We start from the raw sequence: 57,671 nt of genomic DNA on the forward strand, positions 1-57,671 counted from the left end.
GTTATATCAGAGCTGGTTTTTCTGAGGATGAATTAAATACCACAGATAAAACGATGATGAAAATGAGGAATTTATTATCCAGAATCAGCGGCCGAAAAGATACAGAAATACCTACAGAGGCAGGTACTTGCATTCCTGATGGTTTTATTACTGGCAGTCGTGATGAGAAAGAGAGGATGACTTTTGTCTATAAGCGAAATGAAAGTGATCATTTCACTTTCAGTGTTGAAATATTAAATTATATTCAAGAGAAAGACCATCTGTTAGAGCGTTTGATGGGAATGGAAGGTCTGTTTTTAGCTGTGCATGCTAAGATAATAAGGAAAAGGAAACGGGAAATTAATGGCACTTATACGGAGGAAGTTTTGACAACTGCGCCGACAGAAAAAATTCTGGAGCCAGAAACTAAAATTCCTGGATATGCATTTAGTTTAATTGCCAATGAAACAGCCGGGGATTATAAGAACCCTTTTGTTGCTATTGATCTAGGGAATGATCGGTTATCCGCAACGCCGTACAGTGAAAATGAACTGATAACATTTTGGGATGCGGTAACGAGTACTTTTCGTAAAAGGCCCAGTGCTTTTAAAGAGTAATAAAAGTATGTTTTAAATTGAACTTCTTATAGAGATATAAGGTCTAAGAACCAAGGTTAGCAAGTGATGGTGATAAACACAAAAATATATTGCGGGTTCAATTGTCAAGATAGTATAAGTGGTGAGAGTTAGGTGAAAGAGAAGATGATTGGTTTTATTCGCTATCGTAGCAATTTATGCCCTGTGGCAGTGATATTTCCCTGCTTTTTATTATCCCGTTTTAACCTGAAAAGGAAAATTAAATGAAAACTGAAATATTATCCAATATGCAGACTCGTTGTGTCGGGCATTATCTGATTGATATTCCCTTGTCATTTGAAAACATCATCAATAATGAGATATTTATTGGTGATGCGAAAATAGAAACCAAGCGTATGCATTTATCCACGTTTGAACAGCGGATAGAGATAAGAGAGCAAAAATTAAGGACGACCAAGCCTACCGATTTTAAAGATCTGCCCTTTTTAAAGAAGACCCATCATCTCCAGGGAAACTTATATGGCGTAATTTTTGATAGAAATAGTAGTGTCAGTGAACCCGGCTTTTCCCGTGTATTAGAAGCCCATTTATATGATAATGGGGTTGCTTTTATTATAGAGATGAAGTTTACAGAGATATCCGATGATAAATACAGTTATTCAAAAGACCGTTATATAAAATCTGGATTGAATGAAAGCCAATATAAAATGCTGTCTCAAACTATGGAAAAAATGCAAAGGTTAATTGTCAGAATTAGTGGCAGAAAGGATAGCGATATTCCGACAGAGGCAGGAATTTGTATCCCTGATGGTTTTATTGCCGGTCATGACGATGAGAAAGAGAATATGATGTTTGTCTATCAAGGAAATCAGGATGATAATTTTACATTCAGTGTTGCAATCATTAATGACTTTAAAGGGGAAGGTGTTTTACTTGAACGTATTAGTGAGATTGAAAGGGATTGGTTCATTAACTATGGCAAGGTAATCAGAAAGGGAGAAAGAGAGATAAATGGGATTCATGGTGATGAGTTGTTAGCAGTAGGTCTGCAATCTTTTGATAATAATCCGAGGTATCGATTTGATTTTATTGAAAGTAATATGGTATTGGATGATAAAGACGTCTGTGTTGGTGTTATATTAATGAATTACCAGTTACCTGCAACGCCATATACCGAAGATGAATTGATCATGTTTTGGGATGCAATAACGAAAACCTTTCGTAGAAGACCGGGGGCTTTCTAATAGTAATAAAGTGAGAGAGTGTGTGTTTTAAATAATTCACTAATGGGGGGCAATGTGTACTGGCTTTTATTGCTAATGGGGTTTTTTATTTATCTGTTGATTTTTGGTCCGGCAATATTGGTTGTTGATATATTTATCATTCGTCGGATAATTAAAAATGGAGGGTGGGGGAAATATAAAATTGTGTTCTTTTTGATTCCTGGTGTGTTATTGATGAGTATCTTGATAGCCGGTGTGGGCTTTTTCACTAACATGTCGCTTCTTTATTTATGTGACCATTCATATTACTATTTTAGTTGAGGTGATAACTTTAAAGTCAATGGCAAGGTATTTCGATATGAAATATTGCCTTTGAATATTAATTGCTTATTGCGTGATTGCTCTGGCAATAAAATAGAGAATGTTGTTATGTCTGGCATTATTTTTAGGTGATATCAGACTTCGGCTATTTTTCTCTATTATTTTATTTCCCTTCTTATTATTTATTCTGAACGGGAAACGGTATTTTTTAATAATTTTTTTGGAGGAGCATCCTATGGATGATTTAACCCTGCGCTATTATGAGGCAGAAATGCGCTATCTGCGTGAGGCGGGCAGAGAGTTTGCTAAGGCCCACCCTGACCGGGCGGCGGCGCTTAATCTGGATAAAATCGGTATGCGTGATCCTTTTGTGGAGCGTCTGTTTGAAGGCTTTGCTTTTATGATCGGGCGTCTGCGTGAGAAGCTGGATGATGACTTGCCAGAATTTACGGAAGGGCTGGTTAGCTTGTTGTGGCCGCATTACCTACGCACGATTCCGTCCCTTTCCATTGTTGAATTGGGGATGGATTGGGCACAGTTGAAAAATTCGGTACAGGTGAAAAAGGGTTTTGAGATCCTTTCGCAGCCGATCGGCCCAAGCAAGACCCGGTGTCGTTATACCACGACTCAGGCGGTTCAGTTGTTGCCTCTGGCATTGACCGATGCTTCCCTGCAAGAGGAACCGAATGGACGTTCCGTTATTCGATTGCGTTTTGGCTGTGGAACACTGGTGGACTGGCGCCAAATTGATTTGAGCCGTTTACCGCTGTATCTCAGTGCCGACAGCCCGCTGGCCTGTGCGTTACATCGAGCGTTTACGCTGCAAACACAACAGCTTTACCTGCGTTTACCCGGTCAGCCTGATCGTCAGCCATTTGACGGCGGATTCTCACCAATGGGGTTTGGCGAAGAGGAAAGGTTATGGCCGAAAGGGGAAAGTTCGTTTAGTGGTTATCAACTACTGCTGGAGTATTTCACTTTCCGTGAAAAGTTTATGTTTGTTGCGCTCTGTGGGCTGGAAAAGTTGACTCTCCCCGAGAGAACGCCGTGGTTTGAGCTGGATGTGGTTCTGCGTGAAAGTTGGCCCTTTGATTTGCCATTTTCTGCTGAGCATATCCGTTTGCACTGTACTCCGGTGATTAACCTGTTTCGGTTGGAATCCGATCCGCTTCAATTGTCACCATTGCAAACTGAGTATTTGCTGTATCCGGTCCGCTTTCAGGATGGACATACCGAGGTTTATTCCGTGGATGAGGTGTCCTCTTCGAAACGCGAGGGCCGTCGGTATGTGCCGTTCAGTAGTTTTCGTCATAAAGGCGGCATGCTGCGCCATGATGCACCGGAGTGCTACTACCATACCCGTGTGAAACGCGGACCGTCAGGTCTGTGTGACACCTGGATTATCCTGGGCGGAGCGGATTTTGATGATAATGAACTGTACGAAGAAGATATCCTGTCACTCACATTGACCGGCACTAATGGTCAACTGCCGCGCAGGGCGTTGCAGGATACGCTGTTGGATACCGCCGTTAATCCCCCGCTGGCGGAATTTACGGTACGTAACCTGTGTGAACCGACATTGCCCTGCTATCCACCCAATCGAGACCGTTTCCACTGGCGAGTGCTCAGCCATCTTGGTTCTAACTTTCTTAGCATGATGGATAACCCGGAAGTGCTACGCGGGACATTGGCCCTGTATGACTGGTCCGACAATGAGATGAATTATCGTCGGCTGGAGGCGATTGTCGCGGTGAAGCATTCGCTGATTGAACGATTTGAGCAAGGATGTTTGCGGCGGGGCGTGCACATTGAAGTGACACTGGATAGCAATGGATTTGCAGGCGCCGGTGATATCTGTTTGTTTGGCGAAATGCTCAGCCGCTTCTTTGCCTTGTACACCGATATTCATCTGTTTAACCGACTTACACTGACTTTACAACCTACGGGGGAACGACTGTTATGGGAAGAACAACACTGTCAGAACATTCCCGGCTGATGGCGATGCTGGAAGCTGACATTTCGGCACTCGATTTCTACCAATTCTGTCAGATCGTTGAGCGAGCAGTCCCTGATCGGCCGCCACTGGGTAGTACGGAAAATCCGGCTGATGATGCGATACGTTTGCGGCCTCATCCAGGTTTGGGATTTCCTGTCAGTGAACTGAAAGCGATAGAAACTGAACATCCAGAGCGTCCACCGACGGCCAGAACAACCTTTATGGGGTTGTATGGGGTGGATTCTTGGTTGCCGACCGCTTACCTGAACGATATCGCTCAGCAAAGGGAAGGGAATGAAACTATCGAAGCCTTTCTGGATATTTTTAACCACCGGATGTTCACTCAGTTTTATCGTATCTGGCGTAAATACTCCTATCCGGCGACTTTTGCTACCGGAGGAACTGATAGAACCTCCCAATGTCTGCTCGGGTTGATTGGCTTAGGGATACCGGGTAGTCAGCAACAGATTGCCACGCCGATGTCTCGTTTTCTGGCGCTGCTTAGCGTTATGCGCCTGCCGACTCGAACTGCGGAAGGCGTATCGGCGCTGGCGGCATTGTTGGCGCCGAAAACCCGGATCGTGGTGACGCCCTCCTGCCCGCGACAGATCCATCTGATGCAACCGGCGAGTTTTTCAGATACTCACCGAATTTCCCTATCGCAGCGTACCGTGCTAGGCAGAATGGGCATTGATATCAATAGCCAGTTATTGCTGGCACTGTATACCGATTGCCCGGATGAAGCGCGGGGCTGGTTGCCGGGTGGTCAGTTGCATACCGATTTTTTGGTGTTGCTGCGGGTTTATCTGGGCTGGCGATATCAAGCCGTATTGCGACTGACTCTACCGACCCGAATGTTACCGCCGCCGATACTGGGTGGTCAGCCTGTTCAGTTAGGGCTGACGGGGGTATTGGGTTTAAAAGTTGAAGATCAGGCGGCAGTGCCTGACAGCATTACGGTGAGTCTGGGGGAATATCACGGAATACCTCCAGACAGTAATCAAGACAAAGGAGGAAATTATGTTAACTATTCCTTTTTATAAAATTATGCCGACGATAGTGGCAATAACATTACTGCTGTCAGGCTGCGGTCTGACTCAGACGGTGACTGATGGCACGGTAGCGGCCACCCAATCCCTTTTTCATAAGCGGGTGAAAACATTGCATCTGGATTTTATTCCACGGGCAGCGGTTAATACCGACACTGGAGAAAGTGTTGCTCTATCTGTCCCGGCATTAGTACGGGTTTATCAGTTGCGGGATAACAACGCTATAAAAAAGGTGGATTATGCGGATTTGTTGGATAACGGTGATCGAATACTGAGCTCTGATTGTCTGGCGAGTGAGGAGGTGGTGGTGAAACCGGGTAGTCACGCATCGCTTGATATGCCGATGGCGGCACAGGCGAAATATATCGCGGTGGTAGGGTTGTTCAGAAACCCCGATTTAGCCAACGGGACTTGGCGTCGGATCATAAAACGCAATGAGTTGTTACCGGATGGGCCTCGTATTATTGAGCTTAATGCCCACGGCTTGGCCTTGTTGCCTGAAAAGGGGTGAGTAAATGAAAAAACCTTCTTTGTATGAAAGCCTTTTCGGCAATTTTAATTGCGGTCTGGAGTTGCATCAGGTGAGTGAAGAAGATCAGGTCATTTTGTCGGTATTAGACAATATGCAACGTATCCTCAATAGTCGCGCCGGTTCGCTTACCCATCTGCCTGATTATGGCCTGCCTGATCTCAACACCATTCTGAGAGGGTTGCCTGCGTCGTCGCAGCGCTTGATCTCGACGATTGAACATACCCTGTTGACCTATGAACCGCGTTTGAAGCGAGTTGATGTCACGTTATTGCCGGAACTTGCGCCGGGGCATTTGCGTTATGACATCAATGCTGAACTTAAAGGTGTGGGGTTGGTGCGTTTTAGTACCGAGTTTGTACCAGAAGGGAATGTGTTGGTCCGCCATTTACGCCAGCAAGGGTATATGGATTAGGTACTTGCGCCAGCATTTTTATCTGATGCACGGTAAAATTTCATTGTTTAATGGAAAATGCACAATGCCTGATGTTATTTTTAAAATATTGAAGTAAATAAAGTTTTAAACGAGAAAATAAAGGTAAGGGGGTTATTTCAATTCGTTTTACTATACCCGTCATCTTTCAAGTTGCCTCTTTGTTGGCTGCACTCACTCACCCCGGTCACATAGTTTTCTATGCTCCCGGGGATTCGCTTCCTTGCCGTCGCGATCCATCTTGAAATCCATAGGGTATATAATGAAGTTAATAATATTTTTTCAGCGGTAGCCTTATTAATAATCAAGGCTACCGTTATTTCTTCTGGTATGTCCAGATTGGGTTTTATTGTCAGCAGCAGAATGTTTTAATAATAAAACTGCTATGACAATAAGAATTTTTCTGGTACATAATGATGAAAATTATTCGCTAAACAGTATTCTTCCAGTTGTTGACTGGAATGAACACCTATTTTGCCATAGATCCGAGACATATAAGTTTCAACGGTATGGTAAGAAATATTTAATTTCTGTCCAATCTGTTTCCTGGTATATTTCTGTAAAAAGAAGAAAATAATATCCCATTCACGCGGCGTAAAAATATCGCTTGGTGGTTGGAGCATAATCGATGCTGGTAGTTCTTTATGATATTGATGCAAGCAGGATAATGAATAGTCTTGGGCTTCCCAACAGTGGTACATGACGCCGATACAATCTCCATTTTCATGATAAAAAGGCAATTTCTCACAGAAATAAGATGACAAAATTTGATTTTGTCCGAATATATGTGTCTCAATTGAACATATTCTTTGTTCTTTTTCCATAACTCTTTTATCTTGAATAATAAATTCCTTAGCAAATTCAGCGCCTTCCCAGGGGAGTTCATGATCATAAAGCCCCTCATAATCAAATGATGCTTTAAAATTATGAATATATTTCTTGGTTGCTGAGTTTCCATAAATGAAATTTGAAGAACTATCTTTTATTCCCCACGGCTCATGGCTGATTTCCATTGTGTTGATGATTTGAGGTGATATCGTACAGTTCTTCATAAAAATTCCTTAATAGTTTTCAGCTTAAATAAACATTCTACTTTTGGATTTCCTGGTGCTTTCTGGGGTATAGCAATAAAATTGACTTTTTTCATAAGAATTTTCTAGTTTTATATGTTATGACAGACTGAGTTATTGTTTATTATTTAAATTATTGTTTTAATTTACTGTTTATTATATTAAAACAACGAGTGATATAGTAATATCCATCAATCTGTTAGCTCAAAAGTACATTTGTTAATTCATTGATTATGTTACAAATTCAGAATAATTCTAAGGAGGTTTATGATTATACGGTGTTCTGCAATAAAATAATTTATCAATATTATGAGTAAATTCTTTTGTTGCTGAATTGCCGAGAGTAAAATATGAAGAACTATTTTTTATGCCCCACGGTGTATGACGTATTCCCATGATGTTAACAATTTGAGGTAATATTGCATAGTTCTTCTTCATAAAAACCCTGTTGTTATTTAGGGGTTAAGGAAATATTCTACTTTCTGGATGTACAAATCTTTCTGGTACGTAAAGATCATAATCATTTGTGCGGCAATAATCTTCCAATTGACGACTGGAATGAATACCAATTCTCTTATATATTCGGGAAAGATGGGTTTCAACAGTACGATAGGAAATATTTAACATCCTACCCATCTGCTTACTAGTATATTTTTGTAACAGAAGAAAAATAACATCCCATTCCCGTTGCGTAAATATATCGGTTGGGGGAGAGAACAGGATAGATGCTGGTAGTTTTCCATGAAATAGACGGGTAAATGAAAAATCCTGAGCTTTCCATGCGTGGAACATAATGCCGATACATTCGCCATCATCATTATAGAATGGATATTTTTCTTGGAAATAAGATGAAAGAAATTTATCTTTCCCAAACATATGTGTTTCAAGTGAACATACTCTTGCGTCTTTCTCCATTGTAGCTTTATCATGAATAACAAAGTCTGTTGCAAATTCAGCGCCATCCCAAGGAATTTCATTATCATACCGGCCTTCAAAATCAAATGAATCTGAAAGATTTTCGGCATGATTAAGTGCTAAATTACCATAAATAAAGCACGAATTTTTATCTTTGATCCCCCAAGGTTCATTACTCTGCTGCATAGTGTTAATGACTTGAGGTGAAAGATTTAATTTGTTGATTTGGTTCATAATGAAATCCTATAGTATAATTAATGTTAAGTAATTTAAGTTTATAACTCCCTGCTACCAATAGTGATAAAACGTTCTGGAATATAAAGATGATAGTTATTTTTCTTACAGAAATCGGCTAATTCTATATGGGGTGGTAAATTAAATTTATGGTAAATAGATTGAATGTGATTAACAACATCTTCTGTAGTTATCATTAATTCTTCGCTGATACTTTCTTCATCCAGAGAGCGTAAGATCAGAAAGAGAATTTCCCACTCAGTTTGAGTCAGGATATCGTTAGGGGGCATGAAGACTAACGTTGCCGGAGTGGTTTTGTCATAATAATAAGAAACGGAAAAATCTTGGGTTTTATACATATGAAAGAAGATCCCAATGCAATCATTATTCTCATCAAAAAGAGGAAATTTATCACAAATATAGGTCTGTTTGAGGTTATTTTCTCCAAACTGATGGGTTTCCAGTGAAGTGACGCGCTGCACAGTTTGAATGGTTTTTTGATCCTGACGGTGAAGTTCTTCTGCATATTCAGCAATAGCTGAGGGTAATTCACCTATAGAAAGCCCGATAATATCGAAATCTTCAGGAAGGTTGAGTAGTTGATAGAAAGCAGGGTTAGCATAAATAAATCTCGATTGGTGATCTCTGGCACCCCAAGGTTCATTGCTTTTATCCCACATCATGGTTAATTGTGGCGTAATAAGAGTGGATTTGTTTCTTATATTTGACATAGTAACTCCTAAATTCCGATTTAAATTGTTATCTGGATAGTTGCTTTTTCGATTATGTCTTAAGTGGACTGCTATATCATAGAATATAATGCTTTTCTCGTCAAAAAGCGTATGTTTATTAATTGAATTTTTACTATTTTATAATGAAACTTTAAACGACAAGAAATATAACTATATGTATTATTTTAGATGTAGATTATTGGGGTGATTTATTGGAAGAATGGTTGGAGGCTGTTGTTGTGCTTGCTGCTATGCCTGATATCAGCCACTTGTTAGCTGGAAAGCCTCCATCATTAACAGCCAATAGGTGCAGATTATACCCAGAATTATCAGTATCCTAGCTGTTGTCAATTGATAAATAATTATTTGTCCTAATGCTTAATGGTTGTTTTGTTAAACTATTTTATTTACTTTTCTCTGTAATAAAGAGTAAACCCGAACAGTAGCGTGAAAAAAAAGATAGTTTTTGAACACATTTTTGATGTGACCTAAAGATTGAACTAAATAAATTACGTCTGTTGTGTTAAGTATATGTTGTTAGTTTTTCTCATTGTTTGTGCTCACGGCCTTTTTAAAAGAGTCGCTGGCAATAGTTACTCTCATTGAGATTAAGTAGTAAATACTTAATGAACGATGCTAACATAAATTTGGTTTTTTATTGGAATTTAATTTTTTCTTGATGCTATTCGTGACTTCACATGTATAACTCGCAAGTCACTGGGAAATGAAAATATCATCCAAGATGATCTTGATATGATAAAAAACACGGAAGTACGCATCTTATGATGCCTTTTAGGACGTGGAGGATATCAACAGTGGATGGAACCGTGGAAACGTAACTGCTGTTGTTGAACTTAGGGTTCAATATCGCTACCATCGATCGAAGGCACATTTATACCCTAAAGATTTCAAGATGAATCACGACGGCAAGGGAGTGAATCCCCGGGAGCATAGATAACTATGTGACTGGGGTGAGCGAGTGCAGCCAACAAAGAGGCAACTTGAAAGATGACGGGTATATCAATTTGATAACTGTATCGTCCTTTTTAGATGATTAACGAGGAACAGGAGGAGGTTATATGCCAGCAAGATTGGTAAATCCTGAAAAGGTTAATGAGGTTTTCGCTCATCTGAATGAAAGCTCAGATAATCATACCCTCTATACTGCGTTGATGAATGGGGTTGATATTACTGATCAGATAAAGGGATTGTTGCTTTCGCCAGGTTATCGAATGGTTCGTGTTGATGGTCGATTTGGTAATCGTATCAGCCAATCCCACTTCGAATTGGCGTTGGTTAACGATGTATCTAAAGAGGTTGCCTATTATAATCGAGTGGTTATACAGCCAGATGTGGTATTAAATTGTCGCCCTGTAACACAAATTCTTGTTTGGCGTATTCTGAAACGTGAACATCGGACGGTTTTGCATGAACTGGCTGGTAAGGTGTTCTTTGATTACTTGCTTGAACATTACAACGTGATTGTGTCGGATATGAACCAGACTCATGACGGTATTTCTTTTTGGCAGGCCCGTATGTATGACGCACTGGCGTATAATATGCATGTTTATGCTTATGATATGATTACCTGTGAGTTGCGTAAGATTTTGACCCAGAATGATGTTAGTCGCCAAGAATCTTGGTTATGGGGAGATCCTGAACATCATCAGAATAGACTGGCAATTATTTCGAAAAGTGAATTACCCATCCAATAGACCCACTTTGCGCTGAGGGTCCCCACAAATCATCGCTAATAAACCAACACCATATTTCGGTAGGTTTTTGCGAGGTGCTTTAATACATTTTTAAGTGTTATCTCTATTAAAATGAACGGAGAGTGTTGTAAGACATTCTCTGCTAACGTTAAATATGAAATGACCCGCCTTGATTTAACGCTATTTGCCTGATATCTCAAGTGCATACCCTATGAATTTCAAGATGCATTGTTACGGTAAGGGAACGAATCCCCGGGAGAATAGGTAACTATGTGACCGGGGGGAGTGAGCGTAGCTAACAAAGAGACAACTTGAAAGATAACGGGTATAAGGAGGGAGGTAATTTCCCTCCTACTTTTAAAGAGAGGATTGTATGGTAAACAAAGAGAAAAAATTAATATTCCTTATTATTCTGATCGTATCTATACTGACTTCTTGTGTAGGTTTTGTGATTCATGTTATCAACTCCGAGTGGGTAGTTCCTTATATAAGGAGTGAAGTAAGCAATATAACTGTAGCCCCATCTTGGGATGTTAGATATCTTGCTGCATTAACAAGTTTAGAGACAGGACTGGGTATAACATTTTTATATATTCTCATAAAAAAGAGTCTTCCTACATATACCCCCATCACAAGAGGTATCCTTATGTGGTTAATTGAATTAGCAATCATGGGACGGCTTGTTAGGCAACCATTGATGGACTATGCTATAGGAAATCCATTTACAATATCTGTTTTACAGAATTCAGTATCATGGATTAACTGGTTTTTTATTTGTCTTATAACTACTTGTTTGTATGACTATTTAATTAAAATTTGGTGCCAAAATAATAACGAATGATAATATTTTTAGAGATTTAAATAAAGAGAACGATGAAAATAGGTGGGTTGCTAATACAATAATTAGAATTTACCTATCTTCTCTTTTTTTATATTCAATAGTGTTTTTTTTGATATTTTTTCTGATAAATACAGAACTAAAGGCTACATAATATTAATCTGGTGGCGATTTCGAACTGGTATAAGTTCAGTAATCATACTCCCTTAGGAGTTATATGAACAGATATAAGCTACCACCGGATTAATAACTAAGAGATGTAACGTTTGGTAAAGATATTTGGGTAATAAGTATAATGGGTAAAATGAAATTACAGCTATCAAGTGTTATAAGCGGGATTTTCTAATATGGGTAATATTTGAGCATTCATGCGGTTGCCTTGGTGAATTATCCATCCAATAGACCCACTTTGTGGTGTTTTTTTGTAAATTGCCAGAACAGTGTTTGAAGTTTAATCGCGCTATTAATTTAACTCATGATAGTTAGTAATATTGTATTTATTGGTCGTATTTATTTGGAACAGAGTAATGGGAGTGAACTGTTATTTTTTACTATAGATCTTTTATTACAAAGAAATAAGTTAAATTTTCCCACATTTCTGATGCAATAATGTTAATAATTTAACCTTGGTAATTTGATTTATGAAAATTTTTTAATAATTTCAATAAAAACAACAAGTTGATATGTGATTTAATCTTATTTTTACTATCTTATTTGTATTATTAACATCAGCGTGGGGATATAGGGCAATGTGTGGGGGGTAAACAGACTTTCTTACGTATTAATATTGATTTTGAGTTTTTGCTCTATATTATTTTATTCTGCTTATTCATTTAACACTATTTTTATATATAGGCTCATTATGTCTCTGAGCTTAGGATTTTTATTTTGCTATATATTTTGCAATCTTTGTGAATAAATTTCTTGTTGAGGCGGAAATATGTTTAAAAAATTCGAACAATTATCTTTGATATCAGTTATAACAAAGAGGTTTTTTCTCATTATTTGGTTGGTTGCAAAATAAACAATCAATGAAATAATAACTTAATGTAATTAGATTAATCTGCCTAATTAGGTCAAATTATACAAATAATACCTGATTAATGGCTGTCATTATGTTTTTACTGTGGGAAAAACGGTGAGTTTGCGATGTCCACGGAAAACTAGATTCTTAAAACCGTTGCTGTATCTGTCAGATGCAGTGGTTTTCTATTTAACCTCAGCTTAAATTAAGGGACTATTTATGGGAAAATCATCAAATCGTAGTACAGAATATTTCTTTACTGGGAAATACTACGATGATGATGATGGCAATAATATTGTTGCCATCGGCGTAGGAGGGGTTATTTATGCCAAAGGAGGAGATGATCGTATTACCCTCGGTTCGATTGGGGCGACGGTCTATGCCGATTCTGGTAATAAGGTCGTTAATGGCGGCGCCGGATATTTAAAAATAGTGGACAAGGAAGGTAATCTGTCAGTACATGGCGCTGCGGGTTATTCGGGGATTGATAAGAGCGGTAATGGTGATATTTTATTTGCTGGCGCGGCGGGAGGGGTTGCTATTGATCACCGGGGGAGCCACGGTAATCTCAATTTCTCTGGGGCGGCTGCTTATAATGGCCTGAGTCGTAAAGGGCAATCGGGTAAGGTGATTTTTGAAGGTGTCGGAGGTTATAACGAATTATGGCATGAAACGAATCAGGGCGATTTAAATTTTTTCGGCGCCGGGGCCGGTAATAAAATTGATCGTACTTGGCATGATCACTATGAGAAAAGTCACGGCGATGTGAAATTTGAAGGTGGGGGAGCAGCAAATAGTATTAGTTCGCAGGTTGAAAATGGCAATATTAATTTCACCGGTGCCGGGGCTGATAACCACATTATACGTAAAGGTAGAGAAGGCAATATTATTTTGCATGGCGCCGGGGCATCAAACCGTATTGAGCGTTTACGTCAAAGTCAAGATCAATATGGGCAGACCCACGGTAATATCGAATTTGAAGGGGCAGGAGGTTATAACCGAATCTATTCTGATGTCGCACATGGTGATATTACTTTCGATGGTGCCGGTGCTTACAATGAAATATCAAGAATCGGCGCAGATAGCGGTTTTCGTGATGACGCTCTGGAATATGCTAAAGCCGAAGAGATTGTGTTAACGACAGCGACAATGGGAGGAAGTTGGATTCAGCAATCCCAACAAGTAACAGGTATTAAATCAACTATCGAGCCTGACACTTATCTCTTTGCATTTGCCGATGACATGTACACTAAGGTTAGTAAAGTCCAACTCAGAAATGATCCTGAAACCGGTAAGCTCGGTTATTACGCCACTTCTTGGTACAAACCGGGAAATCACCTTAAGAATCTTGCTACGGAGAATATCTCTTCAAGCAATGGATTTACAGATATAGGCATCAATGGTAGCTACCGTCTCTCTAATTTAATCTTCGAACACCATCACCCCGTTATTATTCAACATACTGTTGAAGAAGATTTGCAGGAAAACCAGTGGGTGACTTATGCCGGTGGAACCAATGCCCGAGCAGGAGATGTTACGTTAATTGATGCCAAGATGCATGGGCATGCGATTCATTCTGGTGGTTTGATATTAGATGTTTCAGCGGTGAAATCGAACCGTCAACCGAACACTTATATTTATGCCAAGTATGTTGAGTCATATACCAAAGTAGTGATAGTTGAATTGGCGAATAATCCTGAAACCGGTGCGCTGCAATATTATGCCAGTGCGTGGTACAAAGCGGGTGATCATACCGGCAATCTGGCTGCTGAAGATTTTTCACACAAAAATGGTTATCGCTCAATGGAGGTGGGCGGATATTCCCTAACCAATCTGCAATACAAAGTGAATTCAGTATGCCGGGTTTCTGAGCACTTGGCACATACCAAAGAGTATAGTTATCAGGAGTTGGTGAAATCAGCCGCGGATATCGGTAACAGCTCCGGCGACATTAATTTCAAGGGCATGGGGGGCGGCAATGTCATTACTTCCAGTGTCACACGGGGCAATGTTAATTTTGAAGGCGCGGGTGCTGCCAATGTGATTGTGAGACGAGGGGAACAGGGCAATCTGACATTCCGTGGCACAGGTCTGGCAAATGTGCTGGTTCATCAAAGTCAAAGTGGAGAAATGGATGTTTACGCTGGCGGTGTGGCAAACGTATTAGTTCGAATCGGGGACGGGCGGTATCTGGCTCATCTTTTGGCAGCGGGTAATATCTCGGTACATCAAGGTAATGGCGATAGTCGAGTTATCATGTTTGGGGGGTACAACACGCATAGCCAAATAGGTAACGGTAATGCCAATTGGTTAGGCGCAGGCGGTTTTAACGTGATGACCCAAACCGGTAAGGGGAAACTCTCCTCAGTACAGGTGGGTGGCGCCAATGTGCTGACTAAGCTTGGCGCCGGTGATTTGGTTGCCGGTATGCTTGGTGGCGCGAACATTATCACGCATCTTAGCGGTGATGAAATATCAGGTACCACGGCGGTTGCATTAGGCGGAGCCAATGTTCTGACGAAAAAGGGCAGAGGGAGTGCTATTGCGCTGATGGGCGGTGGCGCCAACGTGTTTACGCACATTGGCAATGGAAGTACGGCGGGGATGATGTTAGGTGGCGCTAATATCTTGACCAAAGTCGGAAACGGTGACACCACGGGTATTATGCTCGGCATAGGTAATGTGCTGACTCATGTCGGTGGTGGTCAGACTCTGGGAGTCATGGGAGCCGCAGGCAATGTCTTTACCAAAGTGGGTAATGGAACGGCGATTGCAGCCATGATTGGCGCGGGCAATATCTTTACCCATGTTGGCGCCGGTGATGCATGGGGGTTGATGGGAGGCTTGGGAAATGTTTTTACCAAAGTGGGGGATGCTAAAGCGCTGGCATTGATGATCGCTGCCGGCAATGTGTTTACTCACATTGGCGATGAAATGAGTGTTGCCTTGATGTTGGCGAAAGGCAATATCGCCACCAAAGTGGGTAACGGCATGACGCTGGCAGCCATGATCGGTGAGGCCAATGTGATGACCCATATTGGTAATGGTTCAACCTTTGCCGCGATGATCGGGCAGGGCAATATCCTGACGAAAGCGGGCAATGATTTGGCGCTCGGTTTGATGGTTGGTGAGGCCAATATCTATTCGCATGTAGGTAATGGTACCAGTATTGGCTTGTTTGCCGGTGAGCTGAATGTCATGACCAGAGTAGGTGATGGCACAGCATTGGCGGCAATGTTTGGTCGAGCCAATATCATGACTCATTCAGGCAATGGCTTAACCGGTGTTTTAGCGTTAGGAGAGGCGAATATTGTCACCAAAGTGGGTGATGATTTTATGGGGGTGATTGCGGCGGCGGAGGCGAATGTCATCACTCATAAGGGATCATCAACGACTGCTGCCGTGCTATTCGGTAAGGGCAATATTCTAACGAAGATAGGGGATGGGACAACAGTCGGTTTACTCATTTCTGATGTGGGTAACATCATGACCCATGTTGGTCATGGCACGACGGTAGGTTTCGCCAAAGGTAAAGCGAATATCATTACCAAAGTGGGGAGCGGCACTGGCGTTAATGCTGTTTGGGGGGATGCTAATATCCTGACTCAGGTTGGTGATGGTGGCCGTTATAACTTCGCGAAAGGTAAAGCGAACATCATTACCAAAGTGGGTAATGAGCAGGAAATCACGGTTGTCCAAGGTGATGCCAATATCATCACCCATGTGGGGCAAGGTGATGATTATACCGGCGCTTGGGGCAAAGCTAATGTGATTACCAAAGTCGGTGATGGGCGTAATGTCGTACTTGCCAAAGCTGATGCCAACATTGTGACTCAGGTAGGTAATGGCGACAGCTTTAATGCCTTGTGGAGTAAAGGGAATATTGTCACCAAATTGGGTGATGGTGTGCAGGTTACTGCGGCAAAAGGCAAAGCGAATATTACGACTTCGGTAGGGAATGGTTTAAGTGTCACTGCGACGCATGGCGATTTTAATATCAACACTAAAGTGGGTGATGGTGTTTCCGTTAACGCAGCGTGGGGTGAATATAACGTTAATACTAAAGTCGGGCATGGCCTCAATGTGGCGATCATGAAAGGTAAAGGCAATGCCAATATTCATGTTGGTGATGGTCTGGGGATTAATGCCTCTTATGCCCGTAATAATGTAGCGATTAAGGTTGGTAACGGCGATTTCTACACTCTTTCTATTGCGGAAAGCAATACGCAAAGTAATAACCTTCCTTTTCTGTTTAAAAGCATTAAACAAACTGTGTTAAATGTGGAAGGTAGCCACGCGATTAGTTATTTGATTCACGGTAATGAGGCTAACACTTCTGGAACTAATAAAGGTCGAGGAGCGATTAATTTAACCGAAGTGTCTGCTATTGATGGTTTCCATATGAATACCATTGATGAAGTGGGTTCGAATCTGCGTGATAAATTAAGCGGTACGGTAACACAGGTGGAGACGCCTGATACTGAGGCTATCCAAAAAGCCTTGCATATTGGAGACAAGGTTGATTCGACTCAGAGTGAATCATCATCACAAGCTGACGCTGTTATTAAACATGCAAAACAGGACGGAGCTGCACAAAATGTGTTAAGTGATAAAGAGAAAGCAGAGGAAAATCGCCGTATTCTGGAACAAGAACGGGATGACCAACTTAAAATAATTTCAAAATCACAATTCCAATTGGAATCAACGGATCAAAATGCGCTGAATACCAATGGACAAGTACAACGTGATGCAATAAGTGCAGAGTCCAGAGAAATAACGGGAGAGTTACTCTATATGACTCAACGTCTGGATGCGCTTAATGGCTATGCCAATTACTCCGGTCAATCGGGTGATGAGTGGCGTAATCGGTTCTCTATGGGATATCTGAATCGTACGCAAGAGAAATTAGATGACGCCAAATTTATTTCACAGAAAAAATTAGTGGGTTTACAGCCGTGCCTTATTGATAGCCAACAACAAGTAAAAAAGGCAATTGGCAAATCGGAAACAGGTTTAGAGCAAAGTTATCAGAATATAAAGAACGCAGACGACAATATTGAGGATGCGCGTACAAAAGCGAAATCAAGACAGAAAGAAGCCGATTTACAACGTCTGCGGGCAGCAAAAGCAGAAAGCGATGCCTATGCCGTGTATGAAGAAGCGAAACAACGCGGTGAACATGATAGCTCGGTAGCGAAAAATAAAGCCGCTCAGGTACAGGTCGATGCGAAAGGGGCGAAACAGGCTGGTAATACAAAACCCGATCGTAGCGGGGCGACCGGCAGTGGTTTGTCTGGAAGAGCGTATACCCCCATCGACATAGCGAAACCGAAAAGTCATATCAATCCTGAATCCAAAACGAAAGATAATGGCTGGAACAGTGAAGATCTAACGTTAACAGCCACAGATTTGGCGGCATTGAATAGTGCGCGACAGGCGATTAATCGGCTACAGATCAACAGGAGTATTCGCGCAGAAAATGTCGGTGCTTCGGTCATTTCGCTGCTGACCGGAACGTCGTCCGATAGGGTTGTGGAACCTATCTCGAATCAACCTAGAAAGCTAACCAAAAAAGCACCTGTAATTTCTGGTATCAATTTGCAAGGATTAGGGCAAACGGCTGGTGGAGATAGCCTTAAATCCCATTCTTCCATCCTGAGAGAGTTTGAGCCTTTCTTGCTGAGTCAGCGTGATAAACGGTTTATTGATTCGACGAAAAGATATCTTGGTCAGATAAATACCGATCGGCCCAGTAAGGCGCTGGTGGTCGTACGCGAGGCTTTCAACAATACGGTCGAACAACCTGATGAGCAGCATGTGTTGCAGCTTGAGCAAGCACTTGCTCATTGGCAACAGCATGATCCCAATGAATTTGCCAAGCGTGGCCGATTAGTTAAAAGCCTGCGTTTTGAGATGGGGGAATTGGTTGCCTACCTTCAAGCAAAAAGAGCTGAATCAGCCGGGATTTTAGGGGTTAGCTTAGCGCCTGACCATATTGCACAGTTTGACCAACAAGTATCCTTTGATGGCTTCGGACGTGTGGTGGGCTTGAAAGGGGATATCGCGCAAAGCGAAATTAATCGTCTTACTGATTTACAAATCAAGCCATTGACTCAGATTAACTCTGCGGCGGAGCGGGAAGCGCCTAAAACTGAAAGTGAAAGCCTCATCGTTTTCGTTAGCCGATTGCAACAAGAAGCTATTCCCGAAGGTATGCCGTTAGTTGAACGGGCCAAAAACCTTTGGCTTAGCGGACAGGTAACACGGCGGGAAACCATTAAGCTATTTGAGGATGCGGTTGCCCAGTTGCAGACTCATCCTGAATTACACACGCTAGCTCGGCAGTTACTGGCTGATGCCCGTAAGGAAAAGGCGACTGGACAATATATTGACAACCTGTTTGGTCGCCATTTTGATTCTGAATTGGCCCATGAATTGGTGAAAACAGCGCCACAGGATGCCATGACCACTTCCAGGCAGACAGGACAATTTCTGGTAGAGAAATTTGAACAGTGGATCGGGGGTTTTTATCCTGATGTCGCCGAGCGAGAGAAGATTATTGCTAAAAAGATGGCGGGGTTCGCCAAGGCCATTAACAAGGATTTTCGCCCTTGGTTTAGTCGGGTGCCTGAATTGACGACGTTTCTGGATGAGCCGACTTTTGCCAATTTCAAAATCATGATGACTCAGGTTGATAATGGTTTTGCTGTGATTAAGGTGCCATTTCTGGCAGTAAAAATGGCGATTACCCCAGGAATGGGGATGGAGCGTGCGGAATGGAAGGTTAAAGGGGATCGCTTCTATGAGGATGTTATCACTAAAGCCCGTTCGACCAGTAGTCAACTGACTAGCGGGGCTGATGTCACGTATGAAGTTGAAATAACCGAAAAGCAGACTAACGATTATGGTACGGCGTTGCCCTACCAGCCGGCTAATAACAAACATGATGACTTTTTGTATGGCAGAAAGGTTGCAGCGGGCCGAATTTTGGTCCCCGGATGGGAAACGAGATTTGAGTATCATGCGTTAGCGCAAGGTCACTCTGTGGTGACAGGAGCCTCCGGCTCGACCAATATCATGGTTCATCTCAATAACTATATTGCTAGTGAACAGCCGACCTTCTCGGCTAGACAGAGCTATCTCAACACGCTGGCGTTTCTGGTATTTGATGGTGGTCATTCTGTCAACGAAAGTCTGGCGGTTTATCAGGCACTACAGGTAACTGGCGATGAACAACGTAAGCAGTTACTCAATAGCTACACTGCCAATTATAGAGAGCTGGTGGATATTGCTGGTGAAAAAGGAAAAGTGTGGATAAGTCAGGCGTTGGAGAACGCTTTCCAAGAAACTAGGGAATTTTATCAGAGACATGCCAGAGTGAAGCCACAAAGTCGTCCAGCGGTGGAAGAGTTAGATGAGTTATCGGGTAAGAATAAACGACCGGAACCGACTATCATCGACGATACTCGTCAGGATAAGAAAACGAGCAGACCACTCGGTGACTGGCAAATAGAGAGGGTGACGCCACAAGCTGATGGCCGTGAAACTCGCTTTGATGGTCAGATTATTATCCAAATGGAGGATGATCCGGTCGTCGCTAAAGCCGCGGCTAATCTGGCGGGTAAACACTCAGATTCTAGCGTAGTGGTTCAACTTAACTCTAAGGGTAAATATCGAGTGATTTATGGCGATCTTGCCAGATTATCCGGTAAGTTACGTTGGCAGATTGTCGGTCATGGCCGTGATACATCGGAGCAGAATAACATTCGTCTGAGTGGTTACGCAGCTGATGAACTGGCGACCAGATTAACGCGGTTTTATCAGGCCATTAATCTGGATAAGGGCATAACTCACAAACCTGATCACATCAGTATTGTGGGTTGTTCTTTGATAAGTGATGACAAACGAGACGGCTTTGCTCGTCGCTTTATCACAGTGTTGGATAAGCAGGGCATTCGTAGCGATGTTTCCGCTCGCAGTAGTGAAGTGGCTGTTGATGCCGGTGGGCGCAAATTTACCCGTGATCAAAATAACCAATGGGTTAATAATCTGTCTGATAACAAAGTCGTATTAAATTGGAATAATAAAAATGAGCTGATCATGCATACCGAACAAGTTCGTCGCGGTATTGCTGAAAGCGACATCAACCTCTCTAGGGTAGGACATACCGAAGCTGATACCGTTATTAAAGGAGCGATTACCGGCCACAATGAAGTGTTAGTTCAACCAAAGAAACGTAAAAATACGATTCAGATTGCCCCTGACGATCAATCGAATAATCAGCTCAGTTACTCCGGTAATATCCAGGTAAATGTGGGAGATGGGGAGTTTACCGCCCTCAACTGGGGAACCTCGAACGTTGGTATTAAAGTGGGTAGCGGTGGTTTTAAATCACTGGCCTTCGGTGATAACAATGTGATGGTCCATATCGGTAATGGCGACAGTAAACACAGTTTCGATATTGCAGGCTACCAGGCGCTTGAAGGGGCGCAAATGTTTATCGGTAATCGTAATGTCAGTTTTAACCAAGGCCGCAGTAATGACCTGATTGTGATGATGGATAAATCCATTCCAACGCCGCCGTTGGTTAATCCGTTTGATGGTACTGCGCGTATTGCCCACGTATTGCAAGGGGTTGCCGGTTACAGTGAAGATCAAGATTGGTTGGCGGCACAAGATCAGCAGTGGACCATCGCCGGTGCGAACAGGTTTGTGGAGGATATGTCCGGTTTGGACCAAACCAGCAACGTGGACTACAACACATTGACTGATCTGGATTCGCAACATGAGCGCAGCAGCCGTGGTTTGAAGTATGACGCTGAATTGACATTGAACAAGAAGTTTAATCAATGGCTAGGCGAACATGGCAATGGCGCTGGTATGGGCAAAATAAGTCGTATAGAACAATTCCGTCAGGCCAATCAAAAACTGGCTTTCAACTTTGCTGTAGGCGGGCGTGGCGCCGATATTCAGGTGACAACCGGTAACTGGAACCTGATATTCGGTGACTCTATCCAGTCGATTCTGGATACTAACTTGGGTTCGCTGTTTGGCCTGATGACGCAGCAATATTCGGCAACTGGCATGGCGAAGACCACCTTTACCTATAATCCACAGGATTTGCCGCGTCAGCTTAAGAATAAACTGATTGGCCGATTAGCGAATGTAAATGCAGATACCACCTTAGCGGATATTTTTGGCGTGAATTACACCGCAGAGGGGAAAATTATTTCCCGCACGGGAGAATCGGTTGATGGTGAGGTGATTCTGCAAGAGATGCTGGAAGTGATTGGGGAATTTAGTGGTGATCAACTGCAAGTTTTCACCAATCCAGAAAAGTTACTTGATAGCTTGGAGGCGGGCATCGATATGGGCGAGGAGGGCGTCAGGTCATTTGCGGAGAGTCATGGTCTGAAAGAGAAAGCGCCTGATGAGAGCCAGGAATCAGGATCTGCGGTGAGTATCAACGGAGAAAATGCTCAGTTCAATAATAAACCCAAACCTGCATTTGGTTTTAATTCGCTTAACTTACCTAATTTATTTGCGACGCTGTTCAGCGAAAAGAAGCAGCAAGAAATGAAATCGTTAGTGGTTAACCTGAAAGAAAACCTGACGGCAGATCTGCTTAATATGGAAGAAAAAACGTTTGATTTCCTGCGTAACAGCGGCCATTTGCACGGTGATGGCGATATCCATGTATCGTTGGGGAACTATAACTTCAACTGGGGAGGCGACGGTAAAGATCTTGGCGCTTATCTGGGAGATAACAACAACTTCTGGGGTGGCCGCGGTGATGATGTTTATTACTCGCTAGGGACTTCCAATATTTTTTCAGGTGGTGAAGGTAATGACTTGGGCGTCCTGATGGGACGTGAAAACTGGATGTTTGGCGGTAATGGTGACGATACCGCAGTGGTGGCCGGGCGCATTAACCATGTCTCTATGGGGGAAGGCAATGATCAGGTGTTTGTCTTTGGTGAAGGCGGTTTTATTGATGCGGGTAACGGACGGGATTACGTCGTCGCCTCCGGCAACTATAACCGGGTGGATAGTGGGGAAGGTCAGGATTATGCGGTGATCATCGGCAACAATAATCAGGCCGAACTGGGAGGAGGCGACGATTTTGCCAGAGTATTTGGCAATGACAACCGGATCGATGGTTATTCCGGTAATGATGAGATTAAGCTGATGGGCTACCATGCGGTGATCAATGGCGGCGAAGGCGATGATCATCTGATAGCCGCGGCTATTTCAAAGTTCAGCCAATTTGACGGCGGTGAAGGTCAGGATCTGTTGGTGTTGGGCGGGTATCAGAACCATTTCCGAGGTGGCGCGGGTGTGGATAGCTTTGTGATCGGCGAAGAAGTAATTGATAACCGAGTGAGCGATATTAACGTAGAAGATATGATCTTGTTTAACGGTGTTGACTGGCAAAACTTGTGGTTCCAGCGCAGCGGGTATGATCTGGTGCTGTCAGTGAATCGCCACACTCAGGACAACACCGCTCTGGGGAAATTTGAATCGGTAGGTTCGGTCATCTTTAATGATTACTTTAATGGCAATCGCGCCAAATTGGTGACTCGGATGAGTGATAAGAACACGTCAGGGGAGCGTGAATTTACCGCACTGTCAGATAATGCGGTGGATTCTTTGATTCAGGCTATGAGTAGTTTTTCCCCGACTGCCGGCGATAATGGTTTTATTGAAAGCCTGGAGAGTCGAGCGAAAGCGGCTATAGCAACGGCGTGGACCGATGTCACGATGGGTAAGGGGAAATTTGCCTAATTAGTTCTTTATAAATCAGTAAAAAAATTTTAATAAGGCGGCTCACAGAAAAGTGGGCCATTTTTGGGGATTTTTATTCAGGAGTTATTTCTGAGTTTTATTTGTTAATGCTTTTATTAATTCTTGGTAGATTCACATGATAAGTGCAACATTGTTAACCTGGAAGTAAACACATTTGTATTCCTAAATAATTCATTCGGTGTTTCCCCCGTTCCTATATTATACGGAACCCGTGAGATTGGCGGGGCAATTATTTCAGCCGAGATATATACCGAAGATCAACAGTGATCATACAGCAACATTTTGGGTTGTGTTGGTTGCTATACATTTTTTAGCCTAAAGATAAAGAATCTTTAATTCTTTATATATCAGGCATATAGTTTCTAACTCATTGACTTTATTAGAATTAACCTTGTCAGGGTTGCGCATTTAGGGGTACACTATATGTGTAAATTGCCAGTTTGGTATTTCGAAAAAGTCTTGGAGGTTTCTATGTTTTGCGAAGAAAAAGTAGCCCAAATGGCTGCCTACTTGCTGTATAAGCGCGGCGGGCGCATGGCATATCTGAAGCTTATGAAGTTGCTTTATCTGGCAGATAGGGTATCTATGAATGACTATGGCTATCCTATCACTGGCGATCGAATGGTATCTATGCCTAGAGGGCCTGTTTTATCGCAAACCTTAAATTTAATTACTGGAGATTACGCCAGTGATGAATTTGGGTGGGGGGCATGGATTAACAGTGAAAAGAATTATGAAATTTCACTCAAACGGAAAGATATAACAAGGGATGATTTTGAATCTCTTTCTGATGCTGAATTAGAAGTTCTGGATGCCATTTGGGAACAGTTCGGTCATATGAGCCGCTTTGATATTGTGGAGTATACCCATAAACATTGTACTGAGTGGCAAGATCCAGGCGGCAGTTCTTATCCTATTTCACCAAGTTCTGTTTTTATTGCTGTCGGTAAATCACCAGAAGTTGCTGAGAAATTGGCGCAAGAGTTAATAGAAAGGCAGCAACTGGACTGTTTTCTTCAAGGATTGCGGTGATGCCGGGTGGGATTTTAAGGAAAGGAAGTTTACTTATCCCATCTGGATATACAGATCACTTATATATTATCTGCTGTGATCCAGTTTTTTACCCTAAAAAAACGAAGACATGTTTTCTAGCTGTAAATATTAGCTCTTTAAAACCGGACATACCGTATGATCGAACATGTATATTGAATTGTGGCGATCATCCTTTTATTAGACATCCGAGTTTTGTTTTCTATGGTCGTGCTGATATTTTTGGCTCAGTAACCGTTGAACAGCATATGGCTGCTGGTGATATTAAAATTCATGAACCATGTGGTGATTCTGTTTTTGATCGGATTCTTTCTGGGTTTGATATATCTCCGCATGTAACTTTAGAAATTAGAAATTTCTACAAAAAATATTGTATTAACTGAATTTCGTTTTAAATATTAAATTCAAGGCTGCATTTGTTCACCCCGGTAACAGAGTTATCTATGCTCCCGGGGATTCACTCCCTTGCCGTCGCGATGCATCTTGAAATCCATAGGGTATATGTTAAAAACAATATAAGTTTAAGATGTTATTTAATTACTGTTGCAAAAATTAATCGTTAAAAATTAAGTAATAACAAACTCTCATAAAATCTTGCCCCGGCTAACACAGGGGCAGATTTTGCTTAGTGCTGTCAATCTAGTGTCCAATCTTCCACTCTCAATCCATCAACTCTATTGAATTCTTTCGTGTTATTGGTAACAACTATCAGCCCTTTGCTTCTTGCATGCCCTGCAATATGCAGATCGTTATCTCCGATCCGTTTTCCGATTTTTTCTAGCGATGCACGAATATTTCCATAGTGAAAAGCGGCTTGTTCGTCATAAGGAAGAATAGTTAATCGAGAAGCAAAATCTTCTATAACCGCCAAATTTCTCTCAGGATTTCCACTTTTTTCAGCCCCAAAAATCAGTTCTGCTAATGTGATCGTAGAAATAGCCATGAGGTCTGTATTCTTATTGAATTTAGGCAGAATAGATTCAGGGCGCTTTTTTATCGTGAAAATCACAATATTAGTATCAAGCAGATACTTAATCATCGAAAGATTCTCTTTTACTTGTTACTTGATCAGGACGTTCAGGTAAAAAATCGTCAGTCACAGATTGATCAGACAGAAAAAAGCTATCCCATGTGTTCTGTACGGGCGCAATAATTCGCTCCTTCCCTCTTGACCTAACAGTAACTTCTCTAACATTGTCAGGGAAACGGAGATCTGCGGGTAATCTTACATTCTGAGTTCGATTGCTCATAAAAACTTTACTTTGATATATCATGGCACACCTCTTTGATTGTTGCTATATACCATGAGTATATAGCATAAAATTGAATATGGGCAAGGTCTATGTTAAATGTGGGCTGTATATACCCGTCATCTTTCAAGTTGCCTCTTTGTTGGCTGCACTCACCCACCCCGGTAACATAGTTTTCTATGCTCCCGGGGATTCGCTCCCTTGCCGTTGCGATCCATCTTGAAATCCATAGGGTATATGTTGATGTTTTTCTGGAATCGATTTCATTACAGTAAAAACCAGGAATGAAGAAATGAGTGTAGCGCTATTATGAATTCTTATTTAGTCCAGACTATGGTCCTACAGCCGTACTTCTTTTTTCGACAGAAGAAATGCTTATGGGAAAGCTTCAATTCATGCGATTTTCCTGCGTTATGAACATCAGAAAAAACACGGATTTTCGCACCGACATTGGATGGTGAAAAGCGGACTTTGGTGTTGCTTTCCTAATTAGTGCCACAATATTATAAAACCAAATTTTGTTGTGGAGTTAATGGCATGAAACCATCAGTAGCCTTAGCTGCCAATCGGGAGGCCATCCGTCGCGTAGTAGAGTCTCATCGCGCCCGTAATGCCCGTGTTTTTGGGTCTGTTATACACGGTGATGACACTGAGGGCAGTGACTTGGACATCCTGATTGACCCGACGCCGGAAACTACCCTCTTTGACATTGGCGCGATCCGGCACGAGTTATTGCAACTGCTCGGTGTGCCAGTAGATGTGCTAACTCCGAAGGCATTACCAGAGAAATTCAGGGCTACCGTTCTTGCTGAGGCGGTGCCTGTATGAGCTGTGTCAGCAGCGTCTTGTCGACTATCTGGCGCACATCCTCGGAGCCATCAAGCGTATCGACAGCTACACGGAAGACATGGATGAACTGGCGTTCCTAAACAATCGGTTGGTTCAAGACGCCGTGATCCGCAACTTCGAGATCATCGGCGAGGCCAGTAATAACATTGGGAAGTATTATCCCAATTTCGCCGCTGCTAACCCTGAATTGCCATTGTCGTTTGCTTACCAGATGCGTAATGCTTTGGCTCATGGCTACTTCAAGGTGGATTTTGAGATTGTCTGGAAAACGATCCACAGCGATCTACCAAGGCTTTACCAACAAGTTTTAGCAGTAATGCCTAAGGATATCGACGAAATTTCGTTTGATTAAAAACGTTGCTCGACCCTCAGGCATAGCATTTTCTGACTTAAGGAAATTTCATATTGAATAATGTTATTGAATATGAGAAGAAATAGATTCCAAGCATAATAAGAACGACACCGCTGGTATAATTAATAAACTTGATAACACGATGACTGAGCATTTTCCTGGAGAAGAATATCACAGTATTAATAAAGGCAACCCAAACAATAACGCCAATAATTGTCCCTGTTGCACCAATAGCTAAACTATATTTACCTGATGCAATATTGTTGAGTTGTGCACTGACAGACAGCCAAAAAATGACATTGTATGGATTTAATAGAGTTAACAACACACCATCAAAAAATTGCCTATGATAGGGTTTGGCAATGATATTGATATTTTCCTCATTTTTTTTATTTATGAAGCTAGTAATACCAAACCAAATGACCATTAATGCGCCTAAAAAACCCAAAATAGGCATAAAAATAGTATTGGAAAACAGTTGTAATATACCAAAACCTAAAAGTAATAAATAAATTATATCGGCAAAACAAGCACCTAAACCAAAAACTACTGCGTGAAGACAACTGATGTTCAAGTGTCTACGCATAATTTCTATATTTATAGGGCCAACGGGAGCCGCAGCTCCCAATCCTAAAAGAAAAAATGTTCCTAATGTACTGATTACATCAACCATATAATTAATTCCATAACATGAGATGTTTATTTAGTGATAATCCAATGAAACTTTGTAATGATATTCTGCACCCCTCGGGAAAACTACGAATAGCATGGGGTTTCCTGGTGTTTATTATGATCAAATCTCCTTGTTCTGGTTTAATAAGGACAGATGGCGGAAGCGTGCCTCGCCAATCATTTTCTGCGTTATCTTCGATTAACTCGGTGATAGGGATTTCAGGAACATCCCACAGTTCTAGCTCTCCGCCAGTTGCAGGCATTTTTATATAGATATTCACTGAGAATTGCCCCAACAAATTGACCGATTGTTGTTGAAGGCCATCAAAATGAGGTTGCTTTTCAACCATGAAAGAACGTTCTGGCCTGTTCATCACTCTGGCAATACCCGCATGCATCTTTTTACCTTCAAAGTTAGCAATACTGGCCCCGGCGGACCATATTTCATCCAGTTCTAAACGAAATTTATCGAAAGGGGCTAGCATTGGAGCACAGAAATTTCTGACATTTCTGATGGCAGGTAACGCATTTTCAAAATATTTTTTATAGCTATCGCTATCTTTGGATTTGCCAAAAGTTGTGTTGTAAGATGGACCAATTCTATCAACACCATAATCAACTAAAACAACTTCATCTCCTTTTTTCAAATCATGAGGATGACATTCTAGATTTTCGTGGGAGAGGAAAAAATCAGAGAGCTTGTCTGCAAGAGAACTATCAACATATTTCTTTATATGGATTGCTAACACTTCATCATTAAATAATTTAGTAAGATGCTGTTCTTGCAGAGAGTCAGATACAATTATTTTGTTTTTCATAAAAACCACCTTATTGTATTTAACATGATTTTTTGATTATTTTCCATATAAAAATAGAATGGAAATATTAATTTAATATTATTTAAATTTAATCAATGCGATCTTAATCACAAAACAAAAAGTGGACAGTCATTTAAGTAGTTTCACTAATTTAGTGATCAATAACTGAGGTAATGTCTGATAATAATAATTTCTATTGTTTTATACCCGTCATCTTTCAAGTTGCCTCTTTGTTGGCTGCACTCTCTCACCCCAGTCACATAGTTTGCTATGCTTCCGAGGATTCACTCCCTTGCCGTCGCGATGCATCTTGAAATCCATAAGGTATACATATGGTTAGGTTGATTATTCTATTAATTCATAGGTTTGGTTAATAATTTCAAAAATGAATTTAATATTTAATTATAATAATAAGTGGATAATGTAACTTCTTGTGAGTTCATGATAACTTATAATATTTATTTATGTCTGTAATGAGGATACAGACAAAATCTTACGAAATAGTTTATTTGGTATCAGTATAGCCATGTTAGATTTTCGACCAATATAACATTTGTTGAGTAATTAGCAGGTGGAGTTTTCTGTATTTGCGAAGCTGTTCGCATATATTTTTGAAATGATTATTAGCCTGAAATTAATCTGCGAAGGTGTTTGATAATTTTTCTTGTGCTTCTGGCTGCATGGTAAAAAATAAGGAATACTCTGCTGGAAAAATAAAGGGGAAAGGATGAATAAGGATGTGGTTTTCAGTTTTGATAAACAAGATAACGACAAATTGGAAACAACCTATACCAATCATTAGCGTGAATCAGGCTGCAATAGCGATTATTATCGGTATTGTACCCTTGCTTTTTCTACCTGAGTTACCACAGAAATGGCAGATTATTATATTGCTATTATTGGCGCTATTCTGCTTATTCCTGCCATTTTGCCTTTGCCGGATGGTTTCAATTTCATTACTGGCATTTCTTATTGGGTGCTGGCAGGGAAATCATCTGCTCGAACAGATAATCTATTTTAGTGAGAAAGTACATTTATCTCGGGTTATTATTGAAAGTTTATCATTAGATAATGAAGAGAAAGGCAGGGTTATCCTGCGTATTATTGAGAATGAAAACAGAGTTGTTTTTCCGCCGCTGTATGTTTCCGCTTCTTGGGATATTGCGCCTGAATCTCTGTGTGCTGGTCAAGAATGGTTGCTGAAAATGAAATTACGGCCAGTTCATAGTCAACTAAATCAGGGAGGATATGATAGCCAGCGTCGGGCATTAGCTATCCGCCAACCTTTAACAGGGAAAGTCATTCATGCTGAATTAGTTGATGGGAAATGTAATTTACGTCAGCGATTAGTCAGTCATATCGCACCGGATATTCGTGAATTGAAGCATAGTGGCATTGCGATGGCATTAGCATTCGGTGAGCGTCGGTGGTTAAGTAAGGAGGATAATTTATTATTGCAACAAACAGGTACGGCTCACCTTATGGCTATTTCTGGGTTGCATATTACCGTTGCCAGTATGTTTGGTTGGTGGATGGCAAGATTATTACAACTCTTTTTTCCCGTGCACTGGATAGGGCACAGATTTCCACTGATTACTGGTTGGATAGTGGCAATAAATTATGTCTGGCTATCGGGGTGGGGCATTCCGGCTATTCGTGCATTACTGGGTTTAACGCTCTGGCTATATTTACGTTACAGAAATATTCTCTGTTTCCCTTGGCAGTGGGCATTGTGGACAGCCGCAATGATTCTCTTCTTTGATCCACTGACTGTACTTTCTGACAGCTTCTGGCTCTCTTTCTTTGCTGTGATGGCGTTAATGTTCTGGTTCTTTTGGGCGCCGTTGATTGAGCCATTTCGTTACGGTTGGAAGTGGCTATGGCTGCGTGGGTTATATATGCAAATGGGTATGATGCTGATGCTTATTCCTCTCCAGCTATTATTATTTCATGGCGTCAATTTTTCTGCTTTATTTGCTAACTTCTGGGCCGTGCCAATTATCTCTTTTATTACTGTGCCGTTGATTATGCTGGCATTAATAAGCAATTTTTGTTCCTTTATTCACGCTCTATTATGGCAATTAGTCGATTACTCTGTAACCTTCTCTTTAATTCCTTTGCCAGTTTTGCAACAGTCATGGAGTGAAACTGGCCGTTTTCCCTTCTTAATAACGTTTATTGGTTGGTTTATTGTCATTATTTGGCGGTTTGCTTGGTGGCAATCATACAAGTTACTGATTGCTATCTCTTTTGGGATAATGCTCTGCTATATGAGGCGCACCGAAGAATATCTGTGGCGATTTTCTATGCTGGATGTTGGGCATGGGCTTGCGGTTATCATTGAAAAAGATGGCAAGGCGCTGATTTTTGATACTGGTAATCGTTGGGAAACCGGCAGTATGGCTGAAAGGGTGATTATCCCTTATTTGCGTTGGCATCGATTAACGCCGGAACAGATTATTATCAGTCATGATCATCTTGACCATACAGGGGGATTAGAATTCTTACAGCGGAAATATCCCGGTATTGCTGTGAGAAGTTCTTTAATCAATCAGCAACATCTTCCATGTATACGCGGTGAACAGTGGCGCTGGCAGGGGTTGAGCTTCCGTGTATTATGGCCGCCGGTAAGATCATTACACGCAGGTAATGACGAATCTTGTGTCATTAGAATAGAAGATGGCAAACATAGCTTGCTTTTAACCGGAGATCTGGAAAAGCAAGGGGAGTATAAGCTATTGGGAATAGAAAAAGAGAATTTAAGATCGACCATATTGCAGGTTCCGCATCATGGTAGTAATACCTCATCTACAGCCGCTTTTACTCATGCCGTTTCACCGCAATATGCACTGGTCTCTGTTGCACGTTATAGCCCGTGGCGACTCCCTTCGGTTAAAGTGAAGCGACGTTATCGTAAAACTGGGGCAGAATGGCGTAGCACTGCGGTATCCGGGCAGATAACGGGTTATTTTTATGGCGATCATGTTGAAATGATGAGCTATAGGCAACAAATTATGTCACGTTGGTATCATCAGTGGTTTGGTATTCGTGGTGATCATGAGTAGAATAACCCGCTATTTCTTTTGGTGTTGGTAACTCAATAATGAATGATAAAGACCTTTCTACCTGGCAGACGTTTTGCCGACTATGGCCAATTATCTCTCCGTTTAGGATTGGGCTGATAGTTGCTGCGGTTGCACTGATCCTTAATGCTGCCGGTGATACGTTAATGCTTTCATTGCTTAAGCCTTTACTTGATGAAGGTTTCGGCAAAGCAAGCAGTGATGTACTGAAATGGATGCCACTGATTGTGATTGCTTTAATGATTATGCGAGGGCTATCCGGGTTTGTATCAAGTTATTGTATCTCTTGGGTCTCCGGTAAAGTGGTAATGCAGATGCGTCGTCGTCTGTTCAGCCATATGATGGGGATGCCGGTGTCATTTTTTGATCAGCAATCTACAGGGACTCTGCTTTCCCGTATCACTTATGATTCTGAACAGGTGGCCTCCTCCTCTTCCAGTGCGCTGATTACTGTTGTCAGGGAAGGGGCGTCAATTATCGGCCTGTTTGTTTTGATGTTTTACTATAGCTGGCAATTATCTCTGATCCTGATTGTGATTGCGCCGATCGTGTCATTAGTGATTCGTATGGTATCGAAGCGATTTCGTGATATCAGTAAAAATATGCAAAACAGCATGGGACAAGTTACTGCCAGCGCGGAGCAGATGCTGAAAGGTCACAAGGAGGTGCTGATTTTCGGTGGGCAGAAAGTAGAAACTGAGCGCTTTAATAAAGTTAGTAACCATATGCGTCAGCAAGGCATGAAGATGGTTTCTGCTTCCTCAATTTCTGATCCAATTATTCAGCTTATTGCTTCATTTGCTTTAGCTTTTGTTCTCTATGCGGCAAGTTTTCCGGAGATTATGGACACACTGACTGCGGGTAAAATTACCGTGGTATTCTCATCAATGATTGCGCTAATGCGTCCGTTAAAATCTTTGACGAATGTTAATGCGCAATTCCAGCGGGGCATGGCGGCCTGCCAGACGCTGTTTGCTATCCTGGATATGGAACAGGAAAAAGATGACGGCAAATTGGAGCTTAAAAAAGCGGACGGTAACATTGAATTCCGTAATGTAACTTTTTGCTACCCGACTAAGGAATTGCCGGCGCTACAAAACATTTCCATGCATATCCCGGCGGGGAAAATTGTTGCTTTAGTTGGGCGTTCTGGCTCGGGTAAATCCACAATAGCGAATTTGCTGACCCGTTTTTATGATGTCAATGAAGGCAGTATTCTGCTTGATGACCATGATTTACGGGAATATACGCTCTCTTCCTTGCGTGGACAGGTTGCTCTGGTATCGCAGAATGTACATTTATTTAATGACACCGTAGCGAATAATATTGCTTATGCCAGTGAAAACCAATATAGCCGTGAAGAGATTGAGAAGGCGGCTGAGATGGCTTATGCAATGGATTTTATCAGGAAGCTGGATAATGGCCTGGATACCGTGATCGGTGAAAACGGCGTACTGCTTTCTGGTGGTCAGCGCCAGCGTATTGCTATCGCGCGTGCCTTATTGCGTGATTCTCCGGTTTTGATTCTTGATGAGGCAACTTCGGCGTTGGATACGGAATCTGAACGGGCAATTCAGGCGGCACTGGATGAATTGCAAAAAAACAGAACCTCGCTGGTGATTGCACACCGTCTTTCAACCATTGAAAAAGCGGATGAAATTCTGGTGATTGAAGATGGACATATTGTTGAACGAGGTAATCATCTCTCTCTGCTGGAGCAAAATGGTGTCTACTCACAACTACATCGGATGCAATTTGGGCAATGATTGAGCGCATATGGTCAGGCCGCTCATGGCTTTATTTACTGTTATTACCTTTTTCAGCCCTTTACGGGCTGATAAGTGGTTTACGGTGGTTGAGTTATAAAACAGGGGTGAGTCAATCCTGGAAAGCGCCTGTGCCTGTTGTAGTAGTGGGTAATCTAACTGCCGGCGGTAATGGTAAAACGCCGGTGGTTATCTGGCTGGTGGAGCAGTTGCAGAAAAAAGGTTATCGGGTTGGGGTTGTTTCTCGTGGTTATGGGGGTAAAGCAGAAAATTATCCTCTGTTGGTGACTGAAAATGTCACTACGGCTCAGGCTGGTGATGAACCGGTATTAATTCATCGTCGGACAGCCGCGCCAGTGGCAGTTGCGCCAAGACGGGTTGAAGCAGTGAAAGCATTACTGGCAGATACGCCATTGGATATTATCGTGACTGACGATGGTTTACAGCACTATGCTTTACAGCGAGATTTTGAAATTGCGGTTATTGATGGTGTGCGCCGTTTTGGTAATGGTTGCTGGCTTCCGGCTGGCCCAATGCGTGAGTTATCTGGGCGATTGAATCGGGTTAATGCCATTATTACCAACGGTGGTACTCCTCAGCCAGGCGAATTATCCATGACATTAGCTGGCGAATTAGCTGTGAATATGGTTAGTGGTGAAAAACGCGCAGTGAATCTGATACCTCACTCTGTTGCTATGGCTGGAATCGGCCATCCACCGCGGTTTTTTGCGGCCTTGCAACAGTTAGGCGCTGACCTGCAAAAGGAGTATGCATTTGCCGACCATCAACAGTACACACAAGAGCAATTGTGTCATCTGGCTGATACAAACCAGAATTTACTGATGACAGAAAAAGATGCGGTTAAGTGTTTTAGTTTTGCTCAGCCAAATTGGTGGTATTTACCGGTAGATGCTCAGTTACCCCAGGAAAAGGGAGAGATAATGCTGAACAAGATTTGTTCGTTATTGGAGATGAATAAAAATATTAAGTAAAGATACCCAATGGGTTTCAAGATGGATCGCAACGGCAAGGGAGCGAATCCCTAGGAGCACAGATAACTATGTTACCGAGATGAGCAAGTGCAGCCAACAAAAAGGCAATTGAAAGATAACGGGTATATTATATTTTAATCAAAGCGGCTTTTGTGAGCCGATGGCCGATGATAGTCAACAGGGAGTTTGCCTTTCTGCTCCCTCCCAAAGCGGTTCTCGCCTTGCCAATTCGTACAATTTCAGTAATTTTTCAGATTTATTTGATTTTTCGCCATTGTTAACTGATATTAAAACTATCCATTAAAGGATAAACAACTATTGTGTATTCTTGGTTCAGACATGTACGATTCTGGTAGGATACTTGCTCGTATCTGTTACTTAAACAATATACCCTATGAATTTCAAGATGGATCGCGATGGTAAGGGAGCGAATCCCCGGGAGCATAGAGAACTATGTTACCGGAGTGAGAGAGTGCAGCCAACAAAGAGGCAACTTGAAAGATAACGGGTATACACTACTCGAATGAAATGTATTTCAAGATCAAGGTATTGAAACTGAGATGAGGTTCTATTCGAAAATTGAATAAAAGGTAAAAAACATCAAAAACAATAAGTTAGATTATTGTGAGATGGATAAACGGGGGAGTTATTATGACATTACAATTAAAGATGGGTAGAGTGAAATGGTTTGATGAGCATAAAGGATATGGTTTTATTTCTCCACAGGATGGGGGACAAGACATATTCGTCAGTAGAAAAGCGATTGCGAATACAAAAAACAAGTCACTCACAGAAGGGCAGGATGTAGAATTTTCAATTATTCGCAAAGGTTATGATTTAACCGCAGCAGATGTGATAGCATTCTAAAACCCTATCAAAATCAAGCTATTTTATTGCCATTCTTAAATGGTAAAGAGGAAGCCTTGAACCATATGCAAACAAAGGTAATCGTTTATTTAAACGTACCTTTGGTAAAACCCGGAGGGTAGTTGAATAATGATGCTTACTCTCCGGGTTTTGTTTGTTATCTATGTTGATGATTTATTGGCAATTAGGGATTGTGCCAATTACGCCTACCGAGATGGTTTTGGGCTTTCACTAGCTTGCCTGATTTTTCAGTGGATAATGTTGGGAAAGGAAGCAAAAGATTAAATAACAAGGGCTAACGATGATACCAAGCTTATGTTATTCTGGGTCGCACTAAGTTGCACTAAATTAAAGCTCCATAATTGGAGGATGTATGGATCACCGTTTACTTGAAATTATTGCCTGCCCTGTATGTAACGGAAAACTCAGCTACGATAAAGAGAATTTTGAACTCATCTGTAAGTTGGATCGACTTGCGTTTCCTGTACGTGATGGTATTCCTGTCCTGTTAGATCACGAAGCCCGTGAATTACCTCTGGATGAGGAAAAATAAGGCATGTTCACCGTTATTATTCCTGCTCGTTTTGCTTCAACCCGTTTACCCGGTAAACCTTTGGCTGATATTCACGGCAAACCAATGATTGTTCGTGTTATGGAGCGAGCGAAGCGTTCAGGTGCTGGACGTGTCATCGTGGCAACAGATAATCACGACGTTGTTGATGCAGTTGTGGCTGCCGGTGGTGAGGCTTGCCTGACCAACGAAAATCACCATTCTGGTACTGAACGGTTAGCTGAGGTTATCAACAAATACCAATTTTCTGATGATGAAATTATCGTTAATGTTCAGGGTGATGAACCACTGATTCCCGAAGAGATTATTAAACAGGTTGCAGAGAATTTGGCGGGCTGTAAAGCGGGAATGGCAACGTTGGCCGTACAGATTCATGATGCAGAGGAAGCTTTTAACCCTAATGCTGTGAAAGTCGTTATGGATAAGCAGGGTTATGCGCTCTATTTCTCCAGAGCAACCATTCCTTGGGAGCGTGACCGTTTTATACAATCACGGGAAACGATTGGGGATAATTTCCTGCGTCATATTGGTATTTATGCTTACCGTGCGGGTTTTATCCGTCGCTATGTGCAGTGGGAGCCAAGCCCGTTGGAGCAAATTGAAATGCTGGAACAACTGCGGGTACTTTGGTACGGCGAGAAAATTCATGTGGGGATTGCACTAAAAGCGCCGGGAGTAGGCGTTGATACCCCGGAAGATCTGGTCGCAGTCAGAAAAATGTTTATTGAGACTGATTAGCAGCTTGAATTTGTTTTGGGTTTAACGAAAGCGCTTCATTTATTGCTATTTATTTCTATTGCGCTTTCGTTTCTCTATCTATCTTGCCTCAAGAAGTTGCTTGAGGATTATTTAGCGGCTGAGAATGCTCTGATTTTTGTGGGTGTTCTGGAGTTTTCGATGGCTTAATGCGTTGCCAGAGGGTACCTAAAGTTTCATACCATACCCGCTCTGAATGAGACAGATAGTAAGCTGAGGGCAGATATTTTTCCCAAGGATGTAATGGTGAAGTGATCGCTAATTGGTTAGCCGGGCCGGGAATGGGGTTCAACCCATGCTGTTGAAAGAACGTTATCGCTCGCTGCATATGATTGGCGGAAGTCACTAGGATAAAGGGTTGTTTACCAATCAGTTTCTCAACCTCATTGGCTTCCTGCTCAGTATCCATTGGTTTTGTCAGTGCGATCGTATCTTCTGCGGGTACGCCGAGTGATTGAGCTACGATAGCGGCGACTTCAGCGCTGCTTTTAACATTTGCCCCTTTACCACCGGTAAAGACCATTTTAGAGCCGGGGTTCAGGCGATATAAGCGAATACCTTCTGTCACTCGTGGCAAACTGTTGTTAAGTAAGTTTGAACTGGGTGCCCAATTTGGGTTATAAGTGAAGCCGCCACCAAGAACAACGATATAATCAACCGGTGGATTGATGTGACTGGGAGCAGATTGGTCGCTTTTAGCATAAACCGATTCCACCGGTAACAGCAGCTTATCGGCAACAGGTTGCAAACTTAGCAGAAGTAGCGTGAGCCAACTGAATGTTAGAACTGTTTTTCCTGTTTTTTGCCAACGGGTAAACCACAGCAGTAATAAAGCAGCAAGTGAAATTAGCAATATTAATGGCAGAGGCATCACCATTGCACCGAGGTACTTTTTAAATAAAAATTGCATTTATTTACCTTAATTTGGTTGAATTATAGCCATGTGGTTCACAGTTTGTTGTCAAAAGTGGTTATATCAACGAATGCTGTGCCAAAATAGCAGCCAGCGTAATGAAATCTCAACAGATAAATCAAATCTATTCCATTAGTGAGGCAGTTTTTCATGCGGGATCGCAATTTCGATGATATTGCAGACAAATTCTCTCGTAATATTTACGGCACAACCAAAGGTAAAATCAGGCAAGCCGTTGTCTGGCAGGATATCAGCGAATTACTGGCTCAATTACCTCAACGTCCACTGCGTATTTTAGATGCGGGTGGCGGAGAGGGAAATATGGCATGCCAATTAGCTGAATTGGGTCATCAAGTGATATTGTGTGATTTATCAGAAGAGATGATCCAGCGGGCAAGGCTGGCCGCGGAAGAGAAAGGGGTCAGCCAAAATATGCAATTTATACAAAGCCCGGTACAGGAAATTAGCCAATATATAGAGCAGCCGGTAGATTTGGTATTATTTCATGCAGTACTGGAATGGATTACCGATCAGAAATATGTAATAGAAGTGCTAATGAATATCATTAATCCGGGTGGCGCTCTATCTTTAATGTTTTACAATGCCAATGGCTTGGTAATGCGTAATGCTATTTTAGGTAATTTTCATTTAGCGACACCCAATATACAGCGTCGTAGAAAACGTTCACTATCGCCTCAGAATCCATTGGTGCCTGAACAGGTATATCAATGGCTTGATGAATTAAATATGACGATTACCGGCAAAACAGGCGTGCGTGTTTTTCACGATTATTTGCAAAATCGCCAATTACAGAACGAAAACTTTCCGGCGTTGCTGGAATTGGAACAGCGTTATTGCCGACAGGAGCCTTATATCAGCCTGGGGCGCTACATTCATGTCATGGCACGCAAACCATCTTTAACAGTTTAAAGGACAAATTATGAGTGAATATTCCCAGACTGTCCCGGAACTGGTGTCTTGGGCCAGGAAAAACGATTTTTCCATCTCCTTGCCCGCAGAAAGATTGGCTTTTCTGATGGCAATTGCGGTGTTGAACAGCGAGCGTTTGGATGGCGAGATGAGCGAAGGGGAGCTGGTTGATGCCTTTCGTGAAGTTTGCAAAGGATTTGAGCAGACCACAGAATCTGTTGCTGTACGGGCCAACAATGCCATCAATGATATGGTGCGTCAGAAAATTCTTAACCGTTTTACCAGCGAATTGGCCGAGAGCAATGCAATTTATCGCTTAACCCCGCTTGGGATAAGTATCAGTGACTACTACATTCGTCAGCGGGAATTTTCTACCTTACGTCTTTCGATGCAACTTTCGGTGGTTGCGAGTGAGTTGCACCGGGCAGCGGAAGCGGCAGAGGAAGGGGGAGATGAATTTCACTGGCACCGTAATGTTTTTGCGCCGCTGAAATATTCTGTTGCAGAAATCTTCGACAGCATCGACATGTCTCAGCGCGTAATGGACGAGCAGCAAAATTCGGTGAAAGAAGATATTGCGGCGTTGCTAAATCAAGATTGGCAAGCAGCGATTGCCAACTGTGAGCAACTGTTATCTGAAACATCAGGTACGTTGCGGGAACTCCAGGACACACTAGAAGCGGCTGGAGATAAACTACAGGCTAATTTGCTGCGTATTCAAGAAGCCAACATGGACAGCGGCGGATCAGAACTGGTTGATAAACTGGTATTTGATCTGCAAAGCAAACTGGACCGTATTATCAGTTGGGGTCAACAGGCGATTGATTTATGGATTGGCTATGATCGCCATGTCCACAAATTTATCCGTACGGCGATTGATATGGATAAAAACCGCATTTTCTCTCAGCGCTTACGTCAATCAGTTCAACACTATTTTGATAACCCGTGGACCCTCACCATTGCTAACGCTGAACGTTTGCTCGATATGCGGGACGAAGAATTGACGTTACGTAATGAAGAGGTGACGGGTGAACTGCCATTAGCGCTGGAATATGAAGAATTCAGTGAAATAAACGAACAACTGGCAGAAATGATTGAAAAAGCGCTGTTGATATATCGGCAGGAACAGCGCCCACTGGATTTAGGTGCGGTGTTAAGGGATTACCTTGCTCAGCATCCGCTCTCTCGTCACTTTGATGTGGCGCGTATTTTGGTGGATCAGGCTGTACGATTGGGTGTGGCAGAAGCGGATTTCTCTGGGTTGCCAGCGGAATGGTTAGCGATTAATGATTACGGAGCCAAGGTACAGGCACATGTCATCGACACATATTGAACAATTTATGTCAGTTAAACTGGCACAGGCGTTAGCCAATTCACTTTTCCCGGAACTGGATAGCCAACTTCGTGCGGGTCGTCATATCGGGATAGATGATCTTGATAATCATGCTTATCTGATGGATTTTCAGGAGCAATTGGAGGAATTTTACGCCCGCTATAATGTGGAGTTGATCCGTGCGCCAGAAGGTTTCTTCTATCTGCGTCCCCGTTCAACGACCTTGATCCCGCGCTCGGTATTATCTGAGCTGGATATGATGGTAGGAAAAATTCTCTGTTATCTCTATCTCAGCCCGGAACGCCTGGCTAATCAGGGGATTTTTACTGCTCAAGAGCTGTACGAAGAGCTGATCTCACTGGCTGATGAGGGCAAGTTGATGAAGTTTGTCAACCAGCGCTCCTCCGGTTCCGATTTAGATAAACAGAAATTGCAGGAAAAAGTGCGCACGACACTGAACCGTCTGCGTCGTCTGGGCATGGTCTATTTCCTGTCAAATGACAACAATAAATTTACCATTACTGAGGCGGTATTCCGTTTTGGTGCGGATGTACGCAGCGGCGACGATCCTCGTGCAGTACAACTGAGGATGATCCGTGACGGTGAGGCAATGCCGATTGAAAGCGGCTTGTCGCTTGATGATAGTGAAAATGATGAAACACCGGATAACTCAGCAGAAGATGCGGGAGATAAACAACCATGATTGAACGCGGTAAATTTCGTTCACTGACGCTGGTTAACTGGAATGGCTTTTTTGCCAGAACATTTGATCTTGATGAATTAGTCACAACCTTATCAGGCGGCAATGGCGCGGGTAAATCCACCACGATGGCGGCTTTTGTCACCGCGCTGATCCCTGATTTAACCTTGTTGCATTTCCGTAACACCACCGAAGCCGGCGCCACTTCCGGTTCCCGTGATAAAGGTTTGCACGGTAAATTGCGTGCGGGTGTCTGCTACTCAACGCTGGATGTGATTAACTCTCGGCATCAGCGGGTCATCGTTGGGGTGAGGTTGCAACAGGTTGCGGGTCGTGACCGTAAGGTTGATATCAAACCCTTTATGATTCAAGGTTTGCCAACCGCTATTCAACCTACACAGCTATTAACTGAAAATGTGGGTGAAAGACAGGCGCGTGTATTGCCACTGAATGAACTGAAAGATCGCCTTGATGAAATGGAAGGCGTGCAGTTCAAACAATTTAACTCCATCACCGATTATCATGCGCTGATGTTTGATTTGGGGGTGATACCCAAACGCCTGCGTTCAGCAAGTGATCGTAGTAAATTCTATCGTCTGATCGAAGCTTCCCTGTACGGCGGTATTTCCAGCGCCATTACCCGTTCCCTGCGTGATTACTTGCTGCCGGAAAACAGTGGTGTTCGCAAGGCATTTCAGGATATGGAAGCGGCGCTGCGTGAAAACCGCATAACGCTGGAAGCTATCCGAGTTACCCAATCTGATCGCGATCTGTTCAAGCACTTGATCACCGAAGCGACTTCTTACGTTTCCGCTGATTATATGCGCCACGCCAATGAGCGTCGCACCCATCTGGATCAAGCGCTGGCATTGCGCGGAGAGTTGTTTGGCAGCCATAGGCAACTGGCGACTGAGCGGTATCGTCATGTAGAAATAGCACGAGAACTGGCTGAGCAGAATGGCGCTTCTACTGATTTAGAAGCTGATCATCAGGCGGCTAGTGATCACCTGAATCTGGTGCAGACAGCCATGCGTCAGCAGGAAAAAATTGATCGTTATCAGGGAGATCTGGAAGAACTTTCTTATCGTCTGGAAGAACAAACTGAGGTTGTTGAAGAAGCTGCGGAAATTCAGTCTGAATATGAAGCCAGAGCGGAAGCGGCGGAACAGGAAGTCGATGAGCTGAAAAGCCAGTTGGCGGATTACCAGCAGGCGCTGGATGTTCAGCAAACTCGTGCTATTCAGTATCAACAGGCGCTACAAGCGCTGGAACGTGCTCGTGAGCTTTGTCGGCTACCGGATCTTGCCGCTGATAATGCAGAAACATGGCTGGAAACTTTTCAGGCTAAAGAGCAGCAGGCGACAGAAGCCCTGTTGGCATTGGAACAGAAATTAAGTGTTGCTGATGCGGCACATAATCAGTTCGAACAGGCGTATCAATTAGTCAAAAGTATGGTTGGTGAAATCAGCCGTAGTGAAGCGTGGCAGAGCGCCCGGGAATTGCTGCGTGATTGGTCATCACAGCGACATCTGGCGGATCGAGTTCAGCCGTTACGTATGCAGTTGGCTGAATTGGAGCAGCGTCTGAACAACCAACAAAATGCGGAACGTTTATTAAACGAATTTTGTAAACGTCAGGGGCAGCAATATCAGGCCGAAGATCTGGAAGGGTTACAGAATGAACTTGAAGCCCGTCAGGAAGCGCTAAGCCTAAGCGTTAATGAAAGCGGTGAACGCCGTATGGAAATGCGCCAGGCGCTTGAACAACTGAAACAGAAAATTCAGTCATTGACTGCCCGCGCCCCGGTCTGGTTGGCAGCGCAGGATATTTTGCATCAACTGTGCGAACAGAGCGGTGAAACACTGGCAAGCAGTAATGACGTGACTGAATATATGCAGCAACTACTTGAGCGTGAGCGTGAAGCCACGGTAGAGCGTGATGAAGTTGCGGCGCAAAAACGTGAGTTGGAGAAACAGATCGAGCGCCTTAGTCAGCCGAGCGGAGCGGAAGATAGCCGGATGATTGCGTTAGCGGAACGTTTCGGTGGAGTTTTGCTGTCAGAAATTTATGACGATATCACCATTGATGATGCACCGTACTTCTCCGCCCTGTATGGGCCTGCGCGACATGGCATTGTGGTGCCCGATCTTTCCTTGGTACGTCCACATCTTGAAACGCTGGAAGATTGCCCGGAAGATCTCTACTTAATAGAAGGTGATCCGCAATCCTTTGATGACAGCGTATTTAATGCCGAAGAGCAGGCAAATGCGGTACTGGTCAAATCTTCTGACCGCCAGTGGCGTTATTCCCGATATCCTGAATTGCCATTGTTTGGCCGTGCCGCCAGAGAAAACCGTCTGGAAGCTTTGAACCTAGAGCGCGATACCTTGGCAGAGCGTTACGCCACGCTCTCTTTTGATGTGCAGAAAATCCAACGTGCGCATCAGGCATTCAGCCAGTTTGTGGGTAAACACCTCTCTGTGGCATTTGATACCGATCCGGAAGCGGAAATCCGCGAACTGAGGCAGCGCCATACGGAACTGGAACGTGAATTATCCCGGTTTGAAGAGCAGACCCAACAACAGCGTCAGCAATATACTCAGGCTAAAGAGAGCCTGACGACATTAAATCGCCTGATCCCTCAAGTTACGCTATTGCTGGATGAAACCTTAATCGATCGCGTAGAAGAAATACGTGAAGAATTGGATGAAGCGCAGGAAGCGGCCCATTTCCTGCAACAACATGGCTCGGCACTGGCGAAATTGGAGCCGATGGTTGCGGTTTTGCAAAGTGATCCACAGCAGCATGAACAGTTGCAGCAGGACTATGAAACCGCCAAACAGAGCCAACATCAGGCTAAACAACAGGCTTTTGCGCTGGTGGAGGTGGTACAGCGTCGTGCGCATTTTAGCTACAGCGATTCTGCCGGTATGCTCAACGAAAATGCGGATCTGAATGACAAACTGCGTCAGCGTCTGGAACACGCGGAATCGGACCGCAGCCGCGCCCGCGAACAGCTACGTCAACAGCAAGCGCAATATGCCCAATTTAACCAAGTGCTGGCATCGCTAAAAAGTTCTTACGAAACCAAACAGGATATGCTGAAAGAGCTGCATCAGGAGATGAAAGAAATCGGTGTTCAGGCGGATGCGAATGCTGAAATGCGCGCCCGCGAGCGCCGTGATCGACTCCATGAAGCGCTCAGTACTAACCGTTCCAGAGTCAACCAACTTGAGAAGCAGATCGCCTTTTGCGAAGCGGAAATGGATAGCTTGCAGAAAAAACTGCGTAAATTGGAACGGGATTACTATCAAATCCGTGAGCAGGTGGTTTCTGCCAAGGCGGGTTGGTGTGCGGTGATGCGGATGGTGAAAGACAATGGCGTTGAGCGTCGTCTGCATCGCCGTGAACTGGCGTATATGGAGGGTGGCGCATTACGTTCCATGTCGGATAAGGCATTGGGTGCGTTGCGTCTGGCGGTGTCCGATAACGAACATCTACGTGATGCGCTGCGTTTGTCAGAAGATCCCAAACGGCCTGAACGTAAAGTACAGTTCTTTATTGCCGTTTATCAGCACCTGCGTGAACGTATTCGTCAAGATATTATCCGTACTGACGATCCGGTTGATGCCATTGAACAGATGGAAATTGAACTGGCCCGTTTGACGGAAGAGCTGACCGCCCGCGAGCAAAAACTCGCCATCAGTTCGAAGAGTGTGGCGAATATTATCCGCAAAACCATTCAACGTGAGCAGAACCGCATCCGCATGCTAAACCAAGGGCTGCAAGCTGTTTCCTTCGGACAGGTTCGTGGTGTGCGGTTGAATGTCAACGTGCGTGAAAGCCATGCAATATTGCTGGATGTGTTGTCTGAGCAGCAAGAACAGCATCAGGATCTGTTTAACAGCCAACGATTAACCTTCTCGGAAGCAATGGCAAAACTTTATCAGCGCCTAAATCCGCAAGTAGATATGGGGCAGCGCTTGCCGCAAACCATAGGTGAAGAGTTGTTGGATTACCGTAACTACTTGGAACTGGATGTTGAAGTTAACCGTGGATCGGATGGCTGGTTAAAAGCAGAGAGTGGGGCGCTATCGACAGGTGAAGCGATCGGTACCGGCATGTCGATTTTGGTGATGGTGGTGCAGAGTTGGGAAGAAGAATCCCGCCGTCTGCGTGGTAAAGATATTTCCCCTTGCCGGTTATTATTCCTTGATGAAGCGGCGCGTCTGGATGCTAAATCTATCGCTACTTTGTTTGAATTATGTGAACGCCTGCAAATGCAGTTAATTATCGCCGCCCCGGAAAATATCAGCCCTGAAAAAGGGACCACTTATAAACTGGTACGTAAAGTGTTTAAAAACCACGAACATGTGCATGTGGTCGGGCTGCGAGGATTTGGGCAGGATGTGCCGGCAACTCAACTGATTTCAGATGCTACCGCTTAATCAAATGGATGACTTGCGATAGTCATAAAAATAAAGAGAATGCGCCACGGATGGCGCAATGGATATTTAGCTTGAGGTTGTACCGTTATTTTTTGCTTATTAGATTCGGTATTATTAATACGAGAAATGTAGTGGTCTAATAAACCCCAAAAAAATCAATCAATTAAAAACCACCTTAATTGTCGTATAATTATCGAGCCAATCACGGTATAGCGGTGTCAGTGGGCAAGCACACGGCACCATTTCAAAAAAACATTAAGGAGAAGCCTATGACGAAACTTATTTATGGGGGTACCTCACAATGCAAACAAAGGAGACTTCTCTTTCAAAGTTTGACTATCCAAATTTAGATCAAGAAATTACGGCAATCTTTGAAGATGATTCATTACCGACGCATTCACCTGGTAATGGGGACTTAAAACGCTGGCAGAGGAAAGAATGGCCATCGGCTATAAATTTCTCCACTGGTGACGGTCGATATAATGCTCCGGATGATACTTTTGGTGTTTGCTACATGGCAGACAAGGCCGTTTCAGCGCTTGCTGAAAGTTTTGGGCGCCTGATACATAAAGATGGGCGGAAATTCGTTGAGGAGTCTGTTATTGAAAACTCACGAATGTGTCTGATTCGCCCACTCCGGCCACTCGTTTTTGTCGATGTGGGGAAACTTCTGGGAATGCTGCACATTACGTTAGACGTCTCAGTCGGAGATGACTACACGGTGACACAGAGAGTAATTGCGTGCCTCTACAAGCTCGCCAGAGATAAGTTTGACGGTGTTTGTTACTTATCGAGGAATTTTCCTTCCACTGATTTCTGCTATGCAGTCTGGGAATCGGATGAAGAAAGGTTTGAAGATATAGGAATGAAGAATCTCGCGGAATACCACGATTCAGAATACATGCCATCGAACTGGAAATACTCCAGCATCACGGCTGAAGAACTGCTCGAAGACGTGCTTCGATTCAAGGTTGTCTCGCTTTAAGTTTGTACTAGGCGTGTCCTTTTCGAAAGGACACGCTTTTAACTGGCGATTTGTTCGCCCATCTGTTTCGCTGCACGAAGCATTTTTGAAACATCATCAATGCTGCTATCTTCTTTCATGATCTCGATAGGGGTTTTCCCTTTACCGTTCTTGTCGCTCAAGGGGGTGGTCAAAAACGATATTCTGGAAACAGGCCCGATATCATTGCTCATTGCTTTCATGACGTCTTCAAAGTGAGGTAACAGTCCCCCCTCTTTGAATTGAAAGAGCGGGAAGACATGATCACTATTCTTCTTGAAAGCGAGTAGCTTATTTCCCTTCACTCGCAAATTAACGGCCTGACGCGTGATACCGAGAATATCAGCAACATCTACTGCTTTAATTACGCCACCCATGCGCTCAATTTCCTTATAAAAATTGGACAGGTTCTCAGCGCGACGCTTTAGTTTGCGGAGTTCGCGATCGGGAGTCCTGGCACTCTTTTCAAGTACGGTTGAGTACAGCAGCCCAAAAAGTTCGCTATCAGGAAGAACAAGAGCATTGCTGGCCTTCGCCTTTTCAGCAAACTCAGGCATCAATGAGTCGAATATTATGTCAAAGCGTTTTTGCAGTAACACCTGTAGCTCATTCAAATTACGTTGTTTGGTTGCGGTGTTCATAAAACCTCCTATTTCTTGACCATTATTTTATTCTTTCACCTAGAATTGGTCAAGTAACATGGTGCAAATCAAAGGTGATTTGCAATCAGATAAAGCTATCAACTTTTACATATGGGCGGATAGAGATCGTGCGAATAAAGAGATTGCGCCACGGATGACGCATATAGATGTTTAGCTTGATATTATACTATTTTGTCATACAATCTTTGTATGATATTTATACTACGGTGAAAAAGGCATATTATGCGGAAGACAACATATAGCGTTGCAAAGGGAAATCTTGCTTCGATAATGGATCAAGTTGTTCAGGATTGTACACCAATATTGATTACCAGACAAAACGGTGGTGATTGCGTCATTATTTCAAATGCAGAATATGCAAGCCTTGAAGAAACTGCTTATTTACTACGTTCATCCGCTAATGCAAAACATTTACTTAAATCATTGGAGCAGGTAAATAGCGAAAATTTGCAGGAAAGGTAACTAACCTGAACTTCGCTTAAGAAGGAAATTAAAGTATCTGAGATACGATCAAAGTTTTTGTCAAAGAAAATTCAAGACATCTCAGTCCGCTTGGTTTCTTGCTTAATATTCCTTCAATATAAAAGAAAGTATGCTACCATTCACCGATGAAGAGAAAAAATACACCAACGCCACATGACGCTGTTTTTAAACAGTTTTTAAGTCATATTGATACTGCCAGAGACTTTTTGGAGATACATTTGCCTGCGACATTACGGGCAGTTTGTGATCTGGATACACTGCGGTTGGAATCAGGGTCGTTTATTGAAGACAATCTGCGGGCGCATTATTCCGACATTTTGTATTCATTGAAAACGGCTCAGGGTGACGGTTATGTGTATTGTGTGATCGAGCACCAAAGTTCCCCGGACAAAATGATGGCATTTCGATTAATGCGCTACGGTATTTCAGCCATGCAACGGCATCTGGAGCAAGGACATGAAAAATTGCCGCTGGTCATTCCGGTGTTGTTCTATCACGGTAAAATACAGCCGTATCCCTGGAGTACCAATTGGCTCGACTGTTTCGATGATCCGGCCTTGGCGGAGGAAATCTATTCCAATAAATTCCCGCTGGTAGATGTGACGGTAATCCCGGATGATGAAATCTTGACGCACAAACGGGTCGCGCTACTGTAAATGGTGCAAAAGCATATCCGGCAGCGAGATATGGCAGAACTGCTGCAAGAGTTGGTTATACTGCTGACGTATGATTACTATACGGATGAACAGCTAAAAAGCGTGTTAAACTACTTATTACAGGTGGGAGATACCGCCGATCCAGAGGGTTTTATTCGGCGACTGGCAGAACAGTCCCCGAGGTATGAGGAGGTACTGATGACAATAGCACAAAGATTGGAACATAAAGCACGTCAAGAAGGACGTCAGGAAGGGCGTCAGGAAGGACGTCAAGAAGCAACGTTAAAAATTGCTCATGCATTGCTGAACAGCGGAGTCGATCGTGAAACAGTGATGAAAACCACCGGTCTGAGCCAGAGTGAGCTTGAATAAATGTCCGACAAAATTACTGTATTTCTTCCAAATACTACTATTTATTTTACGGTAGTCATATGAGTAGGAAAAAAAGCGCCACGGAGGGCGCAATAATTATTCGAAACTGAGTATTTTTAGTTTATGTCAGAGGCCAATTTAAAAACACCACGCTATCATTGTAATGACTATTGGTACCGTTTTCAGCGCTGATAATAGCTGTTCCCGGGTTTCCATCAAATATATTATCGAGATAACGAAGCTTGCATGGTTTGCCATCCCCCTCAATCTCAATACAGATTTTGCCTGTACCTGATGTGTAGGCTTTAGTTGCCATGAGATTATTTTGTCCTTTACTGGTACTGGTTAATGTATCTACCAGAAGATCGTCAATATATACTTTTACAGTTTGCGGAATATTTGTATTAGTGTAGGCTATCAAGCCGAATCGAATACTGTGAGGTAACTGGAGACAATATTTACCCGTGTCATTAGTACCACATGTTCCATTACAGACTTTACTATTTCCTCTACTATTGTCTCGGTGACTGCCTAATAAATCGGTATCGACCGATACCGCCGCTTGAATATTTTTGAAGGTTAACCCTCTCCAACCCTCATTATCGCTGGAGATGATGATTGGCCCGGCATCAAGTGCATTCAAATTTGGGTCGAACCGAATAAAAGAATCACCTTTGAAAAAATAAATAAAATTTCCATCGATATCTGGCCATGAAATAACAGCACCCAGATTGCTACTAAATGCTGCATATTTCCCGGTCATTCCCCACCGATCTGAAATAGTATTCATCTTAATTGTGTGTGAATCGATGGTGTAATCTACACAATATTTTCCTTTGAAAAAACAAACGGTGTTGGTGGTCAATTCTATAGCTGCATCTATTCCATTTTCAAATTCTGTTCCTTCTAATCCAGGCCAGCCATCCACAATGAAATTTGGCCTATCAACGACCTCTGCTTTCGCGATATCAAATTTAAGATACAGTGAACCTTTGAAAAAATATAAAAAACCATTTAAATTAATAATATCGTCAATATATCTTTGGAACCCGGCAAGCAGGTTGGGCCAATCTTTACTGATGGGTTGGGGATAACTCATGTATGTATTTAAACATTGATTATTGAATTTAATGTTTTCTTCATTCAGGAAGAAGTAACTGGATATATTCATTGTTATATATTCTTTGTCATTAGAAAGTAAGAGATAATTTAAATCGCCTTGAGCAATGGAATTAAAGTTTCATAATAAAAGCCAGTAAATAATAAGGTGGAATAATATCAACACTATGATTATGTGCAGGGGACGCTGCTGCTGCCGGGTGATTATGTCCTTGTCCACCTCCTGTGTATGATGTGTTGGCATAATAACTACTTCCTATTGGAGGATTTACCCATGTCAGATCGCTCATTTGGTATTGGGGATTGGTACTATTGGTGTAGCCATATTTCATTCCAGTTAGAGTATAATGAGGCATACCTCCAATATGGTTATGACTAGGTATTTGTGACGTTGTTAATATTGTATTTCCCACAGTAACATTTACCGAAACTGTAGTTGATGTTGTATTTTTGAAAAAGCTCTTTCCGGTGCCACTACCACTGGCTTTACTATTGCTTTTTCCTGTCTCAGAAAGAGTTTCACCGCACATGACAAAACGGCTTCTTAAATCAGGGGTTCCATTATTACCGTCACAAAAAGCCCAGCCGGTAGGAGCATGAGTACCGGAGAACATCACAATCATTCCTTTTGGGAATACATTATCGGGATCAATACTGATTCCGCTATCGTCTGTCTTAATACCATTACCCGCTTTGATTTTTAAACTTAACCCATCGTTATCTACTTTTAAGCCGCCGTTGGGGTTAATTTTTGTTGCCAGTGTATAATCATCACCTGGTTTTAGTTCATATGATTTACCCACTGCATGGTAATCCATATTAGCAACGTCAATTAAGTCGGCATAGTCGGTTGGTATGTGGCTATTGTCTTCTTTAAAATGATCTTTTAATTCATTTTCAGCAGTCTCTGTTGATTCAATATTGATATTCTCTGTACTGGATTCTAAAGTAGATTTGTTATATTTTTTTTCCATTTTTATCACCTTGTATACAAGTTTTAAATATCCTATAACTATAAATATTGCTGAGTAATTAGATGGCAATAAGATAGCTGTTTTATAATAATTAAGTTGATGTTTTTTTAGTGCTATATTGGCTTCTACTCTCTTATAGATGATAAGTTATATTCATGACTTTTCCTTTTGTTTATTATTTACATTTGAAAATTTATTCGGTTATTATTTTGTTAACTTTTGGCGGGGCAAAGTAATTATTATCGATGAAATATTTAGAAGCAATATCAATTAATATCAGAGATTGTTAATTGATGTTTATTTTCTCTGGTTGTTCAATTTTAAATATGACAAGTGAGGAATAATGAATAGTGTTGTTTTTATCGATTGGGATAAGCGAATTAGTTTTATTTCTATATTGATTGTTTTGTTTATAAATTAATAAGATTATCAGTGAAATAAATTAAAATAATTATTGGCGTATAAGAAAAAGCGTTTTGTTCCGCTATTTACACTATTCTTTCTGCATAGGATTAATATTGAGGTGAGCATCTCCTATGGAGACAACAAATGTATTATTTTCTTTTATGGAATGCCATTTTTGTTGTGGAAAGTGAAGTTTTATAGACATGTCCCCATCCCCAAAGTGGTAGTTGTTCTATCATTGAAAACTGAGCAGCTCTTTCCCGCCATTGCTCTATCTCATTATAAGATAAAGTATATTTACCAAGAAATTATCCAGTGTTTCCTGAAGAGTAACCGTTGTAGAACGATCCGATTTTCCTAATGAAAAAGTTAATCCAGCACTAGTTGTACCTAAAACTTTAAATCCAGTGTTTTCCATCATAATTGCAGTTTCACGATCCCAAGGGTTAGGCATAATAAAAGGGTCATCGTGGGTATGGAGCCGACTGAATATCTCACCTTTTTTATATTGGTTATGATGTAAAGCAGATATTTTTTCATTATTTTTCATAAATATTACCAATAAACATTGTCGTATATGTGTATAAAGTATATTGCTATAGTAGATAAGAATAATCAAATAATAACGGAGCTATATTTCTCTAAATTGTGACATGTTTCGAATAATTTGGTAAATAATAGATTGTCTGGGTAAATTATTAATAATGTCGATATGCTTTCCTCTTTCATTTTTTTGTTGTCTTAATTTAATGAAATTATTAAATTTTTCTATTAATTGCAACATAGGTAATTCCCTTGAAAAAATGGAGTATGAATAAGTAGAATTTTATCGTCATTCAAACTTAAGGGGATTACATGAAAAAATAGGATATATAACACTCACCAGCTAATGCTAAACATTTACTTAAATCATTAGAGCAGGTGAGTGATGGTAATTTTCAGGAAAGGTCGTGAGATGAATAAGCTTTACACAAGCGAGTTTTGGTAGGATTATCTTTACTGGCAACAAAATGATAAGAAGCTCGTTAATTTACTTAACGGGCTTCTTAAAGATAACGGGTGTATTTATTTGAAATGATTTGTGTTTCAATGATAGGTATTTAAATAATGAACCTAGATGTTGATTGAGGATAATGCTTTTATTTTAGGCATAATTTATTTTTCGATGATTAATATAGCATTTGTCTGTTTTTAATTTGTTATTATTCTCATGTGGGTATTTGATTGAATAAGTAATGATTTTATATTGAAATTAAACCATCAGAATTTTCTTTAGCGATAATAATATCTATCCCATTTACTTTAACCACGGCTTTCTGGCTATTTACCCAAATGGAAAGAATATCTTTTATTTTTGGTAAATAAGTTGCTTTAGTAACACCGGAAACTTTAAGAATAACACTTTCGTTTTCCTGATTATAATTGTTATCTGTTGTGGGTTCGGTTATCAGATTCACTTTAGCCAGGGCGAGGAGAATATCTTCGGTACCGCCTAAATCGGCACATAATTTATCTGCCAGAGCTTGGTTTATTTGTGAATTATCTAGGTTTGGTTTTGGCGCTACAGAAGCAGAAGTTTGGATAATCGGTTTAATATTGTCTTTAATATCTTGTAGTTTCATCGGTGCAGTAATGGAATAGAGTAAAGAGAGGCGAGGACGATTACCTAGAGCCTGCCAAAAATTACCTAAGCTATTTAAATTTTCCTGTTGAGGAATAACTCGGGTATAAGCACCGGGAATACCGGTTAATTGGCGATTATTGATTAATGCATTTAAAATCCGTGTCATCACCTGTGCAGCTTGATTATTAGGTTGGCTGTCTGGGCTGGAGCTGTCACTAGAGGGTTTACTGGCATCCCAGTAGGTAATTAAATAGTTACAATTGATATTGACCCATCCCGGTAATAATGTGTTAGTTGCCGGGTTATAACGTCTTGATTCGGCGGATCGTAATTGTAGATCTTCATGTATCTCATAAAGAAATACACTGACCGTCGGTTCCGATTGAATGGAGTTAATTTCGGGTAGATCAAAACGAATATCAATTTTTTGACCGGAAATGTCTAAATATTGAGATAAAATAGTGTTTAATGCTTGATTAATCTCGATAATCGCATTATCAGAAGCAATTATAGTAGCCATGTTTATATTCCTATTCTATTAAATATTTAAAAAGCTAGTCGGCCAGTTTTATTTAATTCAAGTATTACGGCTCGATCTATATGTTTGTTTTCGATTTTTTCACAATTATCATTTGTTGATAATATTGATGACAATAAAGCAATATTCCTGATATTAGCACCCGTTAAATCAGCCCTTTTAGCCAGATGGGCAAAATCAATTTCATTGGATAGTGTCAGTTGTTCCGGCCAAATGACTTGCCACATTTTTTTGCGTAACTCTTCATCTGGATAAGTAAAGCGGGTAATAAAGGTAAAACGGCGGTTAAACGCGCCGTCTAAATGACTGCGATTATTGGTGGCTAAAATCACTAACCCCGGATAATTTTCCAGTCGTTGTAATAAGTAAGATACTTCAATATTAGCATGCCTGTCTTTAGCATCTTTGGTCTCGCTGCGTTTGCCAAATAGCGCATCGGCCTCATCGAAAAACAGTACCCCGGAATCCGCTTCGGCTAGATCGAAAATACGGGAGATATTTTTTTCCGTTTCTCCAATATATTTATTTACCACGGTAGAGAGATCAACTTTAATCAAATCAACACCAAGATAACCGGCAATCACCTCCGCAGCCATTGTTTTACCGGTACCCGATTCGCCGTAAAATAGGGCGCTAATACCGGTACCGTAATTGATTTTTTCCTCAAAGCCGGCACCCAGAATTAAGTCACGGTAATTAATTGCTGCGATAATTTCTTTTAATTGTTGCGCTAATGTGTCTGAAACCACCAGGTCGTTAAAACTGCGTTTTGGGGTAATTCGTTGCGCTAGTTTGCCGAAATTCTGTTGGGCGCGGAAACTTAATGCTTGACGCAGATCGGTTTCTTCCAGTTGGCCTTCTGGTTGCCGGAGCATTTGATATTGATAAGCCTCTTCAAGAATCAGCGGTAATGTTTCCGCAGTAAAGGAAAAACGCTGACAGAGTTGGGTAATATTAATTTCCTGAGCGGCATTCTCCGGTAAACTTGCTTTCAGCATTGCTTTTTTATCCGTTAAAGTCGCCATTGGCATATCAATTTGTACCATTGGCAAATATTTAAGCCAGACTAATGCATCTCCCGGTTCTGCCAAGCAAATGACTTTTAATTTCGGCTGATTTAGTAAAATAGATAATTCGTGGTGTAATTCTTTTTTTTCCCCTGCAAGTAAAGAGAAATTGCGGATCAATAAACAGGCATCATGTAACCGAGTTTCCCGTATTGCGTCCGCTAATAAGCTGGATATTTTGATCCTTTTTTCTTCGTTGGGTAGGAGGGATAAGTCAAGCGTTAAGGTGTGAATACCATGAGCTTCCATAATATTCCTGACCACTGATTCTCTGGCGCAATCCTGTTTTCCTCTGAGTATGACTAATGGGCGTATTTTATCGGTTTCATTCAATAATATCTTTTCAAGTGAATAATAAAGCGTTTGTGGATACCAATTATGTGAGGCCGGAGTATGCCAGTTGGCACAGGTTATCAGTGGCGGTAGAATAACTCGTTGCCCCGATAAAAAATGCCAGACGGCGTTGTGGGTTAAAAATTGCGTTTGTAACCAGATAGATTCTTCGTGATTATTGAGTCGTAATAATTGGTTACTGATTAATGGTGTTTGCGGTAAAAAGCTGTTTTGTAGTAATTGCCGCTCACTTTGGCGTTGGCTAAATAATTCAATGGCTAAAGCGAAGCTGGGCCACTGTTTTTTACTGGTGCCATTTAGAGCGGCAAATATTGCATAATAACGGCTATCGAAATGGGGTAATAGACCTAATAATAAAACATCACGCTCAAATTCAGTCAGTTCAAAACGTTCGACCAACAATGATAATGCATTAAGGGCCGGGCTTTCCTCGATTGCTGGATAACGAATAGGATTATTCGTTGTAGCCAGCCAATGAGGTATACCTTGTGGTGATATTAAACACTGTTCTACTTCATCTTTGGTCAGTAAAAAACTTTCCGGTAATGCATCGTATTGATCTCCCTTTTGATAATAATATTTTTGTAATAGCAGATCGATACGTTCCAAATGGGGATAAATCCAGCGTAATTCAGCTACGCCATAAGGGTTATTTGTCAATAGGTAATCCATATAAACCTTCTAAATATTTTTCCAGTCAATCTTTAAAGGGTGATTCAGCCAGGGAAGTTTGGCGATATTTAATGGCCACGGCCAATCAGTTAATAGCACATCAAATGGTTGATGCTCTACCGTGATTTTTATTTCCTGTTCATTTATCAGCAATTCACCGGGCCGTTGTAAAAACAGTTGGCGAACGTCATTGCGGCTTAACTTTTTCCAGCCGGAAAGTTGGCTAATAATGGCATTTAACCATTGATCTATGATCAATTGTTTTTCTGGTTCAGTGGAGGTTAATTTAATTACTTCATTAACCATTAATCCACACAGAACATTATTCAGAATATTCTGCTCTCCCGCTATTTCTTCTCTTCCCCAAATCAGATAGTCAAGTAAATTAACCGCGCTAAATTGGGCTTGGCGATGAATAAATCTTTGCTCTTCAAGTAAGCCCAGTTGATTAAATAATGCAGGTAGCATCGGCCATAAAATCAATATTCCGGCATTATTTACTTGATATGGAGAAGTTTGTTTAGGCAATAAAACTGATGCAGAATCTGTTTTGCTGATATTTTGTAATGGGTCAGGGTTATTTCCTGTAATATATGGATTGTTCGATGTTGATAATATTTTCTGATTTTCGGATGTTATCTTCTGATTTGCAGCGCATTGATGTGTCTGAATATTATTAATACCAATGTCAGTGGTGGCTAATTTATTATTGGGTTTGTTTTTATTTGCATGGCTTGAAATGAAATGTTCTGAAGTATATTGATCTCTCTGAGTATTTTTTTTGTTAATGTCAGTAATGACCGATTGCTTACTGGACTTGTTTCTATTCGTATGGTTTTGAGTAAAATACTTAGGTAAATATCGATCTTCCTGAGTGTTAATGTTGTCATGATGAGTAATAATTGATTTTTTACCGAGGATATCTTTATTTGTATGGTTTGAAATAGCGTGTTCAGGTAAATGTTTTTCTTCCTGATAATTGATGTTGTCATGATGAGTAATAATTGATTTTTTACCGAGGATATCTTTATTTGTATGGTTTGAAATAGAGTGTTCAGGTAAATGTTTTTCTTCCTGATAATTGATGTTGTCATGATGAGTAATAACTGATTTTTTACCGAGGATATCTTTATTCGTATGGTTTGAAATAGCATGTTCAGGTAAATGTTTTTCTTCCTGATAATTGATGTTGTCATGATGAGTAATAACTGATTTTTTACCGAGGATATCTTTATTTGTATGGTTTGAAATAGCGTGTTCAGGTAAATATTTTTCTTCCTGATAATTGATGTTGTCATGATGGGTAATAACTGATTTTTTACCGAGGATATCTTTATCCGTATGGTTTGAAATAGAATATTCGGGTAAATATTTTTCCTTCTGCGTATTTTGGATATTTGTATGAGCAACAGCTAATGCGATATCATCACTCTCTTTATCTATGTTATTTGACGTAAAGTGTTCTGACAAACATTGGTATTCCTCAGCGGATAGATATTTCTCGCTGAATCTTGCAACAGAGGTGGTTTGCCAGATCTGCTTTAACCAACTATTTAATGGCATATTTTGCAATGGAATACTGTGTAATGGAATATTATGAGTGATAAGCTGGTGAAATAACGTAATAACAGATTCGGTATTAAGTGTTCCGTCATCCAATTCAATGGTGACATGGGATACCACTTTTGCATCCAGTTTAGGTATCTCCTGTGTATTATTTCGCTGTATATATTGCAACGCATTGAGTATCAGTTGTCCGGGGGAGACAAGCCCCCCTAGATGTTGTGGTCTATTTATCTTCTCGGATAATCTGTGGCTGATGGCGCTTAATAAAGCAGGTTGCTTGAGTGCTAACAACTGTTGCAGGCTTGGTTCGGATAAACAGCTTTTTGCTAACAGCAGCGCCCATTTACTCTCTATTCCAGCAAATTGAGTCATTAATTGCTGAATATTGATATCAATATTTTTATGATTATTTTTCACCTCTATTGAATTTAATGCGGAATTTTTCTGATTTAAATAATGGATAAAACTTTCAATGTTAATTAAATTGTTATTATGTAATAAAGAAGACTTGTTGATTATTTCTTGTGATGTTAATTGTTTTAGCGTGGTTTTTCTCTCCTGATTGTTGATTTGATATTGGCTTAATGCGTTATTTAGAGCGGTATTAAGCCGTGTAGGGAACAGTAAATTAAAGTTATGTAAATCTATTTCTCCAAGATTTAACGTTAATGTTTCTAAATAGATGTCTTGATTAATGGGATGTTGAGTAAAGAATGTATTAAATAAGTTATTGATATTGGCTTGATTAAGCAGGGAGCCATGTAATATCTTTTTAGCAACCTGTGAATTATTAGCCTCAATAGTAATGACTATCCGGTTTAACAGATTTGGCTCTAAGGTCATGTTAATATACCTTTTAATGAGTAGTTTAATTTTTCTGGTGTGAAATAGCATTAAACTTTCATAATAAATGCCAGGATATAATAAGGGGGCACCACATTTACTGTATGCTTGTGAGCTTTTTCATTAACGATATAAACAGTTTGGTTATTTGGGTTTTGTTTGTTTTTTTCAGTATTAGAAGCGGATTTTTTGCCAGATTCTGACGCCTGTGTATTTTCCATTATCATCCCTTCGATATGACGCCGCTCCATAATTGGCGCTGGATCTTTTTCACTAATAGTAAGATTGGTTTTATTACTGGTAGTTTGAACATTGAACACCTTTTCATTATTATTTCCGGTCATACTTTGGCCGTTAGTGCCATTTATATCATTTAGCGTCGAGGCGCCTGAAATAAATCTGTCGCGTAAATCAGGTGTTTCGTTAGTGCCATCACAAAATGCCCAACCTGGTGGTACGGATGAGCCAGAGAACATCATAATCATTCCTTTGGCGAATACTTTATGGGGATCAATACTGATACC

42 protein-coding genes and 3 pseudogenes (1 of these 45 running past the window's edge) are annotated in these 57,671 nt (G+C 41.7%); 28 read left to right on the top strand and 17 right to left on the bottom strand.

Translation table 11 applies throughout. The features are described from left to right. The 6 genes from EAE90_RS05060 to tssE form a co-directional block, all read left to right on the top strand. Positions 1–596, top strand: a 596-nt coding sequence (locus tag EAE90_RS05060; protein ID WP_246550383.1) for a T6SS immunity protein Tli4 family protein, incomplete at its 5' end; no start/stop codon positions are given. A gap of 242 nt (positions 597–838) precedes the next feature. Beyond that, a complete protein-coding gene (locus EAE90_RS05065) occupies positions 839–1,819 on the top strand; it encodes a T6SS immunity protein Tli4 family protein (protein ID WP_214052558.1) in 981 nt (326 codons plus the stop codon). A gap of 535 nt (positions 1,820–2,354) precedes the next feature. Further along, on the top strand, positions 2,355–4,115 hold the full coding sequence (tssF, locus tag EAE90_RS05070; RefSeq protein ID WP_214052559.1) for a type VI secretion system baseplate subunit TssF: 1,761 nt from the start codon (positions 2,355–2,357) through the stop codon (positions 4,113–4,115). Continuing rightward, a complete protein-coding gene (gene tssG / locus EAE90_RS05075; RefSeq protein WP_214052560.1) occupies positions 4,079–5,158 on the top strand; it encodes a type VI secretion system baseplate subunit TssG in 1,080 nt (359 codons plus the stop codon). Before tssF ends, tssG begins: the two co-directional genes overlap by 37 nt. Continuing rightward, entirely contained in the window at positions 5,136–5,675 is a 540-nt protein-coding gene (tssJ, locus tag EAE90_RS05080) for a type VI secretion system lipoprotein TssJ (RefSeq protein WP_214052561.1), read from the top strand. Before tssG ends, tssJ begins: the two co-directional genes overlap by 23 nt. Before the next feature lie 4 nt (positions 5,676–5,679). Beyond that, positions 5,680–6,108 (top strand): type VI secretion system baseplate subunit TssE, encoded by a 429-nt coding sequence (gene tssE, locus EAE90_RS05085; RefSeq protein WP_214052562.1) that lies wholly within the window; start codon positions 5,680–5,682, stop codon positions 6,106–6,108. A gap of 401 nt (positions 6,109–6,509) precedes the next feature. Here the strand turns inward: tssE and EAE90_RS05090 are convergent, their stop codons facing one another. The 3 genes from EAE90_RS05090 to EAE90_RS05100 all read right to left on the bottom strand — a co-directional run bounded on the left by EAE90_RS05090 (position 6,510) and on the right by EAE90_RS05100 (position 9,076). Continuing rightward, positions 6,510–7,178 carry a helix-turn-helix transcriptional regulator gene (locus tag EAE90_RS05090; RefSeq protein WP_214052563.1) on the bottom strand — a complete coding sequence of 223 codons (669 nt, stop codon included), beginning with the start codon at positions 7,176–7,178 and terminating at the stop codon, positions 6,510–6,512. A 480-nt stretch (positions 7,179–7,658) separates the two neighbouring features. Next, positions 7,659–8,345 carry a helix-turn-helix transcriptional regulator gene (locus EAE90_RS05095; RefSeq protein WP_214052564.1) on the bottom strand — a complete coding sequence of 229 codons (687 nt, stop codon included), beginning with the start codon at positions 8,343–8,345 and terminating at the stop codon, positions 7,659–7,661. 41 nt (positions 8,346–8,386) lie between these two features. Then, positions 8,387–9,076, bottom strand: a complete 690-nt coding sequence (locus EAE90_RS05100; protein WP_036777657.1) for a PAS domain-containing protein — start codon at positions 9,074–9,076, stop codon at positions 8,387–8,389. 1,079 nt (positions 9,077–10,155) lie between these two features. On the opposite strand from EAE90_RS05100, the gene EAE90_RS05105 reads away from it, so the two are divergent. Beyond that, entirely contained in the window at positions 10,156–10,791 is a 636-nt protein-coding gene (locus EAE90_RS05105) for a hypothetical protein (RefSeq protein ID WP_036777659.1), read from the top strand. 35 nt (positions 10,792–10,826) lie between these two features. On the opposite strand, the pseudogene EAE90_RS05110 reads toward EAE90_RS05105, so the two are convergent. Further along, positions 10,827–11,000, bottom strand: a pseudogene (locus EAE90_RS05110) (IS4 family transposase); the annotation flags it as partial. Between the two features lie 164 nt (positions 11,001–11,164). On the opposite strand from EAE90_RS05110, the gene EAE90_RS05115 reads away from it, so the two are divergent. The 5 genes and pseudogenes from EAE90_RS05115 to EAE90_RS05130 all read left to right on the top strand — a co-directional run bounded on the left by EAE90_RS05115 (position 11,165) and on the right by EAE90_RS05130 (position 24,892). Continuing rightward, positions 11,165–11,632: a hypothetical protein gene (locus EAE90_RS05115; protein ID WP_214052565.1), complete on the top strand. Its 468-nt coding sequence runs from the start codon at positions 11,165–11,167 to the stop codon at positions 11,630–11,632. A gap of 1,240 nt (positions 11,633–12,872) precedes the next feature. After that, the gene (rtxA, locus tag EAE90_RS05120; protein WP_214052566.1) at positions 12,873–23,438 is read left to right on the top strand and encodes an MARTX multifunctional-autoprocessing repeats-in-toxin holotoxin RtxA; all 10,566 of its coding nucleotides are present in this window, start codon (positions 12,873–12,875) and stop codon (positions 23,436–23,438) included. Positions 23,439–23,642: 204 nt separating this feature from the next. Further along, a pseudogene (locus EAE90_RS23645) lies at positions 23,643–23,726 on the top strand (tail assembly protein); the annotation flags it as partial. 204 nt (positions 23,727–23,930) lie between these two features. Further along, positions 23,931–24,491 carry a Panacea domain-containing protein gene (locus EAE90_RS05125; protein WP_214052567.1) on the top strand — a complete coding sequence of 187 codons (561 nt, stop codon included), beginning with the start codon at positions 23,931–23,933 and terminating at the stop codon, positions 24,489–24,491. Further along, positions 24,491–24,892 carry a hypothetical protein gene (locus EAE90_RS05130; protein ID WP_214052568.1) on the top strand — a complete coding sequence of 134 codons (402 nt, stop codon included), beginning with the start codon at positions 24,491–24,493 and terminating at the stop codon, positions 24,890–24,892. Before EAE90_RS05125 ends, EAE90_RS05130 begins: the two co-directional genes overlap by 1 nt. Before the next feature lie 251 nt (positions 24,893–25,143). On the opposite strand, the gene vapC is transcribed toward EAE90_RS05130, so the two are convergent. Further along, positions 25,144–25,548: a type II toxin-antitoxin system tRNA(fMet)-specific endonuclease VapC gene (vapC, locus tag EAE90_RS05135; RefSeq protein WP_214052569.1), complete on the bottom strand. Its 405-nt coding sequence runs from the start codon at positions 25,546–25,548 to the stop codon at positions 25,144–25,146. Next, a complete protein-coding gene (gene vapB, locus EAE90_RS05140; RefSeq protein ID WP_246550385.1) occupies positions 25,541–25,783 on the bottom strand; it encodes a type II toxin-antitoxin system VapB family antitoxin in 243 nt (80 codons plus the stop codon). The genes vapC and vapB overlap by 8 nt, the downstream gene beginning before the upstream one ends. 513 nt (positions 25,784–26,296) lie before the next feature. On the opposite strand from vapB, the gene EAE90_RS05145 reads away from it, so the two are divergent. Continuing rightward, the gene (locus tag EAE90_RS05145; RefSeq protein WP_214052570.1) at positions 26,297–26,587 is read left to right on the top strand and encodes a nucleotidyltransferase family protein; all 291 of its coding nucleotides are present in this window, start codon (positions 26,297–26,299) and stop codon (positions 26,585–26,587) included. Beyond that, positions 26,565–26,960: a HepT-like ribonuclease domain-containing protein gene (locus tag EAE90_RS05150; protein ID WP_214052571.1), complete on the top strand. Its 396-nt coding sequence runs from the start codon at positions 26,565–26,567 to the stop codon at positions 26,958–26,960. The genes EAE90_RS05145 and EAE90_RS05150 overlap by 23 nt, the downstream gene beginning before the upstream one ends. A gap of 37 nt (positions 26,961–26,997) precedes the next feature. Here EAE90_RS05150 and EAE90_RS05155 read toward each other — a convergent pair whose 3' ends face one another. Continuing rightward, the gene (locus EAE90_RS05155; protein ID WP_214052572.1) at positions 26,998–27,633 is read right to left on the bottom strand and encodes a LysE family translocator; all 636 of its coding nucleotides are present in this window, start codon (positions 27,631–27,633) and stop codon (positions 26,998–27,000) included. Between the two features lie 4 nt (positions 27,634–27,637). After that, on the bottom strand, positions 27,638–28,450 hold the full coding sequence (locus EAE90_RS05160; RefSeq protein WP_214052573.1) for a 2OG-Fe(II) oxygenase: 813 nt from the start codon (positions 28,448–28,450) through the stop codon (positions 27,638–27,640). A 737-nt stretch (positions 28,451–29,187) separates the two neighbouring features. Here EAE90_RS05160 and EAE90_RS05165 point away from each other — a divergent pair. From EAE90_RS05165 to kdsB, 7 genes are all read left to right on the top strand, one after another. Further along, complete coding sequence (locus EAE90_RS05165; protein ID WP_214052574.1) at positions 29,188–31,515, top strand: ComEC family protein; 2,328 nt, start codon at positions 29,188–29,190, stop codon at positions 31,513–31,515. Between the two features lie 35 nt (positions 31,516–31,550). Beyond that, positions 31,551–33,299 carry a lipid A ABC transporter ATP-binding protein/permease MsbA gene (msbA, locus tag EAE90_RS05170; RefSeq protein WP_214052705.1) on the top strand — a complete coding sequence of 583 codons (1,749 nt, stop codon included), beginning with the start codon at positions 31,551–31,553 and terminating at the stop codon, positions 33,297–33,299. After that, positions 33,296–34,291: a tetraacyldisaccharide 4'-kinase gene (gene lpxK / locus EAE90_RS05175; RefSeq protein WP_214052575.1), complete on the top strand. Its 996-nt coding sequence runs from the start codon at positions 33,296–33,298 to the stop codon at positions 34,289–34,291. Before msbA ends, lpxK begins: the two co-directional genes overlap by 4 nt. A gap of 651 nt (positions 34,292–34,942) precedes the next feature. After that, the gene (locus EAE90_RS05180; protein ID WP_214052576.1) at positions 34,943–35,158 is read left to right on the top strand and encodes a cold-shock protein; all 216 of its coding nucleotides are present in this window, start codon (positions 34,943–34,945) and stop codon (positions 35,156–35,158) included. Between the two features lie 129 nt (positions 35,159–35,287). Beyond that, positions 35,288–35,443: a hypothetical protein gene (locus tag EAE90_RS05185; RefSeq protein ID WP_214052577.1), complete on the top strand. Its 156-nt coding sequence runs from the start codon at positions 35,288–35,290 to the stop codon at positions 35,441–35,443. Positions 35,444–35,531: 88 nt separating this feature from the next. Beyond that, positions 35,532–35,711 carry a Trm112 family protein gene (locus EAE90_RS05190; RefSeq protein WP_049585246.1) on the top strand — a complete coding sequence of 60 codons (180 nt, stop codon included), beginning with the start codon at positions 35,532–35,534 and terminating at the stop codon, positions 35,709–35,711. Between the two features lie 3 nt (positions 35,712–35,714). Further along, entirely contained in the window at positions 35,715–36,467 is a 753-nt protein-coding gene (kdsB, locus tag EAE90_RS05195; protein ID WP_214052578.1) for a 3-deoxy-manno-octulosonate cytidylyltransferase, read from the top strand. A gap of 88 nt (positions 36,468–36,555) precedes the next feature. Here kdsB and elyC read toward each other — a convergent pair whose 3' ends face one another. After that, positions 36,556–37,395, bottom strand: coding sequence for an envelope biogenesis factor ElyC (gene elyC / locus EAE90_RS05200; RefSeq protein ID WP_214052579.1), 840 nt, complete (start codon positions 37,393–37,395; stop codon positions 36,556–36,558). 153 nt (positions 37,396–37,548) lie between these two features. Here elyC and cmoM point away from each other — a divergent pair, with 153 nt between their 5' ends. The 5 genes from cmoM to EAE90_RS05225 all read left to right on the top strand — a co-directional run bounded on the left by cmoM (position 37,549) and on the right by EAE90_RS05225 (position 45,794). Further along, complete coding sequence (gene cmoM, locus EAE90_RS05205; RefSeq protein ID WP_214052580.1) at positions 37,549–38,328, top strand: tRNA uridine 5-oxyacetic acid(34) methyltransferase CmoM; 780 nt, start codon at positions 37,549–37,551, stop codon at positions 38,326–38,328. Positions 38,329–38,338: 10 nt separating this feature from the next. After that, entirely contained in the window at positions 38,339–39,661 is a 1,323-nt protein-coding gene (gene mukF, locus EAE90_RS05210; RefSeq protein WP_214052581.1) for a chromosome partition protein MukF, read from the top strand. Next, positions 39,642–40,364, top strand: coding sequence for a chromosome partition protein MukE (mukE, locus tag EAE90_RS05215; protein WP_214052582.1), 723 nt, complete (start codon positions 39,642–39,644; stop codon positions 40,362–40,364). The genes mukF and mukE overlap by 20 nt, the downstream gene beginning before the upstream one ends. After that, entirely contained in the window at positions 40,361–44,809 is a 4,449-nt protein-coding gene (gene mukB, locus EAE90_RS05220) for a chromosome partition protein MukB (RefSeq protein WP_214052583.1), read from the top strand. Before mukE ends, mukB begins: the two co-directional genes overlap by 4 nt. Positions 44,810–45,110: 301 nt before the next feature. Further along, on the top strand, positions 45,111–45,794 hold the full coding sequence (locus EAE90_RS05225; protein ID WP_214052584.1) for an RES family NAD+ phosphorylase: 684 nt from the start codon (positions 45,111–45,113) through the stop codon (positions 45,792–45,794). A 38-nt stretch (positions 45,795–45,832) separates the two neighbouring features. Here the strand turns inward: EAE90_RS05225 and EAE90_RS05230 are convergent, their stop codons facing one another. Continuing rightward, positions 45,833–46,453, bottom strand: coding sequence for a DNA-binding protein (locus EAE90_RS05230; RefSeq protein ID WP_214052585.1), 621 nt, complete (start codon positions 46,451–46,453; stop codon positions 45,833–45,835). A gap of 243 nt (positions 46,454–46,696) precedes the next feature. Between EAE90_RS05230 and EAE90_RS05235 the strand changes: the two genes are divergently transcribed. Both EAE90_RS05235 and EAE90_RS05240 read left to right on the top strand, forming a co-directional pair. Next, a complete protein-coding gene (locus tag EAE90_RS05235; protein ID WP_214052586.1) occupies positions 46,697–46,936 on the top strand; it encodes a type II toxin-antitoxin system Phd/YefM family antitoxin in 240 nt (79 codons plus the stop codon). 146 nt (positions 46,937–47,082) lie between these two features. Further along, a pseudogene (locus EAE90_RS05240) lies at positions 47,083–47,985 on the top strand (Rpn family recombination-promoting nuclease/putative transposase). A gap of 121 nt (positions 47,986–48,106) precedes the next feature. On the opposite strand, the gene EAE90_RS05245 reads toward EAE90_RS05240, so the two are convergent. From EAE90_RS05245 to EAE90_RS05275, 7 genes are all read right to left on the bottom strand, one after another. Beyond that, positions 48,107–49,156 (bottom strand): fucose-binding lectin II, encoded by a 1,050-nt coding sequence (locus EAE90_RS05245; RefSeq protein ID WP_214052587.1) that lies wholly within the window; start codon positions 49,154–49,156, stop codon positions 48,107–48,109. Between the two features lie 61 nt (positions 49,157–49,217). After that, positions 49,218–50,078, bottom strand: a complete 861-nt coding sequence (locus tag EAE90_RS05250) for a tail fiber protein (RefSeq protein WP_214052588.1) — start codon at positions 50,076–50,078, stop codon at positions 49,218–49,220. 676 nt (positions 50,079–50,754) lie between these two features. After that, positions 50,755–51,033, bottom strand: coding sequence for an isocitrate lyase/phosphoenolpyruvate mutase family protein (locus EAE90_RS05255; protein ID WP_214052589.1), 279 nt, complete (start codon positions 51,031–51,033; stop codon positions 50,755–50,757). A gap of 691 nt (positions 51,034–51,724) precedes the next feature. Further along, positions 51,725–52,627 carry a Pvc16 family protein gene (locus EAE90_RS05260; RefSeq protein ID WP_214052590.1) on the bottom strand — a complete coding sequence of 301 codons (903 nt, stop codon included), beginning with the start codon at positions 52,625–52,627 and terminating at the stop codon, positions 51,725–51,727. A gap of 26 nt (positions 52,628–52,653) precedes the next feature. Then, the gene (locus EAE90_RS05265; protein WP_214052591.1) at positions 52,654–54,738 is read right to left on the bottom strand and encodes an ATP-binding protein; all 2,085 of its coding nucleotides are present in this window, start codon (positions 54,736–54,738) and stop codon (positions 52,654–52,656) included. A gap of 9 nt (positions 54,739–54,747) precedes the next feature. After that, positions 54,748–57,147, bottom strand: a complete 2,400-nt coding sequence (locus EAE90_RS05270; RefSeq protein ID WP_214052592.1) for a contractile injection system tape measure protein — start codon at positions 57,145–57,147, stop codon at positions 54,748–54,750. Positions 57,148–57,197: 50 nt separating this feature from the next. Further along, positions 57,198–57,671, bottom strand: the end of a protein-coding gene (locus EAE90_RS05275) for a tail fiber protein (RefSeq protein ID WP_214052593.1). Its footprint extends 798 nt past the window's final position; only the last 474 of its 1,272 coding nucleotides appear in the window; the start codon falls outside the window, past its right edge — the gene reads right to left on this strand; the stop codon is at positions 57,198–57,200.

This window comes from Photorhabdus caribbeanensis (assembly GCF_018448885.1).
GTDB lineage: Bacteria > Pseudomonadota > Gammaproteobacteria > Enterobacterales > Enterobacteriaceae > Photorhabdus > Photorhabdus caribbeanensis.

Excerpts from the sequence above, each read along its gene's own strand:
- EAE90_RS05180 (WP_214052576.1), top strand. The coding sequence starts at position 34,943 with ATGACATTACAATTAAAGATGGGTAGAGTGAAATGGTTTGATGAGCAT.
- EAE90_RS05260 (WP_214052590.1), bottom strand. The coding sequence starts at position 52,627 with ATGGCTACTATAATTGCTTCTGATAATGCGATTATCGAGATTAATCAA.
- EAE90_RS05230 (WP_214052585.1), bottom strand. The coding sequence starts at position 46,453 with ATGAACACCGCAACCAAACAACGTAATTTGAATGAGCTACAGGTGTTA.
- EAE90_RS05105 (WP_036777659.1), top strand. The coding sequence starts at position 10,156 with ATGCCAGCAAGATTGGTAAATCCTGAAAAGGTTAATGAGGTTTTCGCT.
- kdsB (WP_214052578.1), top strand. The coding sequence starts at position 35,715 with ATGTTCACCGTTATTATTCCTGCTCGTTTTGCTTCAACCCGTTTACCC.
- EAE90_RS05165 (WP_214052574.1), top strand. The coding sequence starts at position 29,188 with ATGTGGTTTTCAGTTTTGATAAACAAGATAACGACAAATTGGAAACAA.
- EAE90_RS05265 (WP_214052591.1), bottom strand. The coding sequence starts at position 54,738 with ATGGATTACCTATTGACAAATAACCCTTATGGCGTAGCTGAATTACGC.
- tssJ (WP_214052561.1), top strand. The coding sequence starts at position 5,136 with ATGTTAACTATTCCTTTTTATAAAATTATGCCGACGATAGTGGCAATA.
- EAE90_RS05190 (WP_049585246.1), top strand. The coding sequence starts at position 35,532 with ATGGATCACCGTTTACTTGAAATTATTGCCTGCCCTGTATGTAACGGA.
- tssF (WP_214052559.1), top strand. The coding sequence starts at position 2,355 with ATGGATGATTTAACCCTGCGCTATTATGAGGCAGAAATGCGCTATCTG.
- EAE90_RS05185 (WP_214052577.1), top strand. The coding sequence starts at position 35,288 with ATGATGCTTACTCTCCGGGTTTTGTTTGTTATCTATGTTGATGATTTA.
- EAE90_RS05225 (WP_214052584.1), top strand. The coding sequence starts at position 45,111 with ATGCAAACAAAGGAGACTTCTCTTTCAAAGTTTGACTATCCAAATTTA.
- EAE90_RS05100 (WP_036777657.1), bottom strand. The coding sequence starts at position 9,076 with ATGTCAAATATAAGAAACAAATCCACTCTTATTACGCCACAATTAACC.
- elyC (WP_214052579.1), bottom strand. The coding sequence starts at position 37,395 with ATGCAATTTTTATTTAAAAAGTACCTCGGTGCAATGGTGATGCCTCTG.
- EAE90_RS05145 (WP_214052570.1), top strand. The coding sequence starts at position 26,297 with ATGAAACCATCAGTAGCCTTAGCTGCCAATCGGGAGGCCATCCGTCGC.
- EAE90_RS05235 (WP_214052586.1), top strand. The coding sequence starts at position 46,697 with ATGCGGAAGACAACATATAGCGTTGCAAAGGGAAATCTTGCTTCGATA.
- EAE90_RS05245 (WP_214052587.1), bottom strand. The coding sequence starts at position 49,156 with ATGAATATATCCAGTTACTTCTTCCTGAATGAAGAAAACATTAAATTC.
- vapB (WP_246550385.1), bottom strand. The coding sequence starts at position 25,783 with ATGATATATCAAAGTAAAGTTTTTATGAGCAATCGAACTCAGAATGTA.
- EAE90_RS05065 (WP_214052558.1), top strand. The coding sequence starts at position 839 with ATGAAAACTGAAATATTATCCAATATGCAGACTCGTTGTGTCGGGCAT.
- cmoM (WP_214052580.1), top strand. The coding sequence starts at position 37,549 with ATGCGGGATCGCAATTTCGATGATATTGCAGACAAATTCTCTCGTAAT.
- EAE90_RS05125 (WP_214052567.1), top strand. The coding sequence starts at position 23,931 with ATGTTTTGCGAAGAAAAAGTAGCCCAAATGGCTGCCTACTTGCTGTAT.
- mukF (WP_214052581.1), top strand. The coding sequence starts at position 38,339 with ATGAGTGAATATTCCCAGACTGTCCCGGAACTGGTGTCTTGGGCCAGG.
- tssE (WP_214052562.1), top strand. The coding sequence starts at position 5,680 with ATGAAAAAACCTTCTTTGTATGAAAGCCTTTTCGGCAATTTTAATTGC.
- EAE90_RS05270 (WP_214052592.1), bottom strand. The coding sequence starts at position 57,147 with ATGACCTTAGAGCCAAATCTGTTAAACCGGATAGTCATTACTATTGAG.
- lpxK (WP_214052575.1), top strand. The coding sequence starts at position 33,296 with ATGATTGAGCGCATATGGTCAGGCCGCTCATGGCTTTATTTACTGTTA.
- rtxA (WP_214052566.1), top strand. The coding sequence starts at position 12,873 with ATGGGAAAATCATCAAATCGTAGTACAGAATATTTCTTTACTGGGAAA.
- EAE90_RS05090 (WP_214052563.1), bottom strand. The coding sequence starts at position 7,178 with ATGAAGAACTGTACGATATCACCTCAAATCATCAACACAATGGAAATC.
- vapC (WP_214052569.1), bottom strand. The coding sequence starts at position 25,548 with ATGATTAAGTATCTGCTTGATACTAATATTGTGATTTTCACGATAAAA.
- EAE90_RS05250 (WP_214052588.1), bottom strand. The coding sequence starts at position 50,078 with ATGGAAAAAAAATATAACAAATCTACTTTAGAATCCAGTACAGAGAAT.
- EAE90_RS05155 (WP_214052572.1), bottom strand. The coding sequence starts at position 27,633 with ATGGTTGATGTAATCAGTACATTAGGAACATTTTTTCTTTTAGGATTG.
- tssG (WP_214052560.1), top strand. The coding sequence starts at position 4,079 with ATGGGAAGAACAACACTGTCAGAACATTCCCGGCTGATGGCGATGCTG.
- EAE90_RS05160 (WP_214052573.1), bottom strand. The coding sequence starts at position 28,450 with ATGAAAAACAAAATAATTGTATCTGACTCTCTGCAAGAACAGCATCTT.
- EAE90_RS05130 (WP_214052568.1), top strand. The coding sequence starts at position 24,491 with ATGCCGGGTGGGATTTTAAGGAAAGGAAGTTTACTTATCCCATCTGGA.
- mukB (WP_214052583.1), top strand. The coding sequence starts at position 40,361 with ATGATTGAACGCGGTAAATTTCGTTCACTGACGCTGGTTAACTGGAAT.
- EAE90_RS05115 (WP_214052565.1), top strand. The coding sequence starts at position 11,165 with ATGGTAAACAAAGAGAAAAAATTAATATTCCTTATTATTCTGATCGTA.
- EAE90_RS05255 (WP_214052589.1), bottom strand. The coding sequence starts at position 51,033 with ATGAAAAATAATGAAAAAATATCTGCTTTACATCATAACCAATATAAA.
- mukE (WP_214052582.1), top strand. The coding sequence starts at position 39,642 with ATGTCATCGACACATATTGAACAATTTATGTCAGTTAAACTGGCACAG.
- EAE90_RS05095 (WP_214052564.1), bottom strand. The coding sequence starts at position 8,345 with ATGAACCAAATCAACAAATTAAATCTTTCACCTCAAGTCATTAACACT.